Origin of the sequence: Azospirillum himalayense (genome assembly GCF_042657465.1) — a bacterium.
In the GTDB taxonomy this organism is placed as follows: Bacteria; Pseudomonadota; Alphaproteobacteria; order Azospirillales; family Azospirillaceae; genus Azospirillum; species Azospirillum himalayense.
On sequence record NZ_JBHSLC010000096.1, the window covers coordinates 54,095 to 109,042 of the forward strand.

At 69.6% G+C, this 54,948-nt stretch carries 51 protein-coding genes, 1 tRNA gene and 1 riboswitch (2 of these 53 only partly in view); of the genes, 23 read left to right on the forward strand and 29 right to left on the reverse strand.

All coding sequences use genetic code 11. The features are described 5' to 3' along the window. Together ACFPMG_RS27050 and ACFPMG_RS27055 are read right to left on the reverse strand one after the other, a co-directional pair. Positions 1-660, reverse strand: the 5' portion of a protein-coding gene (locus ACFPMG_RS27050; RefSeq protein ID WP_376998317.1) for an efflux RND transporter periplasmic adaptor subunit. The gene continues 537 nt to the left of window position 1, outside the view; only the first 660 of its 1,197 coding nucleotides appear in the window; it begins with the start codon at positions 658-660; the stop codon falls past the left edge of the window. Next, positions 650-1,366, reverse strand: coding sequence for a TetR/AcrR family transcriptional regulator (locus ACFPMG_RS27055; RefSeq protein WP_376998318.1), 717 nt, complete (start codon positions 1,364-1,366; stop codon positions 650-652). Before ACFPMG_RS27055 ends, ACFPMG_RS27050 begins: the two co-directional genes overlap by 11 nt. 217 nt (positions 1,367-1,583) lie before the next feature. Here ACFPMG_RS27055 and ACFPMG_RS27060 point away from each other — a divergent pair, with 217 nt between their 5' ends. From ACFPMG_RS27060 to ACFPMG_RS27075, 4 genes are all read left to right on the forward strand, one after another. Beyond that, positions 1,584-1,970 carry a hypothetical protein gene (locus ACFPMG_RS27060; RefSeq protein ID WP_376998319.1) on the forward strand — a complete coding sequence of 129 codons (387 nt, stop codon included), beginning with the start codon at positions 1,584-1,586 and terminating at the stop codon, positions 1,968-1,970. A gap of 74 nt (positions 1,971-2,044) precedes the next feature. Next, a complete protein-coding gene (locus tag ACFPMG_RS27065; RefSeq protein ID WP_376998320.1) occupies positions 2,045-3,556 on the forward strand; it encodes a multicopper oxidase family protein in 1,512 nt (503 codons plus the stop codon). A gap of 224 nt (positions 3,557-3,780) precedes the next feature. Next, positions 3,781-4,821, forward strand: coding sequence for a polysaccharide pyruvyl transferase family protein (locus ACFPMG_RS27070; protein ID WP_376998321.1), 1,041 nt, complete (start codon positions 3,781-3,783; stop codon positions 4,819-4,821). A gap of 73 nt (positions 4,822-4,894) precedes the next feature. Then, positions 4,895-6,154 carry a hypothetical protein gene (locus ACFPMG_RS27075; RefSeq protein ID WP_376998322.1) on the forward strand — a complete coding sequence of 420 codons (1,260 nt, stop codon included), beginning with the start codon at positions 4,895-4,897 and terminating at the stop codon, positions 6,152-6,154. On the opposite strand, the gene ACFPMG_RS27080 is transcribed toward ACFPMG_RS27075, so the two are convergent. The 12 genes from ACFPMG_RS27080 to ACFPMG_RS27135 form a co-directional block, all read right to left on the reverse strand. Next, complete coding sequence (locus tag ACFPMG_RS27080; protein WP_376998323.1) at positions 6,117-6,923, reverse strand: ABC transporter permease; 807 nt, start codon at positions 6,921-6,923, stop codon at positions 6,117-6,119. The two genes, ACFPMG_RS27075 and ACFPMG_RS27080, sit on opposite strands and share 38 nt — an antisense overlap. A 3-nt stretch (positions 6,924-6,926) precedes the next feature. Continuing rightward, the gene (gene modA, locus ACFPMG_RS27085; protein ID WP_376998324.1) at positions 6,927-7,691 is read right to left on the reverse strand and encodes a molybdate ABC transporter substrate-binding protein; all 765 of its coding nucleotides are present in this window, start codon (positions 7,689-7,691) and stop codon (positions 6,927-6,929) included. Between the two features lie 258 nt (positions 7,692-7,949). Continuing rightward, on the reverse strand, positions 7,950-9,455 hold the full coding sequence (locus ACFPMG_RS27090) for a tagaturonate reductase (protein ID WP_376998325.1): 1,506 nt from the start codon (positions 9,453-9,455) through the stop codon (positions 7,950-7,952). A gap of 27 nt (positions 9,456-9,482) precedes the next feature. Then, positions 9,483-10,556 carry an aldose epimerase family protein gene (locus ACFPMG_RS27095; protein ID WP_376998326.1) on the reverse strand — a complete coding sequence of 358 codons (1,074 nt, stop codon included), beginning with the start codon at positions 10,554-10,556 and terminating at the stop codon, positions 9,483-9,485. 147 nt (positions 10,557-10,703) lie between these two features. Next, complete coding sequence (locus ACFPMG_RS27100) at positions 10,704-11,756, reverse strand: GNAT family N-acetyltransferase (RefSeq protein ID WP_376998327.1); 1,053 nt, start codon at positions 11,754-11,756, stop codon at positions 10,704-10,706. 169 nt (positions 11,757-11,925) lie between these two features. Then, positions 11,926-12,726 carry a MetQ/NlpA family ABC transporter substrate-binding protein gene (locus ACFPMG_RS27105; protein ID WP_376998328.1) on the reverse strand — a complete coding sequence of 267 codons (801 nt, stop codon included), beginning with the start codon at positions 12,724-12,726 and terminating at the stop codon, positions 11,926-11,928. Between the two features lie 10 nt (positions 12,727-12,736). Beyond that, positions 12,737-13,405 carry a methionine ABC transporter permease gene (locus tag ACFPMG_RS27110; RefSeq protein WP_014198183.1) on the reverse strand — a complete coding sequence of 223 codons (669 nt, stop codon included), beginning with the start codon at positions 13,403-13,405 and terminating at the stop codon, positions 12,737-12,739. Beyond that, the gene (locus ACFPMG_RS27115) at positions 13,371-14,435 is read right to left on the reverse strand and encodes a methionine ABC transporter ATP-binding protein (protein ID WP_376998329.1); all 1,065 of its coding nucleotides are present in this window, start codon (positions 14,433-14,435) and stop codon (positions 13,371-13,373) included. The genes ACFPMG_RS27110 and ACFPMG_RS27115 overlap by 35 nt, the downstream gene beginning before the upstream one ends. Then, positions 14,432-16,102: an acyl-CoA synthetase gene (locus ACFPMG_RS27120; protein WP_376998330.1), complete on the reverse strand. Its 1,671-nt coding sequence runs from the start codon at positions 16,100-16,102 to the stop codon at positions 14,432-14,434. The genes ACFPMG_RS27115 and ACFPMG_RS27120 overlap by 4 nt, the downstream gene beginning before the upstream one ends. Before the next feature lie 197 nt (positions 16,103-16,299). Next, entirely contained in the window at positions 16,300-17,079 is a 780-nt protein-coding gene (locus ACFPMG_RS27125) for a MetQ/NlpA family ABC transporter substrate-binding protein (protein ID WP_014198187.1), read from the reverse strand. A 73-nt stretch (positions 17,080-17,152) separates the two neighbouring features. Continuing rightward, complete coding sequence (locus ACFPMG_RS27130) at positions 17,153-17,353, reverse strand: hypothetical protein (RefSeq protein ID WP_040138044.1); 201 nt, start codon at positions 17,351-17,353, stop codon at positions 17,153-17,155. 424 nt (positions 17,354-17,777) lie between these two features. Continuing rightward, a complete protein-coding gene (locus ACFPMG_RS27135) occupies positions 17,778-18,917 on the reverse strand; it encodes a c-type cytochrome (protein WP_376998331.1) in 1,140 nt (379 codons plus the stop codon). Between the two features lie 150 nt (positions 18,918-19,067). Here ACFPMG_RS27135 and coxB point away from each other — a divergent pair, with 150 nt between their 5' ends. From coxB to ACFPMG_RS27150, 3 genes are read left to right on the forward strand one after another with little or no spacing between them, the layout of a single operon-like run. Next, positions 19,068-20,090, forward strand: a complete 1,023-nt coding sequence (coxB, locus tag ACFPMG_RS27140) for a cytochrome c oxidase subunit II (RefSeq protein ID WP_376998332.1) — start codon at positions 19,068-19,070, stop codon at positions 20,088-20,090. Further along, positions 20,087-22,618, forward strand: coding sequence for a cytochrome c oxidase subunit I (ctaD, locus tag ACFPMG_RS27145; protein WP_376998333.1), 2,532 nt, complete (start codon positions 20,087-20,089; stop codon positions 22,616-22,618). Before coxB ends, ctaD begins: the two co-directional genes overlap by 4 nt. Before the next feature lie 8 nt (positions 22,619-22,626). Continuing rightward, positions 22,627-22,986: a hypothetical protein gene (locus ACFPMG_RS27150; RefSeq protein ID WP_137142863.1), complete on the forward strand. Its 360-nt coding sequence runs from the start codon at positions 22,627-22,629 to the stop codon at positions 22,984-22,986. 10 nt (positions 22,987-22,996) lie between these two features. Here ACFPMG_RS27150 and ACFPMG_RS27155 read toward each other — a convergent pair whose 3' ends face one another. After that, complete coding sequence (locus ACFPMG_RS27155) at positions 22,997-23,860, reverse strand: DUF2189 domain-containing protein (protein ID WP_376998334.1); 864 nt, start codon at positions 23,858-23,860, stop codon at positions 22,997-22,999. Between the two features lie 244 nt (positions 23,861-24,104). Here ACFPMG_RS27155 and ACFPMG_RS27160 point away from each other — a divergent pair, with 244 nt between their 5' ends. Beyond that, positions 24,105-24,398 (forward strand): acylphosphatase, encoded by a 294-nt coding sequence (locus ACFPMG_RS27160; RefSeq protein WP_376998335.1) that lies wholly within the window; start codon positions 24,105-24,107, stop codon positions 24,396-24,398. A gap of 295 nt (positions 24,399-24,693) precedes the next feature. Continuing rightward, the gene (locus ACFPMG_RS27165) at positions 24,694-25,080 is read left to right on the forward strand and encodes a hypothetical protein (RefSeq protein WP_376998336.1); all 387 of its coding nucleotides are present in this window, start codon (positions 24,694-24,696) and stop codon (positions 25,078-25,080) included. A 3-nt stretch (positions 25,081-25,083) separates the two neighbouring features. On the opposite strand, the gene lipB is transcribed toward ACFPMG_RS27165, so the two are convergent. Then, positions 25,084-25,812: a lipoyl(octanoyl) transferase LipB gene (gene lipB / locus ACFPMG_RS27170; RefSeq protein ID WP_145687402.1), complete on the reverse strand. Its 729-nt coding sequence runs from the start codon at positions 25,810-25,812 to the stop codon at positions 25,084-25,086. A 125-nt stretch (positions 25,813-25,937) separates the two neighbouring features. On the opposite strand from lipB, the gene ACFPMG_RS27175 reads away from it, so the two are divergent. Beyond that, a tRNA-Leu gene (locus tag ACFPMG_RS27175) sits at positions 25,938-26,024 on the forward strand. A 120-nt stretch (positions 26,025-26,144) separates the two neighbouring features. Here ACFPMG_RS27175 and ACFPMG_RS27180 read toward each other — a convergent pair. After that, positions 26,145-26,447, reverse strand: a complete 303-nt coding sequence (locus tag ACFPMG_RS27180) for an STAS domain-containing protein (RefSeq protein ID WP_145687400.1) — start codon at positions 26,445-26,447, stop codon at positions 26,145-26,147. Positions 26,448-26,744: 297 nt separating this feature from the next. Here ACFPMG_RS27180 and mgtE point away from each other — a divergent pair, with 297 nt between their 5' ends. The 7 genes from mgtE to ACFPMG_RS27215 all read left to right on the forward strand — a co-directional run bounded on the left by mgtE (position 26,745) and on the right by ACFPMG_RS27215 (position 32,445). Further along, positions 26,745-28,184: a magnesium transporter gene (mgtE, locus tag ACFPMG_RS27185; RefSeq protein WP_376998337.1), complete on the forward strand. Its 1,440-nt coding sequence runs from the start codon at positions 26,745-26,747 to the stop codon at positions 28,182-28,184. A 46-nt stretch (positions 28,185-28,230) separates the two neighbouring features. Further along, a riboswitch (TPP riboswitch) is annotated at positions 28,231-28,334 on the forward strand. Further along, a complete protein-coding gene (gene thiO, locus ACFPMG_RS27190; RefSeq protein WP_376998338.1) occupies positions 28,326-29,495 on the forward strand; it encodes a glycine oxidase ThiO in 1,170 nt (389 codons plus the stop codon). Its footprint overlaps the riboswitch before it by 9 nt. Continuing rightward, entirely contained in the window at positions 29,492-29,701 is a 210-nt protein-coding gene (gene thiS / locus ACFPMG_RS27195) for a sulfur carrier protein ThiS (protein ID WP_376998339.1), read from the forward strand. Before thiO ends, thiS begins: the two co-directional genes overlap by 4 nt. 220 nt (positions 29,702-29,921) lie before the next feature. After that, positions 29,922-30,692, forward strand: coding sequence for a thiazole synthase (gene thiG, locus ACFPMG_RS27200; protein WP_014199888.1), 771 nt, complete (start codon positions 29,922-29,924; stop codon positions 30,690-30,692). 65 nt (positions 30,693-30,757) lie between these two features. After that, positions 30,758-31,201, forward strand: coding sequence for a PaaI family thioesterase (locus tag ACFPMG_RS27205; protein ID WP_376998340.1), 444 nt, complete (start codon positions 30,758-30,760; stop codon positions 31,199-31,201). A gap of 38 nt (positions 31,202-31,239) precedes the next feature. Continuing rightward, a complete protein-coding gene (locus tag ACFPMG_RS27210; RefSeq protein WP_376998341.1) occupies positions 31,240-31,713 on the forward strand; it encodes a hypothetical protein in 474 nt (157 codons plus the stop codon). 33 nt (positions 31,714-31,746) lie between these two features. Continuing rightward, positions 31,747-32,445 carry an NnrU family protein gene (locus ACFPMG_RS27215; protein ID WP_376998342.1) on the forward strand — a complete coding sequence of 233 codons (699 nt, stop codon included), beginning with the start codon at positions 31,747-31,749 and terminating at the stop codon, positions 32,443-32,445. A gap of 16 nt (positions 32,446-32,461) precedes the next feature. Here ACFPMG_RS27215 and ACFPMG_RS27220 read toward each other — a convergent pair whose 3' ends face one another. Further along, positions 32,462-34,579, reverse strand: coding sequence for a hypothetical protein (locus ACFPMG_RS27220; protein ID WP_376998343.1), 2,118 nt, complete (start codon positions 34,577-34,579; stop codon positions 32,462-32,464). Between the two features lie 255 nt (positions 34,580-34,834). On the opposite strand from ACFPMG_RS27220, the gene ACFPMG_RS27225 reads away from it, so the two are divergent. Beyond that, positions 34,835-35,248 (forward strand): Rid family hydrolase, encoded by a 414-nt coding sequence (locus ACFPMG_RS27225; protein WP_376998344.1) that lies wholly within the window; start codon positions 34,835-34,837, stop codon positions 35,246-35,248. An 18-nt stretch (positions 35,249-35,266) separates the two neighbouring features. On the opposite strand, the gene ACFPMG_RS27230 is transcribed toward ACFPMG_RS27225, so the two are convergent. Next, the gene (locus ACFPMG_RS27230) at positions 35,267-35,452 is read right to left on the reverse strand and encodes a hypothetical protein (protein WP_376998345.1); all 186 of its coding nucleotides are present in this window, start codon (positions 35,450-35,452) and stop codon (positions 35,267-35,269) included. Between the two features lie 230 nt (positions 35,453-35,682). Here ACFPMG_RS27230 and ACFPMG_RS27235 point away from each other — a divergent pair, with 230 nt between their 5' ends. The 4 genes from ACFPMG_RS27235 to ACFPMG_RS27250 all read left to right on the forward strand — a co-directional run bounded on the left by ACFPMG_RS27235 (position 35,683) and on the right by ACFPMG_RS27250 (position 38,167). Next, positions 35,683-36,396, forward strand: a complete 714-nt coding sequence (locus ACFPMG_RS27235) for a response regulator (protein WP_014199880.1) — start codon at positions 35,683-35,685, stop codon at positions 36,394-36,396. An 83-nt stretch (positions 36,397-36,479) separates the two neighbouring features. After that, positions 36,480-37,082: a 2-hydroxychromene-2-carboxylate isomerase gene (locus tag ACFPMG_RS27240; RefSeq protein WP_014199879.1), complete on the forward strand. Its 603-nt coding sequence runs from the start codon at positions 36,480-36,482 to the stop codon at positions 37,080-37,082. A gap of 99 nt (positions 37,083-37,181) precedes the next feature. Next, positions 37,182-37,586: a hypothetical protein gene (locus ACFPMG_RS27245; RefSeq protein ID WP_376998346.1), complete on the forward strand. Its 405-nt coding sequence runs from the start codon at positions 37,182-37,184 to the stop codon at positions 37,584-37,586. Further along, entirely contained in the window at positions 37,586-38,167 is a 582-nt protein-coding gene (locus ACFPMG_RS27250; protein WP_376998347.1) for a potassium channel family protein, read from the forward strand. The genes ACFPMG_RS27245 and ACFPMG_RS27250 overlap by 1 nt, the downstream gene beginning before the upstream one ends. Before the next feature lie 6 nt (positions 38,168-38,173). Here the strand turns inward: ACFPMG_RS27250 and ccoG (ACFPMG_RS27255) are convergent, their stop codons facing one another. The 4 genes from ccoG (ACFPMG_RS27255) to ACFPMG_RS27270 all read right to left on the reverse strand — a co-directional run bounded on the left by ccoG (ACFPMG_RS27255) (position 38,174) and on the right by ACFPMG_RS27270 (position 45,789). After that, positions 38,174-39,658, reverse strand: coding sequence for a cytochrome c oxidase accessory protein CcoG (ccoG, locus tag ACFPMG_RS27255; RefSeq protein ID WP_376998348.1), 1,485 nt, complete (start codon positions 39,656-39,658; stop codon positions 38,174-38,176). 189 nt (positions 39,659-39,847) lie between these two features. Further along, positions 39,848-41,332: an aminotransferase-like domain-containing protein gene (locus ACFPMG_RS27260; RefSeq protein WP_376998349.1), complete on the reverse strand. Its 1,485-nt coding sequence runs from the start codon at positions 41,330-41,332 to the stop codon at positions 39,848-39,850. A gap of 468 nt (positions 41,333-41,800) precedes the next feature. After that, positions 41,801-44,620: a phosphoenolpyruvate carboxylase gene (ppc, locus tag ACFPMG_RS27265; RefSeq protein ID WP_376998350.1), complete on the reverse strand. Its 2,820-nt coding sequence runs from the start codon at positions 44,618-44,620 to the stop codon at positions 41,801-41,803. Between the two features lie 299 nt (positions 44,621-44,919). Then, the gene (locus ACFPMG_RS27270) at positions 44,920-45,789 is read right to left on the reverse strand and encodes an SMP-30/gluconolactonase/LRE family protein (protein WP_376998351.1); all 870 of its coding nucleotides are present in this window, start codon (positions 45,787-45,789) and stop codon (positions 44,920-44,922) included. A gap of 240 nt (positions 45,790-46,029) precedes the next feature. On the opposite strand from ACFPMG_RS27270, the gene fbaA reads away from it, so the two are divergent. After that, on the forward strand, positions 46,030-47,109 hold the full coding sequence (gene fbaA / locus ACFPMG_RS27275) for a class II fructose-bisphosphate aldolase (protein ID WP_040138070.1): 1,080 nt from the start codon (positions 46,030-46,032) through the stop codon (positions 47,107-47,109). A gap of 44 nt (positions 47,110-47,153) precedes the next feature. Here fbaA and ACFPMG_RS27280 read toward each other — a convergent pair whose 3' ends face one another. The 6 genes from ACFPMG_RS27280 to ACFPMG_RS27305 form a co-directional block, all read right to left on the reverse strand. Continuing rightward, positions 47,154-47,996 (reverse strand): GH12 family glycosyl hydrolase domain-containing protein, encoded by an 843-nt coding sequence (locus ACFPMG_RS27280; RefSeq protein ID WP_376998352.1) that lies wholly within the window; start codon positions 47,994-47,996, stop codon positions 47,154-47,156. A gap of 67 nt (positions 47,997-48,063) precedes the next feature. Further along, positions 48,064-48,918 carry a glycosyltransferase gene (locus ACFPMG_RS27285; protein ID WP_376998353.1) on the reverse strand — a complete coding sequence of 285 codons (855 nt, stop codon included), beginning with the start codon at positions 48,916-48,918 and terminating at the stop codon, positions 48,064-48,066. Positions 48,919-49,199: 281 nt separating this feature from the next. Then, on the reverse strand, positions 49,200-50,678 hold the full coding sequence (ccoG, locus tag ACFPMG_RS27290; protein WP_376998428.1) for a cytochrome c oxidase accessory protein CcoG: 1,479 nt from the start codon (positions 50,676-50,678) through the stop codon (positions 49,200-49,202). 186 nt (positions 50,679-50,864) lie between these two features. Next, a complete protein-coding gene (locus tag ACFPMG_RS27295) occupies positions 50,865-53,387 on the reverse strand; it encodes a sensor histidine kinase (protein WP_376998354.1) in 2,523 nt (840 codons plus the stop codon). Beyond that, positions 53,374-54,048, reverse strand: coding sequence for a response regulator transcription factor (locus tag ACFPMG_RS27300; RefSeq protein ID WP_014200002.1), 675 nt, complete (start codon positions 54,046-54,048; stop codon positions 53,374-53,376). The genes ACFPMG_RS27295 and ACFPMG_RS27300 overlap by 14 nt, the downstream gene beginning before the upstream one ends. Positions 54,049-54,086: 38 nt before the next feature. Then, positions 54,087-54,948, reverse strand: partial view of a universal stress protein gene (locus ACFPMG_RS27305; RefSeq protein WP_376998355.1) — the 3' portion only. 17 nt of this gene lie beyond the right edge of the window; only the last 862 of its 879 coding nucleotides appear in the window; its start codon lies beyond the right edge, outside the window — the gene reads right to left on this strand; the stop codon is at positions 54,087-54,089.

Consider the following 54,948-nt stretch of genomic DNA (forward strand, 5'->3'; position numbering starts at 1 on the left):
GGTCAGCGTGACGACGGGGCCGCCGGCGCTGACATACTCGCCGACATTCACCTGCCGGATGCCCAACTCGCCGTCGAAGGGGGCGCGGATCAGCTTCTGGGCGATCAGCGCCTCGGTCTTCTTGATGTTGGCGTTGGCCTCGTCGAGCTGGGCTTGGTTCTGGTCCACGGTGACCTGCGGGCCGGCCTGGTTGCGCAGCAGGTTGCGGGCGCGCTGCAGGTTGTTCTCGGCCAGCTTCGCCTGAGCGCGGTAGGCCAGGAGGTCGGCCTGATCCGGAGCGTCGTTGAGCTGCACCAGCGGCGCGCCGGCCTTCACGCGGGCGCCCGATTCGAAGAAGATCTGGGTCACGCGCCCGACCACCTCCGGCGCCACGGTGACCTGCCGGCTGGCGGTCAGGGTGCCGATGGCGGTGGTGTATTTGGGAACGGACTGCGCCGTCGCCTCGGCGACCGAGACGGGGGTCGGCGGCGGCTTGTTGCCGGCGAAGAAATCGGCAATGGCCTTGTTCCGGAAGTTGTTGAAGGCGTACAGGCCGCCGAACAGCACGGCCAGGATGACGGCCATGATGATGATGCGGAACGCCAGCCGCCCGCGGGTGACCGGACGGCGTGCGGTGGTCCGCTCTGGCGCGCGAGCGGAATGGTCGATGTCACTCGTCACGATCAGCCTCTCTCGAACAGGTCGGTTCTGGTTCTGTTGATTGGGTGCAATGCAATAAAGGCGTGTAAAGGGCGACCACCGCCTCCCGCAGGCCAAGGCCGCGCAGGATGAAGGCGACCGCGTCGCGGATGGTGCGCCGCGGCTCGGCCAGGGAAGGGACGAGCGGCGTCGGCGGCAGGTGGATGGTGGCCAGGGTGGAGCCCAGCATCTCGGCCAGCCAGAAGGCGTTCTCCGTCACCGGAGCCGAGGGGATGAGGTCTCCGGCGTCGCGGGCGGCGTGCAGCGAGGCCACGAAGGGCGGCGCGATGTGCTCCGACATCCAGCGGCGCACCATGTGGGCGAATTCTCCGTCCTCCAGCAGGCTCATGAAGTAGAGCCGGTAGCGGGGGAGCATGGTGTCGCGGTCGCTGGGCAGTTCGCTGACATAGCAGCTCACCATCGCCTGGACATAGGCGGCGAGCGTCTCCGTGCTCGGCGGCATCGCCAGCAGCTTCGCCAGATCCTCGTCCCCGTCCACGCAGGAGCGGAAGATTGCTTCGTAAAGGGCGGCCTTGCTGGGGAAATGCTTGAAGATCAGCGCTTCCGACACGCCGGCGGCCTGCGCGATCTCCTTCGTCGTGGTGGCGGCGAATCCCTTGCGCGCAAACAGCGGAAGGGCCGCGTCGATGATCGCCGCGCGCCGGGCCGAGTTGTCCAGCCGTCCCATGATTAACCCTAATCCATAAGTGAGCACTAACTCACTTTGCTGAGCCGGAGATATCACGGCGCGGTCAGGCTGTCCAGAGCGGGTTCCCTACAACCAGTGGCGTCAGTGCGAATTTGCGCTTGACCTTCCCGCCGCTGGAAGGTGGAGACTGTGAGCCGTGATGCCGATGCAGGAACGGGAAACGGTGATGGCGCGGGGTGGGTGCACCCTTGGTGGGATGATGTCGATCAGGCTGCTGCTGATGGGGCTGCTGATGCTGGCCGCGCTGGTGCTGTTCGCTCCGTCCCCCGCGCAGGCGCATGTCCATTCCGGCGCCCATGGTCAGGCGCACGATCAGACCCAATCCGCATCCGCGACTCCAATCCCGGTCGCGGGCGTCTGGATGGGCGATGCCGACCACGCGCCCCCGACGGACGACGCCTGCGCGGGCAGGAACGGGCTGTCCTGTGGCGGCACCTGCCCAATGATGCTGTCGGGCATCGCCACCGCGACGGCCTTTCCGACGCCGCCGCTCCGCGTGTCCGCGCGCTTCCGGCCCGCCGGCCTGTTGCCGGAGGGAATCGGCCCGCCGCCGGCCCTCAGACCACCGCGCTTGGCCGTTTGACCGGACTCCATGCCCGAGGTGCGCCTTTACCGCGCGCTCCGGGCCGGCATTTCGCAAAAACGGACCATCGCATCATGACGATTCTTCAGACCCGCCGCCGTTTCCTGGCGTCGGCGGCTTCGGCCGCCGCGCTGGGCGGCCTGTCCACCCTCCTTCCCGCGGCCGTGCGCCCCGCATGGGCCGCAGCACCCCTCCGCCTCGCCGTCGAGCGGCGCGTGCTGGAGGTGATGGGCAAACCCGCCTCCGTCTTCGGCATCCGCCAGCCGGACGGCACCTCCGGCCTGTTCCTCGATCCGGGGCAGCGTTTCCTGGTCGATCTGGCGAACCGGGCCGGGGAGGACGCCGTCATCCACTGGCACGGCATGACCCCGCCCTACGCCCAGGACGGTGTCGCCGACGCGAACCGCCCGCTGATCCGCGACGGCGCCAGCCAGGGTTACGATTTCGAGCCGCGGCCGGGCACGCACTGGATGCACTCACACCATGGCCTTCAGGAGCAGCGGCTGATGGCGGCCCCCCTGATCGTCCGCACCGTCGAAGACCGGCGCGAGGACGCGCAGGAGGTCACCGTGCTGCTGCACGATTTCACCTTCAAGGATCCCGCCGAGGTCCTCGCCGGGCTGACCGGCGGGACCATGAATCATGGTGGCATGGATCACGGTGGCGGGCATGGAAGCGGCCACGGAGGCCATGGCAGCGGGCATGGCGGCGCCATGCCGATGATGGACCACTCGAATATGAAAGGGATGGGTGGCATGACCATGGCCGCCATGGACCTCAACGACGTGGAGTATGACGCTTATCTCGCCAACGACCGCACGCTCGACGACCCGGAGGTGGTGCGGGTGGAGCGCGGCGGGCGGGTCCGGCTGCGGCTGATCAACGGGGCGACCTCCACGGCCTTCCACATCGACCTCGGAGCCCTCGACGGGACGGTGGTCGCGGCGGACGGCAACCCGGTGCAGCCGGTGAGCGGGCGGCGCTTCGGTATGGTCATGGGCCAGCGGCTGGACATCCTCCTCCAGCTTCCCGCCGGGGGCGGCGCCTTCCCCATCCTGGCGCAGCGGGAGGGGGAGCGTCAGCGCACCGGCATCATCCTGGCCACCCCCGGCGCCACGGTGGGCAAGACCGCCGGCCTTGCGGATGGCGCCGCCGGCCCGGTGGACCTGTCGCTGGAGCGGCGGCTGACGGCGCTCGCCCCCCTGGCGCCGCGCCCCACGGATGCCGCCTTCACCATTCGGCTGACCGGTGGCATGGCCCCCTATGTCTGGACCATCGACGACCGCGCCTTCGGTGAGCATCGGCCGCTGACCGTACGCAAAGGGCAGCGGGTGACCGTCACCATGGTCAACGAAAGCCCGATGGCCCACCCGATGCACCTGCATGGCCAGCATTTCCAGGTGACCGCGCTCGACGGGACGGCGCTGGCCGGGGCGGTGCGCGATACGGTGCTGGTGCCGATGAACGGTTCCGCCACCATCGCCTTCGACGCCGACAATCCTGGGCGCTGGCCGCTGCACTGTCACAACCTGCTGCACATGGCGACGGGCATGATGACCGAATTGGTGTGCGAACAAACCATATGAACACGAATATTCCGGCGCGGCACGACCGCGCCGGAACGGTTACCGCAAAAGCCCCCTGCCGGTTCGGACGGATGAAACCGGCAAATCCAGGCGCATTCCTTTGGGAGCGAACTTTCACGCATCACTCCCATTCACATTGGACCGGGACGTGTCACTTCTCTTCCATCTCCGGGGGCGGCAACCAATGTTCCGGGACCAATCTTCTGCGGGGGCGGCCATTGGCCATGGATACGTGGTGTTATGACGGCGGCGCCGGGGGGCGCGCGGCCGCCGGGTCTGGTGGTGGGTCTGCCGGCGGTGCCGCCGCCGGTGCGGCGGACCTGTGGCTGGACCCGGACCTTGCGGCCCTGGAGGCGCTGTCGCTGCGGGTGCGGGACTTGGTTCTGCCGCATCTGGGCAGCGGACCGGCCGTCTATGCGGACATTCCGGTCCATCTGAACGTCGGGGACCTGCTGATCAACCAGGCGGCGGAGGCCCTGTTCGCCGACGGCGGGGTGGAGATCCGTGATCGGGTGACGCTGGGCAACGCCCGGCGCCTGCTGCGCCGCCAACGCGACGGGCAGGCGGCGATCCTGCTGCACGGCGGCGGCAATTTCGGCGACCTCTACCCCCATCACGAGACGTTCCGGCAGAAGGTGCTGGAGAGCTTTCCGTCCAGCCGCATCGTGCTGCTGCCGCAGACCGTCTACTACCGCGACCGCGACCGGCTGCGCCACGACATGAAGCGCTGGGCGGCCCACCGCGATCTGGTCTTCATGGCGCGCGACGCGCCGTCGCTCGATCTGGTGCGGCCCTTTCTGGGGGAACGGGCGATCCAGGTGCCGGACCTCGCCCATTACCTGACGCGCTATCCGACGCGGCTGACGCCGGTGCGCCCGGCCCACGACACGACCCTGCTCGTCATGGCCCGGCGCGACCAGGAATGCGCGGGCCGCCATTGGCTGCGCCAGGACTCGCCGGTCTTCGACTGGGAGGATCTGTGCGGGCCGGAGGATTTCGCCGGCTTCGCGCTGGCCGCCCGGTTGATCCGGCTGGACGACACGGTGCCGCTGCCCGCCGACCCGCTGCGCGGCTGGTATCCCATCCGCGACCGGCTGGTCCGCAAGGCCGTCGCCCATTTCGGCGCGGCCAACGCCGTGGTCACCAACCGCCTGCACGGGATGCTGCTGGCCCTGATGATGGGGCTGCCGGTGCAGGTGCGCGACAACTCCTACGGCAAGCTGACCAACTACATCGACAGCTGGCTCGCCGATTGGAAACGGTAAGGACCCCGGGAACGTTTGCGCCCCGCATCCGTCTGTCATCCCGGAACACGGGCTGAAGAGGGCGTCGGCGGGTATGGCGGGAAAGGGGCTGCACATCGGAGTCGAGGAGACGGCGAGCGGCGGTCTGGTCCGCCGCACCGTCCTGCTGTCCGAGGACGGCGCCCGCCGCCGGCACCGCGTGGTCTACGAGTTCGAGGACCCGGCCGGGACCGCGGCGGACCGGCCGATGGACGGGACGGTGATGGCCGTCCTGTTCCATGCCATGCAGCGGGGCCTTCCCGTCCATGTCCACGGGCCGCTGACCCGCATGGCGCTGCACAACATCGACACGCTCCAGGGGATGTGGCGGCGCTGGCGTCCCGACCGCTACCGCACGGTCGAGATCATCCCGGAGACGGTCGTCGACCGCACCGCGCCCAAGCCGGGGCGCCGGGCCATCGCCGCTTATTCCAGCGGGCTGGACAGCACCTTCACCATCCTGCGCCACCGGCTTCTCCTGCCGCCGGAGCGGCGCCACACCGTCGGCGCGCTGCTGATGGTGCACGGTTTCGACGTGGAGCTGGACCGGCCCGAGGATTTCGAGCGGCTGGTCGAGCGGACCCGGCCCTTCCGCGAGCTGGTCGGGCTGGATCTGCGCGTGGTGCGGACCAACAGCAAGGAACTGCATCTCCAGAACTGGCAGGATTCCCACGCGGCGGAACTGGCGGCCTGTCTGCATCTCTATGGGGCGGAATTCGAGTTCGGGCTGATCGGCAGCACCAAGCCGTATGACGCGCTGGTCATCCCCTACGGCACCACGCCGATCGCCGACCATCTGCTGTCCGGCGACGGCTTCTCCATCGTCCACGACGGGGCCGCCTATTCCCGAACGGAGAAGGCCGCGGCGGTCGCCGCCCATCCGGAGGCGGTGCGCTCCCTGCGCGTCTGCTGGGAGGGGGCGGAGCAGTTCCGGAACTGCGGCGTGTGCGAGAAATGCGTGCGCACCCGGATGAACTTCGCCGCCGCCGGGGTGGCCGCCCCGGAGTGCTTCGATGGGCCGCTGGACCCCGCGCGCATCGCCGGCATTCCCGTGCGCAACGAGCCGCAGGCGGCGGAACTCCGCTCCATCCTCGACTACGCCCGCCAGCACGCGGTGGAGGGGGAGTGGCTGGAGCGGCTGAAGGAGCGGGTGCGCGCCATCCAACCGGATATTGATCGTTCCGAACCCCGTCCTGTCCGGGCGATGAAGGGCGCCGCCGCGTCGCTGCGGCAGGCGGCGGTGGGACTGCTCGACGCCATGGAGCTGAAGCAGCCGCTCAAGCGGGTCCGCAACCGGCTGCGGACCCGCGGCTGAACCGGTCGTTTCGCCGCGCGCCGAGCAGCCGCATCGCCACCAGCATCAGCAGCGCCGCCGCAAGAAGCAGGAGGGCGCAGGCCACGGCGATGCCGGTCTCCCCCGTCGCGATGTTGAGGAAGACGGCCATGGGCAGCGTCTCGGTCTTCAGGCGGGTGGCTCCGGCGACCATCAGCGTGGCGCCGAACTCGCCGAGCGCCCGCGCCCAGGCCAGCACGGCGCCCGCCGCGATGCCCCTGGCGGCCAGCGGCAGCTCCACCCGCCAGAACACGGTCCAGGGGGAGGCGCCCAGCGACTGCGCCGCGACGGCGTAGCCACAGTCGACGGATCGGAAGGCGGCTGTGGCGGTGCGCACCACCACCGCGGTGGACACGAAGGCCAACGCCACCACCACGCCCGCGGGGGAGAACAGCAGCTCCATCCCCAGCGCGGGAGCCGGCCCGTTGCGGCCGAGCAGGAACAGCAGCCCCAGCCCGGCGACCAGCGGCGGCATGACCAGCGGCACGTCGAGCAGCGTGTCGAGCAGGACCTTCCCCGGAAAGCGCCGCCGCGCCATCAGGTAGGCCGCCGGCAGGCCAAGGGCCAGCGCGATCCCCAGCGCCGCGACCGAGGTCAGCGCCGACAGCCGCAGCGCGAACAGGGTCTCCGCCGCGGTCAGGGCGGCCCAGAGATCGTCCGGGGGCAGGCGGGCCAGAAGGGCGCCCAGCACGCCCGCGATCGTCAGCGCGACAATGGCGAGCGGCAGGACCAGCAGGGCGGCGAAGCCCATCCGTCACATCTTCGGGGCGGGCGGGAAGCCGAAGCGCTGGAAGGTGGCAAGGCCGGCGTCCGAGGCCAGGAAGTCGGCGAAGCGCTTGGCGGCGTCCGGCGCGGCGCTGGTCTTCAGCACGGCGACGGGGGCGTATTCGGCCTCGTACCACACCGGCGGGATGGCGAGGACCGACAGCTTGCCGGGATTCTGCGCGGCCTCCGACGCGCCGATGATGGCGGCGTCCACGTTGCCGTCCAGCACATAGAGGGCGAGCTGCTTCACGGTCGCGGCGCGGACGGTGACGTTGCGGCGGATCGCCTCGCCCTGGCCGGACTTGTCCAGGATGTCCTCCGCCGTGCGGCCCAGCGCCATCGCCTGCGGGTCGCCCAGCCCGACGCGGACGCCCGGCTTGGCGAGGTCGGCGAAACCGCGGATCGCCTCGGCCTTGCCCGGCGCCACGGCCAGCACCGGGCCGTGCACCACCAGCACCTTGAGGTCGGCGACGGCGTCCAGTTCCTTCAGCTTGTCGGTGTAGAAGGTCGTGCCGGGGATGAACAGGTCGCCGGTTCTCGTCTCGGCGAAGCGGGCGAGAAGCTGGCCCGACCCGCCATACTCGGCCGTCACGGCGATCCCGGTCTCCTTGCGGAACTCCTCGATCAGCGCGTCCACCGGCGGGCGGAGACCGGCGCCGACATAGGCGTGGAGATCCTGGGCCGCCGCGGCGGTCTGGGCGGCGGTCTGGAGGGCCAGCAGCCCGAAGGCGAGGGCGAGGGCTTTCAAACGCATGGACACGGTTCCTTCGGTTCGTTGCGGAATGGTGACTCGCCCGACGCTGTATCGGTTCGGATACTGCGCTGGATGGACGCTGTCAACAGGCCGTTGTACGCGAAGGTATATAGCGATTGCGGGCATGGGGCGTTCCCCTCTCCCCTCCGGGGAGAGGGTTAGGGTGAGGGGGTTGCACGTGTGCCGGACGTTAGTGCCACGCGCATCCCCCTCACCGGCCCTGCGGGCCACCCTCTCCCCGGAGGGGAGAGGGTTAAATCAGCTCACCAGGGCTTCCAAAGCGCCGCGCATGCCGCGCTCCTCGATCACCGCCAGATGGGCGGCGGCGCGGTGGGCCAGACCGGGGATGCGGGTCAGGTCCTCGCCCCACAGCGCGGCGTTGGACAGCACGGCGTTCACCAGCGCCACCGGGTCGCCGCCATGCGCCGCCCAAGCGCCGGACAGCGCCGTCAGCACCGCCGCATCGTCGCGGATCGGGTAGGGGCCGGCATCACGGCTGCCGCTGCACGTGCCGTCCGCCGCCAGTGTGCCCTTGTAGAAGCGCAGCAGGGCGGCCAGCGAGAAGGACAGGCCGTCCGGCGCCTCGCCATGGGCGCCGGCGTAATCCTTAAGACTGGGCAGGACGCGGACCTGCCACTTCGACACCGAGTTCAGCGAGATGGCGATCAGCTCGTGCCGGATGTAGGGGTTGCCGAAGCGCTCCATGATGGTGCGGGCGTAGTCCTGGCGCTCGGCGTCCGGCAGCGGGACGAAGGGCACGATCTCCCCGAACATCACCGTGTTCAGGTAGGCGGACAGGGTGGCGTCGTCCATCATGCCCTTCACCGTGTCAACCCCCGCCACGAAGGCGGCGAGCGCGCCGGCGGTGTGGACACCGTTCAGGATGCGCACCTTGCGGGTGCGGTAGGGCTTCAAGTCGTCGGTCCAGACCACGTTCAGCCCGGCCTTGTGCAGCGGGAACTCCTCGGCCAGTGCCGCCGGGCCTTCGATGACCCAGACATGGAAGGGCTCGCCGGCCACGGCCAGCGGGTCCTCATAGCCCCACGTTGCGGCGAGTGTCGCGGCCTCGTCGCGCGGGTAGCCGGGGACGATGCGGTCGACCAGCGTGTTCAGGAAGTGGTTGTGCGCCTCGACCCAGGCGGCAAAGCCGGACTCCAGGCCCCAGCGCTTGGCGTGGGCCAGAACGATCCGCTTCAGCTTGGCGCCGTTGGCCTCGATCAGTTCACAGGGCAGCAAGACGAGGCCGCTCTCCGGCGTGCCGCCCAGCGCGGTGAAGCGGGCGTGCAGAAGGGCCGCGACCTTGGCCGGGAAGCTCTGCGGACAGGTGCCGGGGGTGTAGGGCTCCGTCACGTCGGCGATGCCGGCCTCCGTCGTGTTGGACACCAGGAAGCGCAACGCCGGGGACGTGGCGAGGGCCAGCATGCGGTCCCACTCCGCATAGGGGTTCAGCGCCTCGGACACGCAGCTCACCACCCGGCGGGTTTCGACCTCCTTGCCCTGCTCGATGCCGCGCAGCAGGACGGTGTAAAGCCCCTCCTGCGCGGTCAGAAGACCGGCGACGCCCTGGTCCAGCGGCTGGGCGACGGCGACCCCGGCGCTCATCAGCCCGGCGCCGTTGGCGACGTCCACCATCCAATCGACGAAGCCGCGCAGGAAGTTGCCGTCGCCGATTTGAAGGACGGTGACGGGGAGCCGCGGGGCGCCCGCCGTGTGCGCCACATCGACGGCGCCGGCGGCGAGCGAGTCACGGGAGAGAAGAGGCATGACGGAAGGTCCTTTGGGAATCGGAGTTCAGGCGACGCCGAAGCGGTAGACGATGCGGCCCGCATACCACTGGCCGGGGGCCAGCGCGGTGGAGGGGAAGGACGGGATGTTGACGGCGTTGGGGAAGTGCGACGGCTCCAGGCAGAAGGCGCTGTGCCGGGTGTAGAGTGTGCCGCCCTTGCCGAGGTCGCGCGGTGTCTGGCCGTCCAGGAAATTGCCGGTGTAGACCTGCAGGCCGGGTTCGGTGGAGAGGACCTCCAGCACCCGCCCGCTGCCCGGATGGACGACGCGGGCGTGCAGTCCCAGCGCACCCTCCGGCTTGTCCACCGCGTAATGCAGGTCGTAGCCCTTGCCGAGCGCCAGCATCGGATGGTCGGCGCCGATCCGCGCGCCGAAGGCGGCGGGGCTGCGGAAGTCGAGGGGCGTGCCGGTCACGTCCACCAGCTCCCCGGTGGGGACGGCGGTGGCGTCGAGCGCCAGATAGCGGCTGCCGTTGACCGTCGCCACATGGTCGAGGATGGAGGATCCGGCGTCGCCCGACAGGTTGAAGAAGGTGTGGTCGGTGAAGTTCGCCACGGTCGCCTTGTCCGCCGCGACGGCGGTCCAGGCGATGGTCAGGGCGTTGTCCTCGTCCAGCGCATAGACCAGCCGGACGGGCAGGGTGCCGGGAAAACCCTCCTCCCCGTCCTGGAAGACGTGGGTCAGCTCCAGGCTCGTCTCGTCCAATGGACGCGCGGCGAAGGTGCGGAAGCGCGAGCCGCGCTGGCCGCCGTGCAGCGTGTTGGGCGGCGCGTTGACGGCGGTGCGGTGCTCCACCCCGTCCAGCGTGAAGCGTCCGCCGCCGATGCGCCCGCAATAGCGCCCGATGAAGGAGCCCATGGAGGGCTGGCCGGCCATGGTCCGCTCCAGCGTCTCGTAGCCCTGCACCACGTCGCCGAGGGCGCCGTCGCGGTCGGGCGCCAGGATCTGGACGATCTTGCAGCCGTAATTGGTGATGCGGACGGTCATGCCCCGGCTGTTTCGCAGGGTGAACAGGTCGGTCGGCGTGCCGTCGATGGTGGCGCGGAAATCCTCGCGCCGGAGGTCGGCATAAGGCGTCATGGCGTGGGTGCCCCTTGGACCGGAAAGATGCCGAAAGGATATTGGATATATTAATATATCAGTTATAGGGGCGGAAGGAGAAAAGCGCCCGCCGCCGGAGCGGGCGCTTTTGCCGCACGTGGGCGGCTTGGCGGCGGCTTGGCGGCGTCAGCGGGCCAGGGCTGCGCCCAGCGCCGCGACGTCGATCTGGTGGGTTCGGAGAATCGTGTGCTCCGCGTAGCCGAGGCGGCGGTTGATCGCCAGCATCGGCCCGTTCGTCGCCGCGTTGCGGGTGATCATCAGCCGGACGGAGGGCCGGGCGGAGCGGACATGCCGCAGCAGGGCGGCCTTCAGCCCCTTGCCCACCCCCAGCCCGCGCCGGTCACGGCGCACGCCGGTGACGATCTGATGGACCCGGTCCGTCATCTCCGGGTGCCAGAAAACGTCGCTGAAGGCGATCACCGACCCGTCGGCGTCGCGCAGCACGACCATGTGGTGCTCCACCTGCTGGTACCGGATGTTGCCCTTCCATTCCATGGCCATCGCCATCGTCACCGGGATCAGCGGCTGGTCCAGACGGTCGCGCGGCAGGTCGGGCAGCAGGGCGTTGTGCAGCGGCAGGATCGCTTCGAATTCCGCGTCCGGGACCTCGCCGGCGTGGATGGTTTCCGTCAGGCCGGGAACCGCAAGGGGCATCGCCGCATGCCAATCCTCCACCATCGCCCAATCGACGCCGTCCAGCGACAGCCGGCTGTCCACCGACCGCAGCCGTTCGTCGGCCCCGATGGCGCGGAGGAAGCCGTGGCCGTCCGCGTCGTCGGTGACCAGGGTCAGCAGGCTCTTCCCGTGCGCGATCATCAGGCCGTGGATTTCCGCCAGCAGCCGCCGGCCGATTCCCTGCCGTCGCCACTCCTTCAGCACGAAGCCGTCGGCGTGCAGGTGGGGCAGCGCCGCCCGGATGTCCGGCTGGTCGGGATTGGGCAGGAAGGCGCCGACGATGCCGACGATCCGCCCCTCCGCCCGCGCCACCCAGTGGACATTGCGTCCGAAGGCGCTTGGCCGACGCTCCAGCGCTTCGAACCAGGCGTCGGAGGGCGGGAGATCGTCCGCGTCGGACTGCGCGTGCCGCACCCGGCGGAAAACATGCCGCTCCGCCCACAATTCCGGCGGAGCGCTGTGCGGGTCGAAGGGAAGAATATCGAACGCGGGCGGAGCGGTCATGAACACCCTCGGCGGAACCGATGCACGGAACGCGGGAGTGTGCGGTGTGTCGCCACGCCCCGGGGCTGTGTCGGATCGTCGCAAGCCGAGGGGCACAGACGTTGCCCCGGCCCGTCGACCGGGCCGGGGCAGTTCGCGGAACACAGGAAGGGGCTGTCCTACCCGGCGGTTACCAGGCCGGGACCACCGCGCCCTTGAAGCGGTCGAGGATGAACTGCTTCACCTCGTCGCTCTGATACACCTTCACCAGCGTGGCGACCCACGGCTTGTCCTGGTCGGCCTTGCGGACGGCGATGACGTTGGCGTAGGGGCTCTCGCTGGCCTCTCGGGCGATGGCGTCCTTGTTCGGGTCCAGGCCGGATTCCATGGCGAAGTTGGTGTTGATGACCGCCACGGTCACGTCGTCCAGCGAACGCGGGAGCTGGGCGGCGTCCAGCTCCAGGATCTGGAGCTTCTTCGGGTTCTCGGCGATGTCGAGCGGCGACGCCTTCAGGCCGGCGCTCTCCTTCACCTTGATCAGCCCCTTGGCCTGGAGCAGCAGCAGGGCGCGGCCGCCGTTGGTCGGGTCGTTGGGGATGGAGACCTTGGCGCCGTCGGGCAGCTCGTCCAGGCTCTTCACCTTCTTCGAGTAGACGCCCATCGGGAAGATCACCGTCTTGGCGACGCTGACCAGCTCGTAGCCGCGGTCCTTCACCTGGTTGTCCAGGTAGGGCTGGTGCTGGAAGGAGTTGGCGTTCAGGTCGCCCTGGGCCAGCGCCTGGTTCGGGATGACGTAGTCGGAGAACTCCAGAACCGTCAGGTCGAGGCCCTCCTTGGCGGCCAGCGGCTTCACCTTCTCCAGGATCTGGCCGTGCGGGCCGGGGGTGACGCCGATCTTCAGGGCTTCGGCCGACGCGCCGACGGCGGTCGCCAGGGTCGCGATGCCGGCCACCAGACCAAAGGCCGCGCCGAGCACACGGGTACGGACCATCTCCAACTCCTCAGGACTTCAGGTTGCGTTTGTTGACGCGGCGGGCGATCCAGTCGCCCGTCGATTGAACGATCTGCACCAGCACGATCAGCACGACGACCACGGCCAGCATGACCTCCGGCAGGAAGCGCTGGTAGCCGTAGCGGATGCCGAGGTCGCCCAGCCCGCCGCCGCCGACCGCGCCGACCATGGCCGAATAGCCGATCAGGCTGACCACCGACAGCGTCAGGCCCAGCGCGATGGCGGGCATCGCCTCCGGCAGCAGGACCTTGCGGATGATCTGGAAGGGCGTGGCGCCCATGGACTGCGCCGCCTCGATCAGGCCGCGGTCCACCTCGCGCACGGCGCCCTCGACGATGCGGGCGATGAAGGGCACGGCGGCGACCGTCAGCGGCACGATGGCCGCGGCGGTGCCGATGGAGGTGCCGGCGATCAGCCGGGTGAAGGGGATGATCGCCACCACCAGGATGATGAAGGGGGTGGAGCGCGTCATGTTCACCAGCACGCCGGCGACCCGGTTGAAGGCGAGATTCTGCAGCAGCTCTCCCCGGCCGGTGACGGCCAGGAGCACGCCCAGCGGAAGGCCCAGCGCCGTGCCCAGAAGGCCCGACACCGCCACCATGTAGAGCGTGTCGAGAAGCGCCTTAAACAGCAGCGCGTAGATTTCCGGGGACAGCATGACCGAGCACCTCGACACCGAGCTTGTTGACGTTCAGGAGGCTGATGGCCGCCTCGATGGACTGCGGGTTGCCGATGGCCTCCACCACCAGCGTTCCGAAGGGCGCGCCCTGGATCTCGTCGATCTGGCCGTGCCAGATGTTCAGGTCCAGGTTCAGCTTGCGGCTGATCGCGCTGATCACCGGGGAGGTCGCGCGCTCGCCCGTGAAGGTGATGCGCAGCACCATGTTCGACCCCGGCACCGGCGTCGCCGACAGGCGGGCGCGCAGACTGTCCGGGATGCCGCGGTTGATGACCGGATCGACGAAGGTCTTCGTCGTCTCGTGCTTGGGGTGCGCGAAGATGTCGAAGACCGGCCCCTGCTCGATGATCCGCCCGTTCTCCATCACCGCCACCTTGTGGCAGATCTCCTTGATGACGGCGATCTCGTGGGTGATCAGGACGATGGTCAGCCCCAGCCGCTTGTTGATGTCGGCCAGCAGGTGGAGGATCTGGGTCGTCGTCTCCGGATCGAGGGCGGAGGTCGCCTCGTCCGACAGCAGCACCTTGGGCTTGCTGGCCAGGGCGCGGGCGATGCCGACGCGCTGCTTCTGCCCGCCCGACAGCTCCGCCGGGTAGCGGTCGCGCTTGTCGGTGAGGCCGACGAGGTCGAGCAGCGGCTCCACCGTCGCGCGGATCTGCGCCTTCGCCACCCCGGCCAGCTCCAGCGGCAGGGCGACGTTGTCGAACACCGTGCGCGAGGACAGCAGGTTGAAGTGCTGGAAGATCATGCCGATGGTGTGCCGCGCCGCGCGCAGCTCGCGCGGCGACAGGGCGGTGACGTCCACCCCGTCGACCAGCACGCGGCCCGATGTCGGCTTCTCCAGCAGGTTCACGGTGCGCAGCAGCGTGGATTTGCCGGCGCCCGAACGGCCGATGATTCCGTAGATCTCGCCGCGCCCGATGGTCAGGTCGATGTCGGCGAGCGCCTGGACCGGCTGGCCGGTGCCGCGGGACGGGTAGGTTTTCTGAAGCTGTTCGAAGGTTATCATACGCTCTTGGCCTCCCGACGCGCGCCCAGATCGCGGGCCGCGTCGCGCAGGACGGTCTTCTGGATTTTACCGGTCGATGTCTTCGGCAGATCGCTGAACACAACGGTGCGCGGGACCTTGTAGTGCGCAATGCGGTCGCGGCACCATTGAATTATGTCGGACTCAGAGGGGCGCGCGGCGCCGGGCTTCACCGTCACGAAGGCGCAGGGGCTCTCCCCCCAACGGTCGTCGGGGCGGGCGACCACGGCGGCCTCCAGAACGGCGGGGTGCCGGTACAACGCTTCCTCCACCTCCAGGGACGAGATGTTCTCGCCGCCGGATATGATGATGTCCTTGCTGCGGTCCTTCACCTCGATATAGCCGTCGGGGTGCAGCACGCCCAGATCCCCGGTGCGGAACCAGCCGTCCTTCAGCGCCTCCCTCGTCGCCGCGGGGTTCTTCAGATAGCCCTTCATCACCGTGTTGCCGCGCAGCGCGATCTCGCCGATGGTCTGGGCGTCGGCGGGCACCGGCCGGCCGGTCTCGCGGTCGAGCACGGTCGCGTCCTCCACCGCGACGTGGTTCACTCCCTGCCGGGCGAACTGCAGCGCCAGCCCGTCGGCGTCGAGATGCTCCCAGCCGTTCTGCGGGGCGCAGACGGTGGCCGGGCCGTAGCATTCGGTCAGCCCGTACATGTGCACCACCTCGAAGCCCAGTGTCGCCATGCCGGCGAGGACCGCGGAGGGAGGGGCGGCGCCGCCGGTGCCCACGACGACGCGGCGGGGGGCGGACCGCCGCACCGCCGCCGGGGCGTGGATCAGCATGTTCAGCACGATCGGCGCGCCGCACAGATGGGTGACGCCCTGCTCCGCGATGGCGTCGAAGATCGCCGCCGGCTCCACCCGGCGCAGGCAGACATGGGTGCCGCCCGCGGCGGTGACCGCCCAGCTGTAGGTCCAGCCGTTGCAATGGAACATTGGCAGCGTCCACAGGAAGACGCTCTCGGGCCGGACGTTCAGGGTGAAGGCGTTGCCCAGCGCGTTCAGGTAAGCGCCGCGGTGGTGGTAGACGACGCCCTTGGGGTTGCCGGTGGTGCCGCTGGTGTAGTTCAGCGCGATGGCCTGCCACTCGTCGTCCGGTCCGCGCCAGGGCGCGGGGTCGGCGGCGGCAAGGAAGTCCTCATACTCCACGGCACCCAGCGACGGCGCGTCGGGCGCCTGCTCGTCGGCGATTTCCACCAGCGTGATCGGGCGCTCCGTCCGGGCGAGCGCCGCCTTGGCGACCGGCGACAGCTCGCGGTCGACGATCAGCAGCTTGGTCTCGCTGTGGTCGAGGATGAAGGCGATGGCCGCGGCGTCCAGCCGGGTGTTCAGCGCGTTCAGGACCGCGCCGGCCAGCGGCACCGCGTAATGGGCCTCCAGCAGCGCCGGGACGTTGGGCGCCTGCACCGACACCGTGTCGCCGCGCCCCACCCCGGCCCGCAGCAGCGCCCCGGCGAAACGCCGCACCCGGTCGTGGAACTGCGTGTAAGTGATGGTGCGGCGGCCATGGACGATGGCCGGCTTGTCCGGATAGACCTTCGCCGCGCGTTTCAGGAAGCTGAGCGGGCTGAGCGGGACGTGGTTCGCGGGGTCGGGGGCGAGACCGCGGTCATAGATCGAGGCGGTGCGGCTGAACGGGCCGGTCATGACGGAGCTTCCTGAAAAGTCGAAATTTTTGCCCGTTGATACCCCTCTCCCGCCCCGGGAGAGGGAAGGGGCCCGCGCAACGCGCGGGAAGGGTGAGGGTAAAGCCGAGAATCAGCGCCTTGATCCTCGTGCGACCCTCACCCGGCCCTTCGGGCCAACCCTCTCCCGGGGCGGGAGAGGGAAGGGATGGATGACGCTCACCAGGTCGGGATGATGGTGCCGTTGAAGCGCGTGTTGATGAAGTCGCGCACCTCGGCGGAACGGTACAGCTCGATGAAGCGCTTGATCGCCGGGTCCTCGGCGCGGTCCTTGCGGACGGCCCAGACGAGGTGCCATTTCGACTGGTCGTCCTCCAGAACCAATGCGGTCTTGGGGGTAAGGCCCGCCAGGACCGCGTAGTTCAGCGTGATGACCGAGGCGTCAACGTCGTCCAGCGAGCGCGGAAGCTGGGCGGCGTCCAGCTCCACCAGCTTGATCTTCTTCGGGTTGGACGCGATGTCGGCGATGGAGGTGTTCAGGCCCGCCCCGTCCTTCAGCCCGATCACCCCAGCCTTGGCCAGCAGGAACAGGGCGCGGGCGCCGTTGGTCGGGTCGTTGGGGATGGAGACGCTGGCCCCCTCCTTCAGGTCGGCCAGCGACTGGACCTTCTTCGCGTAGATGCCCATGGGCACGACGATGCTCTTGGCGACCGGCACGATGTCGTAGCCGCGCTGCTTGATCTGGTTGTCCAGGAAGGGCTGGTGCTGGAAGTTGTTGGCGTCGATGTCGCCGGACTGCAGCGCGGCGTTGGGCATGTTCCAGTCGGTGAACTCGATCACCTCCGCCTTCAGGCCTTCCTTGGCGGCGATCTTCGCCGTGTATTCCAGGATCTCGCCATAGGGACCGGCGGACACGCCGAGCTTCAGGGCCGCAGCGCCGGCGCCGGTGGAGACAGTGAGAAGGGCGGCGGTGACAATGGACGTCAGAAAGGCTTTCACGGAACGGGTCCTCTGTGCGCGGTGTGGAATGGTCGGATCGGGCGCGGGGTCGGTGTGAAATGCGGGCGCGCGATCAGCGCCGCCGCACGCCGGAGCGCCGGGCCGCCAACTGTTTGGCGGCTCGCTCCGCCTGTCCGACGTTGCGGAAGGTCTGGCGGTCGAGGTCCTTGAAGGACCAGTCGGACACGAAGAAGGTGAAGCCGCCCTGGCCGGCGACGACGATGCCGGCGGACCGGCCCTGGACCTCGATGGCGTAGGCGTTGGAGGTGCTCATGACGGTGTTCTCCCTCGGCCCGCGGCGCTGTGGCGCGCGGGTTTCATGCGGATCGGATGCTGGTTTGGACGGGTTGGCGCGCTGAGGTCAGCGGCGACACGAGGCGTTGCGCATTCGGCAACACAGGCCCGTCACGGTGCCGGTCCGATCGGATGGGGAGGGGTTGGTCATCATGGTCATTCCGGTCACTCCTTTCAGAGTTCCACGACCGGTATCGTGGCGCTTTAGCGTTTGGTGACGCGGCGCAAGCTGGCGATCAAATTGCCGCGGGGCGCCCCCCTTGGGCGTCCGGCTTTTTATCTACAATGCGAGTGGGCATTCGGTCAAGGCGGAAAGTGAATTGATTTTGTGAAAATGCGCATACAGCAATTAATTTCTGTTGATTAGTCGCCCTTGCCATGATGGTTGCCATGATGGCCGGGCCTCACCGTTGGCCGTCTTCGCGCGCCGTCTCCCGCGGACGGCTCTGCGCGTAGTGCAGCGACAGGGCGCGGATCTGCTCCTCCGTCAGATTGCGCACAGCGGCGCCCATGATCCGGGACAGCGGCGTGTCGCCGTGCGCGTCCCTCTGCCAGAGGCGGAGCTGGTCGGCGATGTAGCTCGCGTGCTGCCCGTCGAGGCGGGGGTAGCGCGGATCGCGGTCCGCGCCGTGGCAGCCGGAGCAGGCCGGAACCCCGGTGTCGCGGTCGCCGGACTCGGCCAGCCGGGCGCCCAGTTCCAGCAGGGCCGGATCGGCGTCGGCGGGCGGGGGCGGGTAGGGCGCCGTCTGCCCCGCATAATGGTCGGCGAGGCCGCGTAGGATCGACTCGTCCAGTCCGGCGGCCACCGGCTGCATGATGCCGCTGTGCCGCCCGCCCTCGGCGTAGGCCTTCAGCGCGTGGAAGAGATACGCGGCGTTCTGGCCGGACAGGCGGGGGAAGGCGGCGGCGCTGTCCCCGGGACCGCCCCCGGCGCCGTCATAGCCGTGGCAGCGGGCGCAATTATCCAGCACCTCGCGGGCGGGGCCGTCCAGCATCACCAGATCGCTCAGCGCCGAGCGGTCGCCGTCCGGCTGCGTCTCCCCGAAGGCCAGACGGCGGTACTCCTCGGCGCTCATGCCGTCGAGCCGGCGCAGGAAGGCGGCCACCGCCCAGGGCTCGTCGTCGCGCGCCTGTGCCGGCCAGGCGGGCATGCCGGCGTATTTGATGCCGTTGTAGGTGATCCAATAGAGCTGCTTGTCCGTCCAGTCCCCGGCATGGCCCGGCAGGAAGGGCGGGGTGGGCAGCATGTGGCGCGAGATCGGGTTGCGCCCGACATCCGGCGCGCCGTGGCAGGGAGCGCAGCCGTCCTCGTAGTGGCCGGCGCCGCGCCGGATCAGCGCTGGATCGTCCAGGTCGGGCGGATCGCTCACGAAGGCGGCGTGCGTCTCGATGGAACTGCGCATCGCCATGCTGAAGAACCAGTGGACCGGTGGCCAGTGCTCCTTGCTGGCGGCGATGCTGTAGAGCCCCGACCAGGCGAACAGGAAGCCCCCCACCGCTTGGGCGCCCAGAACCAGCCCGATGATCGTCAGAACTCTGCGCATGGATGGGACGCTCCGGCTGTTGTGGGTGTTCGTCCCCGAATGAATGCTCCCCTGATGACCGAAGTTCCGGCGGAACCTGCGGCCTTGCCGTGAGTTTAGCCGTGCAACGACGATGCCCGCCGCCGCGGGCCAACGCCGCGAGGGGGGTGCATGGATCGCAGGTCTGGCCGCAGCGAGGGACGCAGACGGAAGTGGCGGGGGGCGGCCCTGGCCGGCGGAATGGGGCTTCTGGCGGCCTGCGAGCGGGGGCCGCAATCCGCGCTGCACCCCGCCGGGCGCAACGCGGAGGCGATCCTTGACCTGACGCTGATTCTCGTCGCCGGGGGCGGGGTCATCTTCCTTTTCGTCATGGCGCTGGCGGGGTACGCCGTCATCGCCCGGCCGGAGCGCTTCCCCGGAAGCCGCGCCTGGATCATCGGCGGCGGCGTCGTCTTTCCCATCGTCACGCTGACCGCGCTTCAGGTCTACGAGTTCGCCGTGGCCCGGCAGCTGTCGGACACCGGCGGGGTGGAGCCGCTGCGCGTTGAGGTCACCGGCTACATGTGGTGGTGGGAGGTCCGCTACCCCGGTGTTGGGGAGGGGGGTGAGGTGCTGCGCACCGCCAACCGCCTCGTCATCCCGGCCGGGCGCCCGGTGGAGGTGGTGGTGACCGCGGCGGACGTCATCCACAGCTTCTGGGTGCCCAGCCTGGGCGGCAAGATGGACATGATCCCCGGCCACGAGAACCGGCTGATCCTGGTCGGCGAGCGGCCCGGGACCTACCGCGGCCAGTGCGCCGAGTACTGCGGCGCCCAGCACGCGCTGATGGCCTTCGACGTGGTGGTGGAGCCGCCCGACCGCTTCGAGGAATGGCTGGCCGCCGAGCGCCGCCCCGCCGCCGAACCCGACGGGCCGCAGCAGGCCGCCGGACGCGACGCCTTCCTGCGCGCCGGCTGCGGGTCCTGCCACACGGTGCGCGGCACGCCGGCCAACGGGGCGGCCGGGCCGGACCTGACCCATGTCGGTGGGCGCGGCGCGCTGGCCGCCGGGACGCTGCCCAACACGCCGGAGGCCCTGGCCGGCTGGATTGCCGGGGCGCAGCACATCAAGCCGGAAAACCGCATGCCGTCCTTCCCGATCCTGGGCGGCGACGATCTGCACGCCATCGCCGTCTGGCTGGAGAGCCTGAAATGACCCCGCCGCTCGACGATGCCGCCCTGCCCAACCGCCTGCCGCGCCCGAAGGAGGAGCTGGAGGCGCTGAAGCGCGCCTGGAAACCGACCTCCGGCCTCGGCCTGCTGAAAGAGGTGAACAACAACATCATCGGGGTGATGTACATCGCCACGGCGCTGCTGTTCTTCGTCATCTCGGGCACGCTGGCGCTGGTCATGCGGACGCAGCTCGCCGTGCCGGAGAACGACGTGCTGGGGCACAGCCTCTACAACCAGTTCTTCACCGTGCACGGCACGGGCATGATGTTCCTGTTCGCCGTGCCCATCGTCGAGGCCATCGGCGTCTTCCTGCTGCCCTCCATGCTGGCGGCGCGCGACCTGCCCTTTCCGCGGCTGTCGGCCTTCGCCTTCTGGGCCTACCTGTTCGGCGGGCTGGCCTTCTTCTGCTCGCTGATCTTCGAGGTGGCGCCGGACGGCGGCTGGTTCATGTACCCGCCGCTGACCAGCATGAAGTTCTCGCCGGGCATCAACGCCGATTTCTGGCTGCTCGGAATCGGCTTCATCGAGATCTCGGCCATCGCCGGAGCCATCGAGATCATCGTCGGCATCCTGCGCACCCGTCCGCCCGGCATGACGCTCGACAAGATCCCGGTCTATTGCTGGTCGATGCTGGTCATGGCGGGAATGATCGTCTTCGCCTTCCCGGCGGTGATCATCGCGACCGCGCTGCTGGAGATCGAACGCGCCTTCGACTGGCCCTTCTTCATCGCGGAGCGGGGGGGCGACCCGCTGCTCTGGCAGCACCTGTTCTGGTTCTTCGGCCATCCGGAGGTCTACATCATCTTCCTGCCGGCGGCGGGGCTGGTGTCGATGATGGTGCCGACGCTGGCGCAAAGGCCCCTGGTCGGCCACGACTGGGTGGTGGTGGCGCTGGTCGGCACCGGCTTCTTCAGCTTCGGCCTGTGGGTGCACCACATGTTCGCCACCGGCATCCCGCCGCTGAGCCTGAGCTTCTTCTCCGCCGCCAGCATGGCCGTGTCGGTGCCCGCCGGAATCCAGGTCTTCGCCTGGATCGCCACGCTGGGCAAGGGACGGCTGCAATGGACGGTGGCGACGTGGTTTCTGCTGGGCTTCCTGTTCATCTTCGTGGCCGGCGGCCTGACCGGCGTGATGGTGGCGGTCATCCCCTTCGACTGGCAGGCCCATGACAGCTACTTCGTGGTGGCGCACCTGCATTACGTGCTGATCGGCGGCATGGTCTTCCCGGTCTTCGCCGGGCTGTATCACTGGTGGCCGACGCTGAAGGGCACCATGCTGTCGGAGCGGCTGGGGCGCTGGGCCTTCTGGATGATGTTCATCGGCTTCAACGTCGCCTTCTTCCCCATGCATGTCAGCGGCCTGATGGGCATGCCGCGCCGCGTCTACACCTACCCGGGGGATCTCGGCTGGAACGTCCTGAACATGGTCTCGACGGTGGGGGCCTTCGTGATGGCCTTCGGCGTCCTGCTGGTGCTGATCGACATGGCGCGCGACGCCTTCGGCCGGGGGCGCCCAGCGCCGGAGAATCCGTGGAAGGCGGGAACACTGGAATGGATTCCGAACGACAATTACGCAACGCGCAGCATCCCGCACGTCCGGTCGCTCTACCCGCTATGGGACAACCCGAACCTGTCGCGCGAGGTGCAGGAGGGCGCCCATTACCTGCCCGGCGCCCCGACCCGGCGGCGCGAGACCATCGTGACCAGCCCGATCGAGGCCCGGCCCCAGTATCTGATGCCGATGCCCGGCCCGCACTGGAGCCATTTCCTCGCCGGGCTGTTCACCGCCGCCCATTTCATCTGTCTGGCGGTGCAGCTCTACTGGGTGTCGCTGGTGCCGGGGGTGCTGGCCATCGCCTCGGTCTTCTGGTGGGTGTGGAGCCTCGACAAGGGGGCCGACCATCCGCCGCAGGACGTCGGCGGCGGCTGGCGGGTGCCGGTCTATCTCCAGGGATCGGAGAACCACTCCTGGTGGGGGACGGCGGTCCTGCTGCTGGTCGACGGGACGGCCTTCGCCTGCCTGTGCTTCACCTACGTCTTCCTGTGGACGGTCAGCCCGGACGTCTGGCCGGCGGGTACCGACGCCCTGCCGGGGCTGGGGTGGCTGTTCGGCGAGGCAGGTCTCTGGGTCGTGGCGGCGGGGGCGATGCTGCTGGCGAGCCGCGCCGTGGCCGGCAACCGCAACTGGGCGATGCGGAGCGCCCTGCTGGCCGGTCTTCTGCTGATTCTGGCCGCCGGGGTGGCCGAGCCCTACAACCGCATCGCCAGCGGCCTCGTGGCGTCGGAGAGTGCCTACGGCGCCATCGTCTACATGCTGGCCTCCTGGCAGCTCTTCCACGTCGTGATCCTGGTCCTGATGACCGGCTACGCGTTGGCGCGCTCCTTCGCCGGCCTGCTGCACGCGCGGCGCCGAGTCACCTTCGACAACGTGATGCTGGTGTGGCTCTACACCTGCGGGCAGGGGATCGTGTCCCTCCTGCTGGTGCATCTGTTCCCGCGTCTGGCCGTGTGAGGCGTGCCATGGAGAAAACGGCGTTCACCGCGACCTTCACCGGGATGATGTCGGCCTTCCTGATCTGGGCGGTCCATTTCGCGGCGGTCTACGGTATCAATGGGCTGATCTGCGCCCGTGCATGGGACGGGGTGGAGTTGTACGGCCACCCCGTCGCGGTGGTGCTGATCCTCGGCGCCACGGCGGTCGCCCTGCTTCTGGCAGCCGGTGTGCTGGCGGCGGCGCTGTGGGGCGCCGCTCCGGGCCGGCGGACCAGCGAGGACCCGCGCCGCTTCATCCGCCTGTTCACCGGGCTCGCCGCCGCGGGCTCGCTGGTCGCCATCCTGTGGAACGGGCTTCCTGCTTTGCAGGTGCCGGCCTGCGGCTAACCCGGCCGCCTCATTCCGGGATCAGCCGGCGGTAGAGGTGCCATGTGGCGTGGCCGAGCACCGGCATGACGATCACCAGCCCGACGAAGGCGGGCAGCGAACCGAGCAGCAGCCCGCCCGCCACGATCATTCCCCAGAGCGCCATGGGCTCGGGATTCCTCAGCGTGGCGCGGACGGAGGTGCGGATGGCCGTCGCCACGCCGACCCGGCGGTCCATGAGGAGCGGGAAGCTGACCACGCTGATCGCCAGCACCAGAACGGCGAACAGGAAGCCGACACCCATTCCCAGCACGATCATCGCCCAGCCGGCGCGGGTGGTGAACAGCGCCTGGACGAAGGCGTTCCAGCCCTCCGGCGCCAGCGGGGCGAGGGTCGCCATGTAGATGAGCTGCGCCGCCACCAGCCACAGCAGGAACACCGCCGTCAGGATCGCTCCCATCGCCAGGATCGCCCCGAAGGCCGGGGAGCGCGCCACGCCGAAGGCGTCCACCCAGGACACGGGGTCGCCCCGCTCGCGCCGGCGGCTCATCTCATAGAGGCCGACCGCGGCGAAGGGGCCGATCAGCACGAAGCCGGAAGCCAGCGGGAACAGCAGGTGCAGCGCGTTCTCGTCGAACACCACCTCGGCCAGCAGCAGCCCGACCAGCGGGTAGATCAGGGCGATGAAGAGGACGTCGGTGCGGCAGGCCATGAAATCATGGAGCCCTTTCCTCAGCGCGTCGCGCAGGTCGTCGCTGCGGATGCGCCGCACGGTCGGCTCCAGCGCCGCCCGATCCCGCGCCGGCGGGGCGATGGCGTGGCCCGCCTCGGCCAAGCCGTGGGACCAGGATTTGAAGTGAGCCGCTCCCCATTCCGCAGGGTTTCGGATGGTCATGTCCGTTCCTCCCGAACCATTCGTTCAGGGAACGCGAGCCCGCCCGTGCCCGGTCGCGGCCTTCGCTGTCGCGGCCCGGCGGTCACAGGAGATCCCGCGCCCCGCCATGCACGGATGATACGCCGACGAATGGTTGGCGGCACTGTTCATTGGGGGAGGGGAGGGCGCAGGGTGGCGCCGGGTTTTCCGGAACCGGCGCTTGTCCTATTGTCCTGACCGTACGGAGACGATACCGGGGATGGGAATGGCGGACGAGGAAGACCGCAAGGCCGTGCTGGCCCGCGTTCATGGCAAGGTGCAGGGCGTGTGGTACCGCGGCTGGACCGTGGACACGGCCAATCGGCTGGGGCTGGCCGGCTGGGTGCGCAACCGTGGCGACGGCACGGTGGAGGCTCTGTTCGCCGGCCCGGCGGACGCCGTGGACCGGATGCTGGAGGCCTGCCGCCGCGGCCCTTCCGCCGCCATCGTCAGCGACATTGCCGTCGAGCCGGCCCGCGATCCCGGTCCGGGCGTCTTCGAGCAGCGCCCGACGCTGTGACGGTGGGATGGTTAGCGTTCTGTTAGTCCGGCGGGGCTAGGCTGTCGGGCGTGGATGAGGGGTCGGATCGCCTTGCCCCCACCCCGGCCCTCCCCCGCTTTCGCAGGGGAGGGAGGATCGTCCCCTCCCCTGCGAAGCGGGGGAGGGTTAGGGTGGGGGCACTCGGGTCGGGATGAGCGGCAAAAGGCCAAAATCAGCGCTTCGCCTCCTGTGCGGCGCCCTCCTGTCGCTCGGCGTGCTGGCAACCGGAGCCGCCTGGGCCAGGGGGCCGCTTGACCGGACGGAGCCGGGGCACATGCCGCCGGTGCCACCCGGCGGCTACGACCTGCCGCTGTCGCCGCCGGTCGTCCAGTACCCGTTGCCGCCGCAATGGGTGACGATCCGCTCCACCCAGGACTGGCGGCACGCCGGCACCTTCGAGAAGGAGCTGAGCAAATCCTGCGCCTCCCGCCAGTTCCGGGAGCAAATGCCCATGCGCTACCGCGCCATCTTCAAAGGCGAGGTCCTGGGCGTCGCCTTCGGTCACGGCCTGAACCTGCACGACCCGAAGAAGCAGGCGAACCGCAAGCTGATCTACCTGTTCCGCAACGGCGACAGCACCGGCTGCACCATCGTGTCGATCACCAACGAGGATCTGCGCGTCCTCAACGACGCGCAGCCCGCCGGGGCGCCGAAGCGGTAGGGCTCATTCCCCTTCCGGCCCGCCGCCGAAGACCTCCGCGAAGCTGGCGATCAGGGCGGCGTCCACATCCTCCATGGCGACGAGATGGCCGAGCGCGACGATGGAGGTCACCCCATGCTCGCTGATGCCGCATGGGACGATGCCGGCGAAGTGCGACAGGTCCGGCTCCACGTTCAGGGCGACGCCATGGAAGCTGACCCAGCGGCGCACCCGCACGCCGATCGCGGCGATCTTGTCCTCCTGGCCGGGGGCGCCGCCGTAAGGTCCCTTGTCCACCCAGATGCCGACGCGGCCCTCCCGCCGCTCGCCGCGGATGTTGAAGGCGGCCAGCGTGCGGATCAGCCACTCCTCCAGATCCTGGACGAAGGCGCGGATGTCGGCGCCGCGCGTCTTCAGGTCGAGCATCACATAGGCCACGCGCTGCCCCGGCCCATGGTAGGTGAACTGCCCGCCGCGCCCGGCCTGATAGACGGGGAAGCGGCCCGGCTCCAGCAGGTCTTCCTCCCGCGCGCTGGTTCCGGCGGTGTAGAGGGGCGGGTGCTCCAGCAGCCAGACCAGCTCCGGCGCGGTGCCGGCGCGGATGGCCTCGACGCGCGCCTCCATCTCGGCCAGCGCGTCGGGGTAGGGGACGGGCGTGTCGCTGATGCGCCACTCCACCGCCCTGGCCGGGGCGGGAACGGCATCGCCGATGGCGTCGGGGGCGGGCGGAACGGGGGCGGTGAGGTCGGTCATCCCGACGTTATGAACTTTCTTTGGCAAAAACGCGAGACGCCGCTTGATCGGTCGTTGGGGATCTGCTATTCCCCCGCTCCACCCGATGACGGGAGTGATCCTGTCGTCGGTTCTACCAGCCTTGTGCGGTCGTGGCGGAATTGGTAGACGCGCAGCGTTGAGGTCGCTGTGGCAGAGATGCCGTGGAAGTTCGAGTCTTCTCGACCGCACCATCCCCCCGAAACGGGGGATCAGGCAAACAAACGAAAAGCCCGCCGGTCCATCGGACCACAGCGGGCTTTTTCGTTTTCAGGCCGCCCGGATCAGGGCTGTTTCTTTCGGGCCGCTCCGCCTCAGCGGAACTCCACATACTGGTCGAGCGCCACGCGCCGCATGGTCTGCACGATGTAGGGCTGCGCGTTGTGCACCGTCACCAGCCCCTTGGCGTCGCGGCAACGGTTGGCAAGGACGAACAGCATGCCGATTGCCGCGGAGTCGAGAAAGGTCAGATAACGCAGGTCCAGCCGCACCTCGGGCCGCGCGCCGATGTCCCAATCCGCCAGCAGGTCGTGGAACTTGCGGCTGTCGTCGTAGGTGAAACGCCCCGACAGCATGATCCCCTCCTGACCGTCGATGTCGGTGTAGGCGTACTCCATCGTCACATCCGCTGGCCGGTGGTGTCGGTTCTTCTCGGGCTGCGCGAGGTGGAAAGCCCCGCGCGCATTATGGGTGCACGAATTGTGAAGCCCGCGCAAGCAATTGCGCGCAAGGCCGGAGGGCCCGGACCGGTCCGCCGGGCTGGACAAAACAGCGGCACACCTATATTCGGTGGGCGCCCCGGCGGGATTCCGCGAGGGCTCCCCACCAACCCGCAAACGCCGGTGCGCCATGGTCGGCCGATCGCAGGACCATGCCGTCACGCCGCATTGCCATCGTAAAGGGAGGGTGCCGCCATGCACACCGACCGCCAGGAACCGGATCGTATCCAGGACGATGTGCCGCACCCGGCCGAACGCCCCGCCCCGCCCCGCGAGGACGGCGAGGAGGAGCGCGCCTACGGTGTTGAGCCGGAGTTCGTGGAGGAGATCGTCGAACGGCTGCACGCCGGACGGCGCGACGATCTGCGCGCCGAGCTGGACACGCTGCACCCTGCCGACATCGCCGACCTGATCGAACAGCTCGGCCACGACGACCGCGAGGCGCTGGTCGGCGTCCTGCGCCCCGACTTCGACGGCGAGGTGCTGAGCTACCTCAACCCCGATCTCCGCGAGGAGATCGTCGAGCTGTTCGAGCCGAAGGAGCTGGCCGCCGCCGTCGCGGAGCTGGACACCGACGACGCCGTCGACGTCATCGAGGACCTGGACGAGGACACCCGGCGCGAGGTTCTGGAGAATCTGCCGGCCGCCGACCGCGCGCTGGTCCAGGAGAACCTGACCTACGACGAATACACCGCCGGCCGCCTGATGCAGCGCGATCTGGTGGCGGTCCCGCAGTTCTGGACGGTGGGCAAGACCATCGATTATGTCCGCGCCACCACCGATGAGCTGCCGGAGGACTTCTACGACATCTTCGTCGTCGATCCGATGCACCGGGTGGTCGGGGCGGTGCCGCTGTCGCGCCTGCTGCGCCAGAAGCGGTCCGTCCGCATCGCCGATCTGGTGACGGAGGAGGTGGACACCATCCCCGCCACCATGGACCAGGAGGAGGTGGCGAACCTGTTCCGCCAATACGCCCTGGTCTCCGCCCCCGTGGTGGATGCCGGCGGGCGGCTGATCGGCGTCATCACCGTCGACGACGTGGTCCACATCATCGACGAGGAGGCCGAGGACGACATCGGCAAGCTGGGCGGCGTCGGCGACACCTCGATCTACCGCTCGGTGCTGGAAACCTCGCGCTCGCGCATTTCCTGGCTGGGGCTGAACCTGTTCACCGCCTTCGCGGCGGCGGGCGTCATCTCGCTGTTCGAGGCGACCATCGAACAGATCGTGGCGCTGGCCGTGCTGATGCCGATCACCGCCTCGATGGGCGGCAACGCCGGGACCCAGACGCTGACCGTGGCGGTGCGCGCCCTGGCGACGCGCGAGCTGTCGTCCTCCAACGCGCCCCGCGTGGTGGGCAAGGAGGTTCTGGTCGGTCTGCTCAACGGCGCCGTCTTCGCCACGCTGGTGGGGGCCATCGCCGCAACGTGGTTCGAGCCGATGATCGGCTTGGTCATCGGCTGCGCCATGGTCATCAACCTGTTCGTCGCCGGGCTGTGCGGGGTGCTGATTCCCATCGGGCTGGACCGGCTGGGCGTCGATCCGGCGGTGGCGAGTTCGGTCTTCCTGACCACCATGACCGACGTCATCGGATTTCTGTCCTTCCTGGGGCTGGCGTCGCTTTTGTTGTTGTGACCAACGAAAAGGGGCTTGCCAAAGGCGGCTCTCTTCCGGATGATCCGGGCATTGGCTGGGGTGCCGTGCGGGATGCGCTCGCGCGGCTGAGATCACACCCATCGAACCTGTCTGGATAATGCCAGCGAAGGGAGCCGCCGCATGGTATCCGCGCCCTTATTTCATTCTGATTCCGCAAAACCCACCGTCGCCGTGATCGGCGCCGGGGTGATCGGCCTGTCCATCGCCTGGAGGCTGGCCGCCGCCGGCTGCCGGGTCGAGGTCTTCGACCGCGGCGCCGCCGGCCGGGGCGCCAGCCACGCCGCGGGGGGCATGCTCGCCGCCTGCGTGGAAACCGAACCCGGCGAAGAGAACCTTCTGCCGTTGACCCGCGCCTCGCAGGACCTGTGGCCCGCCTTCGCGGCGGAGCTGGAGGCCGCTTCCGGCATGGCGGTGGACCTGCGCGGCGAAGGCACGATGGTCATCGCGTTGAACGCCGACGATGCGGCCAAGGTGCGCTTCCTGCACGACTTCCAGACCAAGCTCGGCCTGCCGGTGGAATGGCTGAGCGGGGCGGAGGTGCGGCGGCGCGAGCCCTATCTCCAGCCGGGCGTCGCCGGCGCGCTGTTCTGCGCCGGCGACCATCAGGTCGACAACCGCAAGGTCGCCGCCGCCCTGCACGCCGCCGCCCTGCGGGCCGGCGCCGTCGTGCACGAGTACGCCGAGGTGTCCCGCATCGAGGTCCGCGGCGGCCGGGCCGTCGGCGTCCAGGTCGGCGACCGGTTGTTCGAGGCCGACCGGGTGGTTCTGGCCGCCGGGGCGTGGTCGGGCTGGATCGACGGGCTGTCCCCGGCGGTGCGTCCGCCGGTGCGCCCGGTGAAGGGGCAGATGCTCTGCCTGCGCATGGACGCCCGGCTGCCGCTGCTGCGCCATGTGGTGTGGACCCCCGGCACCTACCTGATCCCGCGGCTGGACGGGCGGCTGCTCGTCGGCGCCACGACGGAGGAGCGCGGGTTCGACGACCGGCTGACCGCCGGGGGCCAGTTCGCCCTGCTGGAAGGGGCGTGGCGCGCCCTGCCGGGCATCGCCGAGCTGCCCATCGAGGAGGCGTGGGCCGGTTTCCGTCCGGGGACCCGCGACGACGCCCCGATCCTCGGCCTCTCGGAGGTGGAGGGGCTGGTCTACGCCACCGGGCACCACCGCAACGGCATCCTGCTGACCCCGGTCACCGCGGATTCGGTGGCGAGGCTGGTCCTGACCGGGGAGGCCGATCCGGTGATCCGTCCCTTCGCACTCGACCGTTTCGCCCAGCCCAAGGGAGCCGCGGCATGAGCGCCCGCATCCGTGTCAACGGGCGGGAGGAGGACCTCGCCGTCCCCACCGTCGCCGCCCTGCTGGCCGGGCGGGGGATCGCCGCGGGCACACGCGGGGTCGCGGTCGCCCTGAACGGCGCCGTCCTGCCGTCCCGCCGCTGGGACGAGACGCCCCTGTCCGCGGGCGACGCCCTGGAGATCATTCGCCCCGTACAGGGCGGCTGAGCTTTCCACCCGCCGCGCCCTCTCGATCGTTATTCCCGCAAAGGCGGCGCCCAATCCCTCTCCCGTCCCGGGAGAGGGGGCCCGCGCAGCGGGCGGGTGAGGGTCATGCGAGGATCAAGGCGCTGATCCTTGGCGGCACCCTCACCCTTCCCACGCTTCGCGCGGGTCCCTTCCCTCTCCCGGGGCGGGAGAGGGGATATCAATTATCGAGGAAACATCCATGAACGACACGCTCACCATAGCGGGCCGTGAGTTCCGCTCGCGCCTGTTTCTCGGCACCGCCGGCTACCCGAACCAGCAGGTCATGCTCGACGCGCTGGAGGCCAGCGGCAGCGAGCTGGTCACGCTGGCCATCCGCCGCATCAGCCTGGACGGCTATTCGGAAAGCCTCGTCGACGTCATCGGTGACCGCGCCGGGCTGCTGCCCAACACCGCTGGCTGCCTGACCGCCAAGGAGGCGGTGCTGACCGCGCAGCTTGCCCGCGAGGCGCTGGGTGTGGACTGGATCAAGCTGGAGGTCATCGGCGACCGCGAGCTGCTCTACCCCGACGTCGAGGAGCTGCTGCGCGCCACCGAGGAATTGGTGGCCGACGGCTTCACCGTTCTGCCTTACTGCAACGACGATCCGGTGACCTGCCGCAAGCTCGCCGATCTGGGCGCGGCGGCGGTGATGCCGCTGGGCGCCTTCATCGGCTCCGGCCTGGGCATCCGCAACCCGCACGCCATCGAGACGATCTGCGCGCGCAGCCCGGTGCCGGTGGTCCTGGACGCCGGGATCGGGACGGCGTCGGACGCCGCCCTGGCGATGGAATTGGGCTGCGCCGCCGTCCTGCTGAACACCGCCGTGTCGAAGGCGCGCGATCCGGTGCGCATGGCGGCGGCGATGCGCGACGCGGTGGCGGCGGGGCGGGCGGCCCGTCTGGCCGGGCGCATGCCGAAACGCGCCTTCGCGGAGGCGTCGAGCCCGCAGCTCGGCTTGATCGGAACGTAAGGCTGGCGCAGGGTAGGGCCATCTGATTTCACCCACCCCCGAAAACGATCAGAGAGACCCGAGACGTGCCCAAGACCTTCGAACCGCGCGATCCGGACTGGGAGACGCGCTGCCGCGCCAGCTTCGCGCTTCAGCCGATCTGCAAGACGCTGGGGATCGAGCTGACGCGGCTGGAGCCCGGCTTTTGCGAGATGCGCCTGCCGTTCCGCGCCGACCTGACGCAGCAGCACGGCTTCTTTCACGCGGGCATGGTCAGCACGCTGGCCGACAACGCCGGGGGCTACGCCGGCTACACGCTGATGCCGGCGGGCAGCGAGGTCCTGGCGGTGGAGTTCAAGGTCAATCTGATGGCGCCGGCCAAGGGCGAGGTGATGATCGCCCGCGCCCGCGTGTTGAAACCGGGCCGCACCCTGACCGTCACCAGCGTCGAGATCTCGATGCTCGACGGCGGGATGGAGAAGGACTGCGCCATCATGCAGCAGACCCTGTTCTGCCAAGCCCCCGCCTGACCCGCCCCATCCCCTTCCATCCGATCCAGGAGGTTCGCATGCCGCTGTCGCGTCTTTTCGGTGCCGCGTTGGTCGCGGGCGCCGCCACCGTCGCCCTGGCCCAGCCGGCCCTTGCCCAGAAGAAGGAGCCGCCGGCCTGCGGCGCCGTGTCCTTCCGCGCCATCGCCCCCGGCGCGCCGGACGGCGAAACCGACGCCGGCCTCTACAAGTCCCGATTCGGCAAGATCGAGGTGAAGGCCGAGGTCAAGGGCGGGCAGGCCACCAACTACTACATGGTGCTGAACGGCAAGCGCATCGACGCGTCGGCCAACCCGCCCAAGGCCGCCGATTCCTGCCTGAAGTCCAAGAGCGTCAAGCTGCCCTACCAGAAGCAGGCGGCGGGCGCCTGCACCGGCAACCGCTTCCGCGTGGTCATCGACCGCTCCGGCAAGCAGCCGGTGGCCCTGTTCTTCGGCCTGCACGGCGACGATTGGGCCTATTGCAGCGGCACGACGCTGGAAAAGGGCGCCTGACGAGACCTGTAGGACGCGACCGGGAGACCGCGCATGACCGGCACCATCGCCCATCTGTCCGCCGCGGGGCTGTTCCTGCTGCTGACGCATTTCGGCATTTCCAGCACGCCGCTGCGCGCGGTCCTGGTCGGACGGCTGGGCGAGAAGCCCTATCTCGGCCTCTATTCGCTGGTCTCGGCGCTGGCCTTCTGGTGGCTGGTGGCGGCCTACAAGGCGGCGCCCCATGTGCCGCTGTGGCCGCCCGCCGGCGGGTTGGCCTGGGTGCCGGTCCTGCTGGTGCCGGTCGCCCTGTTCCTGCTCGTCGCCGGCCTTACCACCCCGAACCCGACCTCGGTCGGGCAGGAGAGGCTGCTGACCGGCGACCGGGAGCCGGTCCGCGGCATCCTGCGGGTGACGCGCAACCCGTTCCTCTGGGGCGTCGGGCTGTGGGCGGTCGCCCATATGGTGCCGAACGGCGATCTCGCCTCGCTGATCCTGTTCGGCACGCTCGCCCTGCTGGCGCTGGGCGGCAGCGTCCTGATCGACGCGAAGCTGGCGCGGCGGCTGGGGGCGGCGTGGGACCGCTACGCCGCCCGCACCTCCAACCTGCCCTTCGCGGCGATCCTGGCCGGGCGCCAAAACCTCGCCTGGAAGGAGATCGGCTGGTGGCGCCCGGCGGTGGCTCTGCTGCTCTATGGCGGTCTGCTGCACCTGCACCGGATGCTGTTCGGCGTGTCGCCGCTGCCCTGGTGACGCTCCGCCGTCATGCTCAGAAGGTCATGCCGCGCACCTGATCGCGCAGCGTGTTGCGGGCGGTGTCGGCTTCCTTGCGGGCGGTGGTCAGCTCGCGGGACAGACCGTCCAGGCGGGTTTCCTGCTCGCCCATCTTGGCGATGGTCCGCTTGAACAGGTCGCTGTCGCGCGGCAGCGTGGCGAGGTTCTGGCGCAGCCGCTCCTGCTCCTTGCCGATCTCCGCCTGTTCGCGCTCCAACTCGCCGACGCGGCGCTCCTTGTCGGCGACGGCGCCGCGCAGCGTCGCGACCTTTGCCAGGGCCTCGCGGGCCGGAGGCGGCAGCTCCGTGGAGGAGGCGTAAGCCCGGACCTGCTCCGGCGACATTTCCGAGATGCCGAAGCGTTCGATCCGCGGGCGCTCCAGCGCGACGGCCAGGGTCACCGTCTGGCCGGCGGGCACCGCCACCGGCAGGCGGTAGGCGTCGGCCGTCAGGTCGGGGGCGGTCCCGCCCGTTGCCCCGCCGGTGGGCTGCACGAGTTCCCAGCCGGAACGCCGCGGGTGCTCGACGATGACGGTGCGGTCCTCGCCCGCCGCGCCGGCGATCCGATAGGTGGTGGTCTGGCGGTCGGTCACGGTCAGTTGCAGCACCCCGTCGGCCAGGGTGGCGCGGGACAGGGTGCGGCTGGGCTGCTCGGAGCGGTCCACCGTCACCGCCTGATCCACCGCGAAGCTGAGGATTCGGCTCTCGCCCGCCGGAAGCGTGGCCAGCCGCGCGTCGCCCACATAGGCGGCTGCCCCGCCCAGCCGCTCATAGAGCGTCAGCACGCCCGGCGGCAGGCCGGTTTCGCCCGAGTCGCCGTTGCTGAGGCGCAGCGCGGCCAGCGGATGGCGCGGCTGGGTGTTGGGCTGGTAGAGCGACAGCCGCTCCGCCGGGATGGCGCGGGCGGTGATCGGCATCATCATCGTGCCGCCGTTGGCCAGGGTCACCGGCTGCGGGTAGCGGAACAGCACCTGCGCCGTCGCCTCCGTGCTCTCGGCGGGGGTGGTCTCCGCCGCGCGCTGGGGCATCGCCCCGGCGAAGGGTGCGCTCATGGCCGGTGCGGGGGCCGGCGGGGGCGGGGCCGCCATGGCGGTCGGGGCGCCGGACTCGGCGGCGGCGCGTGAGCGGACGGCCGAATCCTGCGCCTTTGCCATCACGTCGGCGGCCACGGCGCCCTCGTCGGGGGGCGGCAGGACGCGGCCCAGAACCTCCACCGGCACCTCCGGGCGGTTCACGAAATAGGCGGAGTAGAGCGCCTGCCGGAAGGTGACCGGGTTGCCCGACGCCACCGACAGCTCCACCCCCTTCCAATCGTCGCCGCTGAGATTCTCCAGCACGGCCCAGCCCTGCAGGTCGCCCGTGCCGCCTTCAGCCCCCTTCACCGATTCGGGCAGGGTCAGGCGGTAGGTCGCCTTCCACAGCGGGGCGGCGACCACATAGGCGACGCGCACGGTCCGCTCCGCGCCCGCGTCCGCCTGCGGGGCGGTGGTGCGAATGGTCAGGCGCCGCCGCTCCTTGCCCGCCGCACCGGCAACGGCGGCCAGCGCGGAATCGAGCTGCGCCTGCACCCGCGGGTCGGCGAAGCGCAGGGAATCGGTCTCCTCCAGGACGAGCTGGCGCAGACCCTCCGCGGTCATCAGGCTGACGCGGTTGCGGGTGACGGTGCCGCCGCCGTTGGGAAGCTGGGTGTGTTCCTCCGTCACCGAAAGCAGCCGGCCCGACACCGCGCGGGAGCCGCTGGTCTGCACCTCCGCCCCCTTCATGGCGTTCAGCAGGGCGGTGGGGGAGGCGAGATCGTCCGGCGTGAAGGGCAGCTCGCGGAAGGCGGTCTCCAGCGGTTCCTGCCCCGGCAGGTCCACTGTGCCGATGCCGCCGCGGTCGTCGTAGACCACGATGCTCTTCAGCACGTCGTCCACCTGATCGCGGCGCACCTCCAGGGTCAGTGCCGCGTCGCCGGACACGCGCGCCTCATGCTCGAAATAGCCGACGCCGCCGGTGGACAGCAGCACCCGCTTCAGCGCCAGCGCTCCCGGCGGCTGGTCCGCCGCCAGGGCGGGCGCGGCCAGCAGCGGCACGGCGAGGGTGAAGAGGGCGGCTTTCGTGATCCCGGACATGCGGGTTTCTCCCGTTATGGACGATTGGGCGTTCTTGACCCGGTTGGCCGGGTCCGATTGACCGGGCCCGGCTTCCGCCCGGCTTACGCTTCGATTTGGGAAAGATTTGGGCGGGCGAAAAGGCGCGAACCGCGCCGACATGCCGCGGGACCGCCGCCGGTCAGGGTTTGTGCGGGTTCGTCCCGTTGTGACATAAAGGCGCCAAGTCGGTGTTGCTGACCATAAAGAATACGAACGATAAGGGATGGAAGCGCCATGGATCTTGGCGGGAGCGGAGCCGACGGTGTGGCCGGTGGAACACCCGATGGCGGGTGGGAAGGCTGTGCGCGGGCTCTTGTAAGGGTCGGTGCGGGCGCTCCGGACCGGCGATGGGTGTTCGTGTCCGGCACTTCCGGCTTCGATGCGGAGCGCCGGTCGATGGCCGGCGACGTGGAGGAGCAGGCGCGCCAGACTCTGCGCAACATCCGCCGGACGCTGCGGCGGTCGGCGGCGGATTTGTCGGATGTGGTGCGGATGCGGGTCTATCTGGCGGACGCCGCCGATTTCCCTCGGGTTCAGCCGATCCTGGCGGAGGAGTTCCGCGACCGTCCACCCATCGGCACGACCATGGTCTGCCCGCTGGCCGACCCGCGCATGCGGATCGAGATCGAGGTCACCGCACGCTGTTGAGCGTTTCGCGTCTCCGGCTCATGGCTCGCCGACCAGCGTGCGCGCCGACTCGATGTGACGGCGGGCTTCGGTCAGAAGCGCGCGGTGCTGGGCCAACGCTTCGCGGATCGGCATCCGGTTGTTGTAGACGCGCACCTCGTTCAGCAGACGGTCGGCGCGGTCGAGATGGGCCATCCGTTCCAGGCACTGGTCGAGCACGAGCATCGTTGTTCCCCTTGGGTGCGGGCTTTTGCCTTTCGCCTCGCGGCTGAGAGGAATAAACCAACCTGTGATGACCGCGTGATTTCAGGAAACCGGCTTTTTCGTTTCGATCGCACGGCAGGATGTTTCAGCCGATTCACCCATCGGTCGTGCGACGAGTGCCTGTTACGGGCTTGTAACCGATTGCGTGCACCCATGGCGGTGAGCTATGAAGAGAGCGGGAGGTAACGGCCATGCATATTCTCGCGGTCGATGATGACGAGCCGGTGCGCGAACTTCTGGAGTCCTATCTGGCTTCGGAAGGCTACCGCGTGACCACCGCACCGGACACGGCCGCGGCGAAGAAGGCGTTGGAGAGCGATCCCGTCGATCTGGTGGTCTGCGACCTGCGGCTTCCCGACGGCGACGGGCTGGGGCTGGTCCGCCAGATCCGCACCGAATCGCACATTCCCGTCATCATCCTGTCGTCGAAGGACCAGGACGTGGACCGCATCGTCGGGCTGGAGCTGGGCGCCGACGACTACCTGACCAAGCCGTTCAACCCGCGCGAATTATTGGCCCGCATCAAGGCCGTGCTGCGCCGCGTCTCCGGCGAGGGACGTCCTCCGCGCAGCCCCGACGACCTGCGTGCCGTGGTGCAGTTCGCCAACTGGGAACTGGACCTGACCGCCCAGCGCCTGCGCAGCCAGGAAGGGCGCGAGGTGGAGCTGACCAAGGCGGAGTTCGGCCTGCTCGCCGCCTTCGTGAAGCGCCCGCAACGCGTGCTGACCCGCGACCAGCTTCTGGACCTGACCCGCGCCGACGGGGCGGAGGTGTTCGACCGCTCCATCGACGTGCTGATCCTGCGCCTGCGCCGCAAGATCGAGGCGAATCCGAAGGAGCCGCGGATCATCAAGACCGAGCGCGGCGCGGGCTACGTCTTCGACGCCAAGGTGAAGACGGTCTGACTACCGTCCAGCTGTCGGCGGCTGGACGGAACCTTCGGCGCGCGCTAGCCTTTCCGGAAAAGCAGAACCGGGAGGATGCGCGGATGGCCGACCCCATCGATTTCTACTTCGACTTCGCCTCGCCCTATGGCTATTTCGCCAGCCGCCGCATCGAGGAGCTGGCTGCGGCGCATGGCCGCACCGTCACGTGGCGCCCGATCCTGCTGGGCGCCATCTTCAAGGTGACGGGGATGAAGCCGAACCTTCAACAGCCGTTGCGCGGCGAGTATCTGGTCCATGACGTGGGCCGGATCGCCCGGCTGACCAACGCGCCCTTCACCTACCCCGACTCGGCCCCCGCCAACAGCGTCGCCGCGTCGCGCGCCTTCTACTGGCTGACCGACGAGCATCCCGAGCAGGCGAAGCTGCTGGCCCGCACCCTCTATCACGCGCATTGGGGGGAGGGGCGCGACATCGGCCCCGCCGAAACGGTGGTGGAGATCGCCGGCACGCTCGGCCACGACCGGGCAGCGGTGGCCGCGGCCCTTCAGGACCAGACCGTCAAAGACCGCCTGCGCGCCGAGAACGACGCGGCGGTGGATCGCGGCGTCTTCGGCTCCCCCTTCGTGATCGTTGACGACGAACCCTTCTGGGGCTGGGACCGGCTGGACATGGTGGAGCGCTGGCTGAGCACGGGCGGCTGGTAGGCCCGCCATAGAGCCCGTTGGGGGAGGGCGGTTGAAAGTCCTGCCATCGGGACCGGCGGTGGCGCTATAAGGTGGGCACCACCGACAACCGCTTCGCGCATGGACCAGATCCTCCCCGACCGCCGCTCCAGCAAGGCCGCCGGCCCCGCCCATACGTCCCGGCCGCGCGCGCGCCGGTCCTGGCTGACCGGCGCGGTGCTGACCGCGCTGATGCAGGGGATGATCGCCCTGTCCATCCGCTCGGTGTCGGGCGATCTGGCCTTCGCCCTGCTGGGGTCGGTCGGCCTCGTCGTCGGGGCCTTCCACTATCTGTTTCCGGGCAGCCAGTTCTTCAGCCTGGCCCTGGCGAACTTCATCGGCGTCTACGCCTGCGTCTTCGTCTTCTTCCTGGAAAGCAACTTCCACAGCATCCCGTCGCACATCCAGGCCGCCGCCTTCGCGATCCCGCTGATCGCTTTCCTGGGGGGGCTTGGTGGCGGGCCGACGCGATCCGCAGCATCGTGATGTCGCGGCGGCTGCGCGACGGCGGGCATTTCGACCGCATCTTCCTGTGGATGGCCCCGGTCTGGGTCATCGGCGCGCTGACCTTCCTGCTGCCGGGGCGGGAGGTGTCGCCGGAGACGCTGACGGCGATCTTCCTGCTGTCGATGACCGCCATCGGAGTCGTCGTCGCCCTCGTTGCCCGCGACATCGCCGTCTTCCTGCTCGACGCCGGGCTGCTGTTCGAGGGTTTCTTCCAGCAGGCGGCCCGGCTGGTGCTGCCGGCCTTCGCCTTCCTGACCTTCTATTCGCTGTGCATCATCATGTTCGGCGCCTTCTACACCATCCTCGACCGCTTCATGGTGGAGCCGAACTTCATCATCGACGGCGTGCGCCGCGACCTGACCTTTCCGGAGGGGCTGTACTTCTCGCTGGTGACCTTCGCCACGGTCGGCTACGGCGACATCCACCCGGTGACGGGGGCGGTGCGGCTGATCTGCGGGATCGAGATCGTGATGGGCGTCCTGCTTCTGCTGTTCGGCTTCAGCGCCATCATCGGCCACACCGCCCCGCGGGACCGCCGCGACCGCGACGGTCCCCTTTGAACCGCATCAGGGGGCGAGGAACACCGTCTCGGCCTGATGGACCACCCCGTCCGACAGGCGGGTCAGGGTGAGGGTCAGCGGCATGGAGCCGGCCGCTGCGGCGCCCGCCGGGGCGCGGACATGGACGCGATGGGTCTGCACCGTGTCGGGCTCGGCGCCCAGCACCGGCGCCGCGCCATCGGCATTCCCGCCACCGACTGCCCCGCTACCAACCGCCGTCACCGTGGCGCCGCGGGGGCCGGAGACCGTCAGGCGGTAGTCCTGCGGGGCGCGGGTCATGTTGGAGATCTTGACCGTGTAGCTGTTCTGGATCGCGCCGTCGGACAGGGTGACGTAGAGCGGCGCCCGGTCGCGCAGGACGGAGACGTCCACCGTCGGCTCCAGCAGCACGCCGAGCGTCATCATCCCGCCGACCACCAGCATCACCAGCGAGTAGATGATGGTGCGCGGGCGGACCAGCCGGTAGGGCTCCGGCTTGCGGGCCACGGCCTTTGCCTCCTGGGCGGACTGGGTGTCGTAGCGGATCAGCCCGCCGGGGCGCCCGATGCGGCCCATCACGTCGTCGCAGGCGTCGATGCACAGGCCGCAGCTGATGCAGTCCATCTGCAGGCCGTCGCGGATGTCGATGCCGGTCGGGCAGACCTGGACGCAGGCCTTGCAGTCAATGCAGTCGCCCAGCCCCTCGGCGGAGCGCTCCGCCCAGCTCTGCTCCTTGCGCAGCGGCGCCCGGCCGTCGCCGCGCCAGTCCTGGTAGGTGACGGTGAGGCTCTCATCGTCCAGCAGGGCGGCCTGGATGCGCGGCCAGGGGCAGACATAGACGCACATCTGCTCCCGCATGAAGCCGGCCATGGCGTAGGTGCAGGCGGTCATGAACAGGATCCAGCCGGTCGCCACCGGTCCCGGCTGAAAGCGCAGCAGGTCCGCGACGTAGCCCGGCGCGTCCACGAAGTAGAAGAGGGCGGAGGCCCCGGTCGCCAGGGCGATCAGCAGCCAGACCGCATGCTTGGCCGTCTTCTTGGCCAGCCAGCCGGCGTCCCGCGGGCCCTTGTCCAGCCGGATGCGGGCGCCGCGGTCGCCTTCGATCCACTCCTCCACCTTCACGTAGAGGTCGGTCCACACCGTCTGCGGGCAGGTGTAGCCGCACCAGACGCGGCCGGCGAGCGCGGTCGCCAGGAACAGGCCGACCGCCGCCAGGATCATCGCGCCCGTCAGGTAGTAGATGTGCTGCGGCCAGAGTTCGAGGGCGAACAGGTAGAAGCGTTGGCTGTCCAGATCGAACAAGATTGCTTGGTTCGGCAGGCCGGCCCCGCGGTCCCAGCGCAGCCAGGGCAGCAGCATGAACAGCGCCAGCAGGCCCACCATCAGCGCCGACTTGATGCGGCGGAACCGGCCGCGCGCCGCCTTCGGGTAGATCTTCTGGTGCGAAGCGTAGAACGGGGCCGGAGCGGAGGGCGGCGGGGGAAGGCTGGACGAGCGGGCGAGATTCTGCATGGCGTGCCTCTGCGCAAACATCCGCACCACCCGAGCGGTGGCCTGCGGCATGGCGCCGACTGTATGCCTTCAATCGCCGACTTCGCAAGCGCGATTGAATGCATTCAATGGAGGCTGTGTATGGAAAATCCTGATTCTTCGGGGGTCGATCCCAGCAATGCGACACTCTGAAGCAGGCTTTGATGGGCCTCAGATGATGACGCCCGCGGTGGCGGGGGGCAGGACCAGGGCGTCGGCCAGGATCTCCAGCGCGCGGCGGGTCTCGTCGCGGTCCAGCGGGGCGCCCAGGCAGAAGCGCAGCGCCGCGGGCACGTCCGGGGTGGTGGCGAAAGCCTCCGCGGCCACCGCCGAGATGCCCCGGCTGCGCAGGTGGGCGGTGAACTCCCCGCCGGTCCATCCGTCCGGCAGGGTGAGCCAGAGATGGAAGGCCTCCCGCTTGGTGACGATCCGTTCCGCCGGCAAGAGCGATTCGGCGAGCGCCCGGCGGGCCATGGCCTCCGTCCGGATGGCGTCGCGCACGGCCTCCGCGGTGCCGTCGGCGATCCACAGACGGGCGATGGCGGCGGACAGAGGGGCGGCGATCAGCGTGGTCGCCCGCTGCGCCACCGCCACCCGGCGGGCCTGCCGGGCGTCGGGCGCCGTCACATAGGCGATGCGCAGCGCCGGGGACACGCATTTGGCAAGCCCGGCGACGTGGTAGGTCAGCTCCGGCGCGAAGGCGGCCAGCGGCGGCGGCGCCGTTTCCGGCAGCGGGCCGTAGATGTCGTCCTCGATGATCGGCACGTTGTGGTCGCGCATCACCGCGGCGACCGCCCGCCGCCGCTCCTCCGGCATGGTCGCGGTGGTTGGGTTGTGGAAGGTCGGGATGCAATAGAGCGCCTTGGGCCGGTGCTCGGCCAGGGTGGCGCGCAGCGCGTCGGGGTCGATGCCGTCCGCGTCCATCGGAACGCCGACCACCCGCAGCCCGAGCTGCGCCGCGGCGGCGCGGAAGCCGGGATAGGTCAGCGCCTCCGCGCAGACCGTGTCGCCGGGCCGGGCCAGGGCGGAGAGCAGGGCGAGCAGGGCGGCCTGCGTGCCCGGCGCCACCAGCACCCGCTCCGCCGTCAGGCCGGGCAGGCGATGGCGCAGCCAATGGACCGCCGACTCGCGGTCGTCCGGGCTGTCGGCCCCGTCGGGGTAGCGCAGCAGGTCCGGCAGTCCCAGGGCCGCGGTGGCCGCGGCGATTCCGCGGGTCATGCGGGCGGTCAGGGCGGCGGATTCCTCCGGCTGCGGCGGCTGGTTCATCGCCATGCTGACGGCCAGCGGCACCGTCCCAACGGTGGTGTGCGGCTCCGCGGCGAAGGGCGGGAGGACATGGCCCGTCTTGCGCACGAAGGTTCCCTGCCCGACCCGCGCGTCGACCAGCCCGCGGTGGCGTGCCTCCCCATAGGCGCGGCTGACGGTGGTGAAGTCGATGCCCAGCCGGTCGGCCAGAATCCGCTGCGGCGGCAGCCGGTCGCCGGGCCTCAGCCGCCCCGCCCCGATGTCCGCCGCGATGGCGTCCGCGATGGCGATGTAGACGGGCCGGCTGCGGTCCTCCAGGGAAGGCACCCAGTCGATGGCTTGAGAGGCGGCTTGAGAGGCGGCTTGAGAGGCGGCTTGGGAAGCGGTTTGGGGGGCGGGAAGCGGCGGCATGGCGATCCTTGTAGGGAGGCGGGGCGCTCCCTTCCAGACATAAGACCCGTGATTGTATGGATTGTCAATGTGCGCGTCGGGGAAGCGCGACCGGCCGGGTCCGGCGCCGCATCGACAGCAGAGCCGGCGGGCTGTCCGGGCTGGTGTCGCGCGGGATCGGATGCATGGGAACCTCCTTTCCTCCCACCGGGGACAACAGGCTCCGCAGCCAAAGCGTGCGCAGAAAAAAGGCCACCGGGGTGGACCCCGATGGCCTTCGAGTCTAGGGAGGAAACGTCCAGGACGTCGCACCGGCCACCGCAACGGCGGCCCACAACGCCTGAACACAAGAGAAGCATACTAATATATTAATATGAAAGCAAGCGGGAAAATCGTGGGTGGCAATCCATTTTCGATGCCGGCCCATGGTTTCGCCGCTCCCGCCCCCGTCCCGTCGGAGCGACGGGACGGAAGCCGCAATCGTAGAGGTCAGCCGCTGTTGCGCAGGCCGGCGGCGACGCCGTTGATCGACATCAGGATGCCGCGCCGCACCCGCTCGTCGCTGCTGCCGGCGCGGTGACGCCGCAGAAGCTCGACCTGGACGTGGTTCAGCGGGTCCATGTAGGGGAAGCGGTTGCGGATCGACCGCGCCAGCAGCGGGTTCTCGCCCAGCAGCTCGTCATGGCCGGCAATGGCCAGCAGATGACGGCGGGTGCGCTGCCACTCCTCGCGGATGCGGCCGAAGATGCGCTCGCGCAGCTCGACGTCCTCCACCAGCTCGGCGTAGCGCGAGGCGATGGCGAGGTCGCTCTTGGCCAGCACCATGTCCATGTTGGACAGCAGCGACTTGAAGAAGGGCCAGGCGCGGTTCATGCGCTGGAGCAGGGCCAGCCCGTCCGGCTCCTCCTTCAGCCACGCCTCCACGGCGCTGCCGAAGCCGTACCAGCCCGGCAGCATCAGGCGGCACTGCGCCCAGGAGAAGACCCAGGGAATGGCGCGCAGATCCTCGATGCGGTCCGACTTGGTGCGCGAGGCCGGGCGGCTGCCGATGTTCAGCGTGGCGATTTCCGAAATCGGCGTGGCTGTGCGGAAATACTGGGTGAAGCCCGGCGTCTCGTAGACCAGCCCGCGGTAGGCGCCGAAGGCCAGCTCCGACAGCCGCTCCATCGCCGCGTAGAAGGATTCCGCCGGCTCGACGCGGTTCTCCAGGTCGAGCAGGGTGGCCTCCAGCGTCGCCGCGGTCAGGACCTCCAGGTTGCGCTGCCCGACCTCGGGGCGGCCGTACTTCGAGGCGATGACCTCGCCCTGCTCGGTGATGCGGATCTGGCCGGACACCGCGCCGGTCGGCTGGGCCAGGATGGCCTGATAGCTGGGGCCGCCACCGCGGCCGACCGAGCCGCCGCGGCCGTGGAACAGCCGCATGCGCACGCCGTGGCGGTCGAACAGCTTCGCCAGCTCGATCTCCGCCTTGTACAGCTCCCAGCCCGAGGTCAGGAAACCGCCGTCCTTGTTGCTGTCCGAATAGCCGAGCATCACCTCCTGCTCGTCCCCGCGCGAGGTGACCAGGGCGCGGTAGGCGGGCAGGGTGAACAGCCGCTCCATCGTCGCCGGGGCCTGCCGGAGATCCTCGATGGTCTCGAACAGCGGGACGATGTTGAGGCCGAGCGCCGGCTCGCCCCCCGCCCCCGGCCGCAGCAGGCCGGATTCCTTCAGCAGAAGCGCCACCTCCAGCAGGTCGGACGCGCCGTCCGTCTTGGAGATGATGCTGTTCGGCAGGGCGGCGGGCCCGTAGGTCTCGCGCAGCTGGCGGGCGGCGAAGAAGATCGCCAGCTCGCCCGCCGTCTCCTCCGAATAATCGTGGTAGGGCGAGTGGAGCGGGCGCGGACTCTGGATTTCCTCGGCCAGCAGGGCGATGCGCTCGTCCTCCGACAGGGCGGCGTAGTCGGCGCAGCGGCCGGCGACGGCCAGCAGTTCCGCCACCGTGCGCTGGTGCACGTCGGAGTTCTGGCGCAGGTCGATGGGCGCCAGATGGAAGCCGAAGGTCTTCACCGCGATGATCAGGCGGCGCAGCCGCCCGGCGGCCAGACGGCCCGCCCCGTGGGCCTTCAGCGAGGCGGCCAGCACCTCCAGGTCGGCCAGCAGCTCGGCGCTGGTGGCGTAGGGGTCGCCCTTGCCGACCGCGTTGCGCAGCGCCTCATGCTGGTCGAGCGTGCGCGAGGTCGCCGCCAGACGGGCGTAGATGCCGGTCAGGGCGCGGCGGAACGGTTCGTCGGCGCGGTGCGGCGAATGGTCGGGCGAGCGCTTGGCCAGCTCCTCCAGTTCCGGCGATGTGCCGAGCAGCAGCTCGGACAGCGGCAGCTCGCCGCCCAGCTCGTGGATCTCGGTCAGATAGTGGTCGAGCGCGGCGGTCGATTGCAGGCGCATCGCCTCGCGCAGGATCGGTGCGGTGACGAAGGGGTTGCCGTCGCGGTCGCCGCCGATCCAGGAACCGATGCGGAAATAGGGCGGCAGCGACCACTCCCGGTCGGGGAAGCGCTTGGCCAGCAGATCCTCGAAGCGGCAGAACAGCTTCGGCAGCTCGGAGAAGAAGGTGTCGGTGTAGTAGGAGATGCCGTTCTTCACCTCGTCGATCACGGCGAGGCGCTGCGGGCGGAGCATGCGGGTGCGCCACAGGGTCAGGATGGCCTCCTGGAGCGCGTCCATGTTGGCCTCCGCCTCCTCCGGCGTCAGGCGCGAGCGGTCGCGGGTGTCCAGCAGGGACGCCACCTTGTGCTCCAGCGCGAGGATGCTCTTGCGCTGGACCTCGGTCGGGTGGGCGGTCAGCACCGGGCTGACCTGGGCGATGTCCAGCACGCCGGCCAGCCGGTCCGACCCGACGCCGGCGGCCTCCAGCCGCTCCAGCGCGTAGGGCAGGGTGCCTTCGCGCGCCGGCGAGCCGGCGATGGCGTGGTCGCGGGTGCGCCGGATGTGGTGCTGGTCCTCGGCGATGTTGGCGAGGTGCAGGAAGTAGGAGAAGGCGCGCACCACCGACATCATCGTGTCGCGCGGCAGGCCGTTCAGGATCTCGGCCATCTCGCGGCGGGCGGAATCGTCGTCGTCGCGGTTGAAGCGGACCGACGCCTGGCGCACGCTCTCGATGACGCCGTAGACGCCGTCGCCCTCCTGCTCGCGCACCGTGTCGCCGAGCAGGCGGCCGAGCAGGCGGATGTCCTCGCGCAGCGGGAAATCCTTGTCGTCGGTGCCGGTGTCGGTGCCGGTTTCGGTGTCGCTGACCGGAGCGGTGGAATGGAGGGCGGCGTCGGTGGTCATCGTGGGTCGCTCCGGCTGTGCGAAGGTGGAACCGTCGAGGAAAGATCGGCGTGCAACTGTAAAGCAGTTTGCTGCACCCGCTAAAGCCCTTTTTCCCTTGTGGGAGAACGGCTTCGGCACGGTTGCGGACGCCGCCGCCCCGGTGGCGCCGGTTGCGCTGCGGTGTCCGCACAGATCTATCACTTGGCCGAAGGGCTCGCCACGGCGGCGCGCGATCCTTTCGCCATGCGGTGACGGCTGCTGTTCAGCGTCAAAGTTATACTAGTATATCAAATCCGCTGGCAAGACTCGCAGCCTGTTCAGGGGGCGCCGAACCGTCCCGGCGCCAGCCCGACGACGCCGGGCGTGCAGGCGAACAGCCCGCCGGCCAGCGGTTCTCCGTCCGGCGCATCCTGGGCAGCGGTGGTGATGAACAGCCGGTCCAGCCCCGGCCCGCCGAAGGCGCAGGAGGTGACGTTGGACACCGGCAGACGCACCACCCGGTCCAGCGCCCCGTCCGGCCGGAAGCGGCTGACCCGCCCGCCGCTCCAGTGGGCGACCCAGAGATGGCCCTCGGCGTCGCAGGTCATGCCGTCGGGATAGCCGTCCTCCTCGCCGAAGCGGATGTGGACGCGCTTGCCGGACAGGGTGCCGTCCCCGGCCAGGGCAAAGGCGAAGATGGTCCGGGACGGGCTGTCGGTGTGGTAGAGCGTCCGCCCGTCCGGGGACAGGGCGGGGCCGTTGCTGACCGTGTAGCCCTCGTCCACCCGCTCCGCGCGGCCGTCCGGCCCGACGCGGTACAGCGCGCCGGAGGCCTTCTGCTCCGCGTCGTCCATGCTGCCCACCCACAGCCGGCCCGCCGCGTCGGCCATGGCGTCGTTCAGCCGGTTGCCGGGCACGTCCTCCTCCAGCCGCAGCAGTTCGGGCCCCATCGAGAGCCGGTCGCCATCGAGCGTCAGGCTGACCAGTCGGCGCGAGCGCAGCCCGGCGACGAAGCCGCCGTCCGCCCGCTCGACCAGCCAGCAGGCGGCGTCCTCCAGCGGCCAGTCGCGGCCCCGGTCGTCGGCGGGGCTGTAGCGCAGCAGGCGCGACCCGTGGATGTCCACGGCGAACAGGGCGTTGCGCGACGGCGACCAGACCGGCCCCTCGCCGAGCCTTGCGCCCGCCTCCCAGACACAGTGAGCGTCCATGGTCCCGGTTTCCTTCTCTGGCTGTCCTGCGGGATGCCGCGGGTCTTTTCGTCACAGGCCCGGGGCGACTTTCGCGGCAAGTCTTTTGCAGCGTTCCGGCGCGGGAAGTGGCAAAAAGAGCGCGTGGCGTTCGCCGGTCCCATGCCCATATGGGGCTTGACCGAACGATCGAACCGACGTTTGAACCGAAGTTCGAACCAAAGTTTCAAGGCAGTATTTTTCCGAGGGAGGAATTCACCCATGTCTGCCCCGACCCGACTGAAGCCCGGCGTCGTGACCGGAGAGGACTACCGTGCGCTGATCGCCGCCTGCCAGGACGGCGGTTATGCTCTGCCGGCGGTCAACGTGGTCGGCACCAACGGCATCAACGCCGTCCTCGAGGCGGCGGCGAAGAACCGCTCCGACGTGATCGTGCAGCTGTCGAACGGCGGCGCCCGCTTCTACGCCGGCGAGGGCATGAAGGACGCGCTCCAGGCGCGCATCCTCGGCGCCGTGTCGGCGGCCCAGCACGTCCATCTGCTGGCCGAGCAGTACGGCGTCTGCGTCGTCCTGCACACCGACCACGCGAACAAGGGCCTGATCCCCTGGGTCGAGGGCATGATCGGCCACGGCGAGGAGCATTTCCGCCGCACCGGCCGGCCGCTGTTCAGCTCGCACATGCTCGACCTGTCGGAGGAGTCGCTGGACTTCAACCTGTCGGAATGCGCCCGCGTCCTCAAGCGCCTCGCCCCGCTGGGCATGAGCCTGGAGATCGAGCTGGGCGTGACCGGCGGCGAGGAGGACGGCATCGGGTCGGAGGACCTGGACGCCGCCAACAACGCCCACCTCTACACCCAGCCGGAAGACGTGCTGCGCGCCTATGAGGAGCTGTCGCCCATCGGCCACTTCTCGGTCGCGGCCTCCTTCGGCAACGTGCACGGCGTCTACGCCCCGGGCAACGTCAAGCTGCGCCCGGAGATCCTCGGCGCCTCGCAGGCCCTGGTGGCCGAGCGTCACGGCGGCGGCGCCAAGCCGCTGGCGCTGGTGTTCCACGGCGGTTCGGGGTCGGAGAAGGAAAAGATCGCCCAGGCGGTCGGCTTCGGCGTGTTCAAGATGAACATCGACACCGACACCCAGTTCGCCTTCGCCGAGTCCATCGGCGGCTTCGTGCTGGAGAACGAGGCGGCCTTCCGCCATCAGATCGACCCGCAGTCGGGCAAGCCGCTGAAGAAGCTGTACGACCCGCGCAAGTGGCTGCGCCTGGGCGAGCAGGGCATGGTCCGCCGCCTGGACGAGGCCTTCGCCGATCTGGGCGCCGCCGGCAAGTCGCTGGCCGGCTGATCGGCCGGGACGTGGGGGTGGGGGGCCGGCACGGCCGCTCACCCCTACACCGACGGCAGCACCGCGATCATCGGCTCCGGCGGTGTTGAAACCGTTACCGGGGCCGGAGCCGGAGTCAGGACCGGTGCTGGAGGCGCCGTGAAATCCACCGCCAACTGATCGATCGTCATCGACCCGGCGCCCGCCGCCACCTCCGCGCCGAACTGGAAGCCAAGAATCCAGTCCGTCTCGCTGACGATGCCGCGGGTCTGAAGCTCGTCCAGCATCTTATCCAGGTCCAGCGTCCCGGCCAGCCGGTCGTCGCCGTATTGCAGGACCGTGTACTCCCAGTCGATCGGGTTGCCGTCCACCCCGCCGCTGAACACCGGCTTGTTCCACAGGGTGGCGTCGCCTTGCGCGTCGGTCAGCATGGCGACCGGCTCCCCGGCGGGGGTGAAGTAGCCGCTGTGCAGCCATACCATCACCTCGTCGGTCACCCCTTCGATCCCCTTTTTCGGGTCGTCGCCGATCCACAGGCTGACGGCGACGTTGTAGAGGTTCGGCGCGCCGGTCAGCCCCACCTTGTAGGTCACGTCGAAATTCGGCAGGTCGGCGATCCGAGCCGGCAGGACCGCGCTGGTGGATGGCGCTCCATTCCACGGGTTGACGCCGTGCGTCAACTCCGGGTAGGCGCGCACCGGATAATTCTCGTAGGTCAGGGCGCGCCGGCTGTCGTAGGGCCAGCTCCAGCTGATCACCGTTCCGTTCGGAGAGGTCGCCTCGTTGATGGCGATTGACTGCGTGAAATCCTTGCCGTTGCGGTAGTCGCCCGGATTCCAGACGTTGCTGCTGGCCGCCCAGCCGCCCGCCTCCAGGCGGTCGGCGCTTCCCGTCAGCGTGGTGGTCATGGTGAATCCCCGCTCCATCCTGCGTCGGGGCTTCAACAGGGTCGGTCAACGAAGATCGCGGCGGCGCTCAGCGCCCGACGGACAGCCGGCGGTCGATGTCGCGGGCAAGCCGATCCATCGGGCTCGACGGCTCGATGGCGTCGAACCACTTGTTGTGCCAGTGGAAGCAAAAGGCGCCGGGAAAGAAGCTGTTGAGGTCGTATGCGACCGGCGACGCCTTCATGAAGTCGTTGAAGTGAAGCACCGGATTGTCGATCCACCCGGCGTCGAACCAGGGGCATGGCAGCACCAGGATGTCCATCGGCGTGTCATACACTAGGCCGGCCTGCTGGAAACCCCAGCCGCGTCCCCGCTCCCGGATGAATTCGATGTTGCCCTTCATCGCCTCCGACCGCGGCGTGGGGGAGATGTAGAGCGCGCCGTTGGGATAGCTCTGCCGCTCCCATCGGTAGGCCAGGATCTTGCCGGGAAACTGGTTCAGGAGCGGTGTGACGCTTCTCAGGAACAGGCAGTCGAGGTCGAACCAGACGCCGCCGTATTTGTAGAGCAGGATGTAGCGGACGATGTCGGAATAGAAGGACGCGTCGATCGACCGCCCGAAATTGTTTCCCTCAAGAAAGGTGCCGCGGCACTCGTCACGCTCGGAAAAGGCGCGTATCTCGGCGTATTTTCCGATTTCGCTCAAACAGTCGTTGTCGACGCCGTTCTGGGTCCAGACGATGATCCTGTTCCCGTTGCCGCGCGCGTTGAACAGATGGCAGCTTTTCACTGAAATGAGGTGCTTCTCGTTCAGCTCGCCGTCCCAATAGGCGTGGAAGGTGAGCGGTTCGGCCGGCGGGGTCTCGTCCTTGATGAGCTTGGCGACCTCGAGCGAGAGAAGCTCATGGGAGAAATCCTCCGGCGAGAACGTCAGCACTTCCATCGATGGCCCCTTCACGACGCCGTTCTTGGGGGATCTCCCACCGAACGCCGTTATGCAACAGGTCCAGCGCGGCAGGCAACCTCACCCCCGATGGAAAGCGGGCGCCTGGGGAGCGGACGCCCGCTTTCGAAACGGACGCCTTCACTTGCCCTTGCGGGTCAGCAGGAAGGCGAAGACCCCGATGGTCACGACGAACACGCTGACGGCACCGGCCAGGGCGATGTAGGTGGTGGTGTCGAAGTTCATGGCGCGATCTCCTTCGATGGAAGAGAGAAACGGGGTTAGGGACCGAGGAAGACGGTCTCGTGCTGGACGGTCAGCCCGTCCGGCTGGCGGGTGACGACGAAGGCCGCGGGGGTCGAGGGCTGGCGCGGCGCCTCCTTCGGCACGCGCACCAGCACGCGGTGGGTCGCCACGCTGTCGGGATCGGCCTGGACCAGGACCGAGCCTTCCGCCGCCTCGCCCTCGCCGCCGGCCACCGACAGGACGGCGCCGGGAAGCCCGGTGACGGACAGGCGGTAGCTCTGGGCTTCCCGCGTCATGTTCAGCACCTTGACCGTGTAGGCGTTCTGGATGTCGCCGTTGGACAGGGTGACGAACAGCGGCGCGCGGTCGCGCAGGATGTTCACGTCCACCTTCGGCTTCAGCACCAGCCCGGCGGCCATCATCCCGCCGACGACGGTCAGCAGAAGGGTGTAGATGATCGTGCGCGGACGGACCGGCTTGAAGGCCGGCTTGGCGCCGTTGGCCCGCGCGATCTGAGCGTTGAGGGAATCGAAGCGGACCAGATCGCCGGGCCGCCCGATCTTCGCCATCACATCGTTGCAGGCGTCCACGCACAGGCCGCAGCCGATGCAGGCGAGCTGCGGGCCGTTGCGGATGTCCACCCCGGTCGGGCAGACATGGACGCAGGCCCCGCAATCGATGCAATCGCCCAGCCCCTTCGCCTTGCGCTCCTCCCAGCTTTGCGACCGCTTCAGGTGGCCGCGGCCCTCGCCGCGCCAGTCCTCATAGGTGACGGTCAGGCTGTCCTCGTCCTGCATCGCCGCCTGGAAGCGCGGCCAGGGGCACATGTAGATGCACACCTGCTCGCGCGCGTGACCGGCCAGCAGATAGGTGGTCGCGGTGAACAGCCCGATGAACAGCAGCACGGACGAGGACGCCTCGAACCGCAGCATCTCCAGCGCCAGGGTCGGAGCGTCGTTGAAGTAGAAGACCCAGGCCCCGCCGGTCAGCAATGCGATCAGCAGCCACGCGGCGTGCTTGGCCGCCTTCTTGCCCAGCTTGGCCGGCGACCAGGGGGCGTTGTCGAGGCGGATGCGGTCGCCGCGGTCGCCCTCGATCCGGCGCTCCACCCACAGGAACAGGTCGCTCCACACCGTCTGCGGGCAGGCGTAGCCGCACCAGACGCGGCCGGCCAGCGCGGTCGCCAGGAACAGGCCGATGGCTCCCAGAATCAGCGCGCCGGTCAGGTAATAGACCTGCTGCGGCCACAGCTCGATGAAGAAGAAATACAGGCGGCGGCCCGGCATATCCACCAGCACCGCCTGATCGGGCGCGCTGGGGCCGCGGTCCCAGCGAATCCAGGGGGTGAGGTAATAGAGGCTGAGCAGACAAATCAGCGTCAGCCATTTCAGCCGGCGGAAGGTGCCGGCGACCGACTTCGGATAGATCTTGCTGTGCTTGGCGTAGAGGCCGTTCTTGCGCGCGGGTTCCGCGGGCTGGGAGGCGGTTTGCGGTTCGGTGGTGGAAACGCTCATCATGCTCGTCCGTGGTTCGGCCCGCGGACATGGGGCAGAGGTGTAGGGTGGGGGCAGAACAGAGGGCGGGCCGTCCCCGCAGGCTAGGGAAGCGGCACGGCGCCGCCTTTGCGAATCCGCAAACGGATGGGCGTGGAGCGTCGATTCTCATCGGAGGGCGTGTCGGGATGTGGGGCTTGCTCCGGCTCAGGGCAGCAGGATCGCCGACTGCCATTGCTGGAGGAAGCGCTCCCGCTTCAGCCGGTCGAGGAAGACCAGCAGGGCCGGACTGAGGGCAATGGGATGCAGCGGCGCCGCCGTGCTGGAGCGCAGGCCCGACGCCGACGCCTCCCGTTTGATGCCGGAGGAGATGGCGTAGAGGGCGGAACGGTCGGCCACCACCTCCTGTCCGCGCGGCGACAGCAGATAGTCGATGAACCGCCCGGCGAGTTGCGGCCGGGGCGCCGTCCGGGGGATCACCGCGACGCGGGAGATGACCAGCGTGTAATCCTCCGGCACCACGATGCCGATGGGCGCCCCCGCCGCCGCCCGTGCCCGTGCGTAGGAGCCGAGGACGTTGTAGGCGATCAGCACCTCGCCCCGCTCCACCAGGTCGAGGATGTCGCCGGAGCAGCAGGCCAGCCGTGCCTGGGCGTTGCCCATCATCGCGACGAGCTGCCAATACTGGCCGAACAGCAGGGCGTCGTGGGAGGCCAGCAGATAGCCGATGCCGCTGGTGGCGGTGTCGTAGGTGGCGACGCGCCGGCTGAAGCGCGCCGGGTCGTCGCGCAGCAGCCGGATCAGCGCCGGACGCGTGCGCGGCACCTGGGCGTCCGGCAGCAGGGCGCGGTTGTAGGCGATCACCGCCGGCTCGAAGGTGAAGCCGAACGCCTCGTCCCGCCAGTTCGCCCAATCCGGCAGAGCGTCGGTCAGGGCGGAGCGGTGGGGCTGGGTGTGGCCGTCGTTGACCAGCTTCACCTGCAGGTCGGAGGCGGAGCTGATGAGCAGGTCGGGCGTCTCCGCCGCGCCTTCCTTGGCCGGAACGGCCACCGCCTCGGCGTAGAGGTCGGCGGTGTCCATATCCTTGTAGTCGATGGTGACGTCGGGGTGGAGCCGCTGGAAGTCGAGAACCAGCGGCTCGATGGCCTGCCGGTCGGTGGCCGAATGGATGCGCAGCCGCTCCCGCTCGCCGCCGGGTGCGGGGTAGGTGATGAGCTGCGCCGCCTGCGCCGCCTGCGCCCAAGGGGACCAAAGCAGGGCGCAGAGGACCAGCAGGGGAAACAGCGCCCGCGCGGCCCCTCCCGCCGGCGCGGCGATGCCGTCCGCCGCCGGGAAATCGATGCGCGCGATCAGCCCGCCGCCGGGGTGGTCGAGCAGCGCGAACTCCGCCCCGTGCGCCTCCACCACCGAGTTGACGATGGCGAGGCCGAGGCCGCTGCCCGCCACCCCGGCGGCGGAGCTGCCACGCCCGAAGCGCTCCAGCACGCGGCGCTTCTCGGCGTCCGGCACGCCGGGGCCGCGGTCGGCGATCTCCACGCGCAGGCCCCGCCCGTTTGGCCGGGGGGTCAGCGTCAGGTCGATGGGGCCGGACGGGCCGGCGTATTTCACCGCGTTGTCGAGCAGGTTGGTCAGCGCTTCGCGCAGGCTGATGGCGTCGCCGGGGACGGTGGCCGGCTCCGCCGCACGGTCGATGTCCAGGCGGATCGCCGTGTCGCCGGCCACCGCGCGGGCGCGCTGGAAGACCTGCTCCAGCAGCGCGCCGAGATCGACGTCCTCCGGCTTCAGCGCCTCGCTGCGGTGGATCACCATGGCGTGGTTGAGGAGCTGGCTGGTGAGCTGGCTGGCTTCCACCGCGTTGCGGTGCACGCGCTGGGCGATGCGGTGGAGAGCGTCGGGATCGTCCTCGTCGATGGCGAGTTCGGCCTGCAGGCGCAGGCTGGCCAGCGGCGTGCGGATCTGATGGGCGGCGTCGGCCAGGAAGGTCTGCATGGTGTCGAGGTTGGATTGGAGACGCGCCATGAGCTGGTTGATCGCCTGGACGAGCTGCGAGACCTCCTGCGGCGGCGGCATGGCGATGGGGGAGAAGTCGTGCGGCTGCCGCTCGCGGATCATCCGCTCCAGCGAGCCCAGCGGGGCCAGCGCCTGCCGCACCCCGAACCAGATCAGCCCGCCCGCCGCGACGACGGTAAAGGCGATGGGAAGGAAGGCGTTCGCCAGGATGTCGCGGGCCAGCGCCCCGCGCTCCTCCCGCGTCTGGGCGACGGCGATGGTGACCCAGCCACTGAGGTCCGGCTGTGCCGCGAACCGCTTCAGGACGGCGACCCGCACCGGCATGCCGCGAAAGGTGGCGTTTTCGAACCGGGTGGCGGAGTCGCTGCCGGCCGTGCCGGCGACCCCGGCCTTGGCGGGTGCCACCGGCAGGTCGTGGTAGCCGGTGACCAGCTCGCCGTCCGGGGCGGTGATCCGGTAGAACACGCGGTCGCGCCGAGCCTGGGCCAGGATGCCCAGCGAGGAATAGGGCAGGTCGACGGAGAAGCGCCCGTCCTCCACCCGCACCGTGTCGGAGATCGACAGGGCCGACGCCATCAGCAGCCGGTCGAAGGCGGCGTCGGCGGCGCGCTGGGCGTAGGCGCTGATGAACAGGAACAGCCCGGCGGTCAGGACGGCCAGCACGCCGAGCAGCCGGATGAACAGCCGCCGCCGCAGCGAGAATCCTTCAGCCTTCGGCACACACTTCCGCCACATACCCCAGCCCCCGAACCGTCCGGATCTCCACCGACGCGCCCTCCAGCTTGCGCCGGAGGCGGGAGACATACAACTCGATGGCGTTCAGCGCGGTGGGCTGGTCGAGGCTGAACAGCCGGTCCATCAGGTCCTCCTTGGACAGGACGGTGTTCAGGTTGCTGAGGAACAGCTCCAGGAGGCGGAACTCGCGGCCGCCGAGATCGACGGGCCGGCCGTCGACCAGCACCTTCTTGGCGGCGGCGTCGAAGACCAGATTGCCGAACTGCGTGCGCGAGGAGGCGAGCCCGTGCGAGCGGCGCAGCAGGGCGCGGCAGCGGGCCTCCAGCTCCCGCAGGTCGAAGGGCTTCACGATGAAGTCGTCGGCGCCGAGGTCGAGCAGGTCGACCCGCACATTCACCTGGGAGCGGGCGGTCATCACCAGCACCGGCGTGGCGTCGCGGCGCTGGCGCAGGCGGTTCAGCAGAGTCTGCCCGTCCACCCCCGGCAGCATGATGTCGAGCAGGACGAGCTGGTACGCCTCCTGGCGCAGCAGCTCCTCCGCCTCGTCCCCGGTCGGCGCCCAGTCGACGGCGTAGCCCAGCTTGCGCAGCCGGTGGACGATGGCGTCGGCCAGATCCTCGGTGTCCTCGACGACGAGTATGCGCATGGTCCGTCTCCCGGTGCCGGGGCACCGTAATGCACAAATCAGTGCGCCATGAAGATGGGAATGGCGGGCGGTTCGCGCAGCATGTCGAGCGTCACGCCGCCCCACACCCGTTCACGGACCCGGCTGTGGCCGTAGGCGCCCATCACCAGCAGGTCGCAGCCGGCCTCCGCCGCCGTCTCCTGCAAGGCCCGACCGACCGCGCGGCCCGGCGCCGCGACCCGGCGGATCGACGCCGCGACGCCGTGCAGCGCCAGATAGGCCGACAGGCGGTCGGGATCGGCGGTGCGTCCGGGATCGGCGACCTCCGCCGACAGGATGACCGCCTTGCCGGCGCGCTGCAGAAGCGGCAGTGCCGCCGCGACCGCCCGCGAGGCCGCGGCCCCGCCGTCCCAGGCCACGGCGACCGCGGACCCGACCGACGCCGGTTCGGCCGCCGGCGCCAGCAGCAAGGGGCGGCCCGAGCCGAACAGGGTCGCCTCGATGGCCGGCCCCATGGCGTTGGTCCTGTCGGAGGTCTGGGCGATCACCACCAGATCGGCGAGCCGCGCCTCCTCCGCCAGGGTCTCGGCCAGCGGGCCCGTCGCCTGCTGCCAGGAGGCGGTCGGACCGTCCGCGCCCGCGCCGCCGCCGGTCAGACTGTCCGCCTCCGCGGCGCCGAAGCGGCTGCGGAACTCCTCGAACAGCTCGTGGGCGGAGTCGACCACCCGCGCCTGATCCTCCTGCCCGATGCGGATGAGCTGCTCGACCAGCGCCTTGGGGATCGCGACGCTTTCCACGGAGGTGCGGATTTCGACCTGCGGCATGACGCTCAACCCCTCCACATGGGCGCGGAAGCGGCCGGCGAGCAGAAAGGCCGTGGCGATGGCGCGGCGGTCCAGCGGCCGCCCGGTCAGGGGAACG

Excerpts from the sequence above, each read along its gene's own strand:
- ACFPMG_RS27055 (WP_376998318.1), bottom strand. The coding sequence starts at position 1,366 with ATGGGACGGCTGGACAACTCGGCCCGGCGCGCGGCGATCATCGACGCG.
- ACFPMG_RS27060 (WP_376998319.1), top strand. The coding sequence starts at position 1,584 with ATGATGTCGATCAGGCTGCTGCTGATGGGGCTGCTGATGCTGGCCGCG.
- ACFPMG_RS27065 (WP_376998320.1), top strand. The coding sequence starts at position 2,045 with ATGACGATTCTTCAGACCCGCCGCCGTTTCCTGGCGTCGGCGGCTTCG.
- ACFPMG_RS27070 (WP_376998321.1), top strand. The coding sequence starts at position 3,781 with ATGGATACGTGGTGTTATGACGGCGGCGCCGGGGGGCGCGCGGCCGCC.
- ACFPMG_RS27075 (WP_376998322.1), top strand. The coding sequence starts at position 4,895 with ATGGCGGGAAAGGGGCTGCACATCGGAGTCGAGGAGACGGCGAGCGGC.
- ACFPMG_RS27080 (WP_376998323.1), bottom strand. The coding sequence starts at position 6,923 with ATGGGCTTCGCCGCCCTGCTGGTCCTGCCGCTCGCCATTGTCGCGCTG.
- modA (WP_376998324.1), bottom strand. The coding sequence starts at position 7,691 with ATGCGTTTGAAAGCCCTCGCCCTCGCCTTCGGGCTGCTGGCCCTCCAG.
- ACFPMG_RS27090 (WP_376998325.1), bottom strand. The coding sequence starts at position 9,455 with ATGCCTCTTCTCTCCCGTGACTCGCTCGCCGCCGGCGCCGTCGATGTG.
- ACFPMG_RS27095 (WP_376998326.1), bottom strand. The coding sequence starts at position 10,556 with ATGACGCCTTATGCCGACCTCCGGCGCGAGGATTTCCGCGCCACCATC.
- ACFPMG_RS27100 (WP_376998327.1), bottom strand. The coding sequence starts at position 11,756 with ATGACCGCTCCGCCCGCGTTCGATATTCTTCCCTTCGACCCGCACAGC.
- ACFPMG_RS27105 (WP_376998328.1), bottom strand. The coding sequence starts at position 12,726 with ATGGTCCGTACCCGTGTGCTCGGCGCGGCCTTTGGTCTGGTGGCCGGC.
- ACFPMG_RS27110 (WP_014198183.1), bottom strand. The coding sequence starts at position 13,405 with ATGCTGTCCCCGGAAATCTACGCGCTGCTGTTTAAGGCGCTTCTCGAC.
- ACFPMG_RS27115 (WP_376998329.1), bottom strand. The coding sequence starts at position 14,435 with ATGATAACCTTCGAACAGCTTCAGAAAACCTACCCGTCCCGCGGCACC.
- ACFPMG_RS27120 (WP_376998330.1), bottom strand. The coding sequence starts at position 16,102 with ATGACCGGCCCGTTCAGCCGCACCGCCTCGATCTATGACCGCGGTCTC.
- ACFPMG_RS27130 (WP_040138044.1), bottom strand. The coding sequence starts at position 17,353 with ATGAGCACCTCCAACGCCTACGCCATCGAGGTCCAGGGCCGGTCCGCC.
- ACFPMG_RS27135 (WP_376998331.1), bottom strand. The coding sequence starts at position 18,917 with ATGCGCAGAGTTCTGACGATCATCGGGCTGGTTCTGGGCGCCCAAGCG.
- coxB (WP_376998332.1), top strand. The coding sequence starts at position 19,068 with ATGGATCGCAGGTCTGGCCGCAGCGAGGGACGCAGACGGAAGTGGCGG.
- ctaD (WP_376998333.1), top strand. The coding sequence starts at position 20,087 with ATGACCCCGCCGCTCGACGATGCCGCCCTGCCCAACCGCCTGCCGCGC.
- ACFPMG_RS27150 (WP_137142863.1), top strand. The coding sequence starts at position 22,627 with ATGGAGAAAACGGCGTTCACCGCGACCTTCACCGGGATGATGTCGGCC.
- ACFPMG_RS27155 (WP_376998334.1), bottom strand. The coding sequence starts at position 23,860 with ATGACCATCCGAAACCCTGCGGAATGGGGAGCGGCTCACTTCAAATCC.
- ACFPMG_RS27160 (WP_376998335.1), top strand. The coding sequence starts at position 24,105 with ATGGCGGACGAGGAAGACCGCAAGGCCGTGCTGGCCCGCGTTCATGGC.
- ACFPMG_RS27165 (WP_376998336.1), top strand. The coding sequence starts at position 24,694 with ATGCCGCCGGTGCCACCCGGCGGCTACGACCTGCCGCTGTCGCCGCCG.
- lipB (WP_145687402.1), bottom strand. The coding sequence starts at position 25,812 with ATGACCGACCTCACCGCCCCCGTTCCGCCCGCCCCCGACGCCATCGGC.
- ACFPMG_RS27180 (WP_145687400.1), bottom strand. The coding sequence starts at position 26,447 with ATGGAGTACGCCTACACCGACATCGACGGTCAGGAGGGGATCATGCTG.
- mgtE (WP_376998337.1), top strand. The coding sequence starts at position 26,745 with ATGCACACCGACCGCCAGGAACCGGATCGTATCCAGGACGATGTGCCG.
- thiO (WP_376998338.1), top strand. The coding sequence starts at position 28,326 with ATGGTATCCGCGCCCTTATTTCATTCTGATTCCGCAAAACCCACCGTC.
- thiS (WP_376998339.1), top strand. The coding sequence starts at position 29,492 with ATGAGCGCCCGCATCCGTGTCAACGGGCGGGAGGAGGACCTCGCCGTC.
- thiG (WP_014199888.1), top strand. The coding sequence starts at position 29,922 with ATGAACGACACGCTCACCATAGCGGGCCGTGAGTTCCGCTCGCGCCTG.
- ACFPMG_RS27210 (WP_376998341.1), top strand. The coding sequence starts at position 31,240 with ATGCCGCTGTCGCGTCTTTTCGGTGCCGCGTTGGTCGCGGGCGCCGCC.
- ACFPMG_RS27215 (WP_376998342.1), top strand. The coding sequence starts at position 31,747 with ATGACCGGCACCATCGCCCATCTGTCCGCCGCGGGGCTGTTCCTGCTG.
- ACFPMG_RS27220 (WP_376998343.1), bottom strand. The coding sequence starts at position 34,579 with ATGTCCGGGATCACGAAAGCCGCCCTCTTCACCCTCGCCGTGCCGCTG.
- ACFPMG_RS27225 (WP_376998344.1), top strand. The coding sequence starts at position 34,835 with ATGGATCTTGGCGGGAGCGGAGCCGACGGTGTGGCCGGTGGAACACCC.
- ACFPMG_RS27230 (WP_376998345.1), bottom strand. The coding sequence starts at position 35,452 with ATGCTCGTGCTCGACCAGTGCCTGGAACGGATGGCCCATCTCGACCGC.
- ACFPMG_RS27235 (WP_014199880.1), top strand. The coding sequence starts at position 35,683 with ATGCATATTCTCGCGGTCGATGATGACGAGCCGGTGCGCGAACTTCTG.
- ACFPMG_RS27240 (WP_014199879.1), top strand. The coding sequence starts at position 36,480 with ATGGCCGACCCCATCGATTTCTACTTCGACTTCGCCTCGCCCTATGGC.
- ACFPMG_RS27245 (WP_376998346.1), top strand. The coding sequence starts at position 37,182 with ATGGACCAGATCCTCCCCGACCGCCGCTCCAGCAAGGCCGCCGGCCCC.
- ACFPMG_RS27250 (WP_376998347.1), top strand. The coding sequence starts at position 37,586 with ATGTCGCGGCGGCTGCGCGACGGCGGGCATTTCGACCGCATCTTCCTG.
- ccoG (WP_376998348.1), bottom strand. The coding sequence starts at position 39,658 with ATGCAGAATCTCGCCCGCTCGTCCAGCCTTCCCCCGCCGCCCTCCGCT.
- ACFPMG_RS27260 (WP_376998349.1), bottom strand. The coding sequence starts at position 41,332 with ATGCCGCCGCTTCCCGCCCCCCAAACCGCTTCCCAAGCCGCCTCTCAA.
- ppc (WP_376998350.1), bottom strand. The coding sequence starts at position 44,620 with ATGACCACCGACGCCGCCCTCCATTCCACCGCTCCGGTCAGCGACACC.
- ACFPMG_RS27270 (WP_376998351.1), bottom strand. The coding sequence starts at position 45,789 with ATGGACGCTCACTGTGTCTGGGAGGCGGGCGCAAGGCTCGGCGAGGGG.
- fbaA (WP_040138070.1), top strand. The coding sequence starts at position 46,030 with ATGTCTGCCCCGACCCGACTGAAGCCCGGCGTCGTGACCGGAGAGGAC.
- ACFPMG_RS27280 (WP_376998352.1), bottom strand. The coding sequence starts at position 47,996 with ATGACCACCACGCTGACGGGAAGCGCCGACCGCCTGGAGGCGGGCGGC.
- ACFPMG_RS27285 (WP_376998353.1), bottom strand. The coding sequence starts at position 48,918 with ATGGAAGTGCTGACGTTCTCGCCGGAGGATTTCTCCCATGAGCTTCTC.
- ccoG (WP_376998428.1), bottom strand. The coding sequence starts at position 50,678 with ATGAGCGTTTCCACCACCGAACCGCAAACCGCCTCCCAGCCCGCGGAA.
- ACFPMG_RS27300 (WP_014200002.1), bottom strand. The coding sequence starts at position 54,048 with ATGCGCATACTCGTCGTCGAGGACACCGAGGATCTGGCCGACGCCATC.